This is a genomic window from Amphibacillus sp. MSJ-3 (assembly GCF_018919165.1).
Taxonomy (GTDB): Bacteria; Bacillota; Bacilli; order Bacillales; family Amphibacillaceae; genus Amphibacillus.
Map to the genome: position 1 here is coordinate 1 of NZ_JAHLQM010000023.1, position 46,518 is coordinate 46,518.

General features: G+C 36.0%; 36 protein-coding genes, 1 pseudogene and 1 riboswitch. Of the genes and pseudogenes, 13 read left to right on the top strand and 24 right to left on the bottom strand.

Annotated elements, in window-relative coordinates; all coding sequences use genetic code 11:
- Positions 1-247: 247 nt before the first annotated feature.
- Positions 248-1,186: a glycoside hydrolase family 43 protein gene (locus KQI76_RS08050; protein WP_216399817.1), complete on the bottom strand. Its 939-nt coding sequence runs from the start codon at positions 1,184-1,186 to the stop codon at positions 248-250.
- Between the two features lie 398 nt (positions 1,187-1,584).
- Entirely contained in the window at positions 1,585-4,362 is a 2,778-nt protein-coding gene (locus KQI76_RS08055) for a glycoside hydrolase family 3 protein (RefSeq protein ID WP_216399818.1), read from the bottom strand.
- Positions 4,363-4,711: 349 nt separating this feature from the next.
- Here KQI76_RS08055 and KQI76_RS08060 point away from each other — a divergent pair, with 349 nt between their 5' ends.
- Complete coding sequence (locus KQI76_RS08060; protein WP_216399819.1) at positions 4,712-5,518, top strand: AAC(3) family N-acetyltransferase; 807 nt, start codon at positions 4,712-4,714, stop codon at positions 5,516-5,518.
- Positions 5,519-5,652: 134 nt separating this feature from the next.
- Here the strand turns inward: KQI76_RS08060 and KQI76_RS08065 are convergent, their stop codons facing one another.
- The 4 genes from KQI76_RS08065 to KQI76_RS08080 form a co-directional block, all read right to left on the bottom strand.
- Positions 5,653-7,251 carry a xylulokinase gene (locus KQI76_RS08065; RefSeq protein ID WP_216399820.1) on the bottom strand — a complete coding sequence of 533 codons (1,599 nt, stop codon included), beginning with the start codon at positions 7,249-7,251 and terminating at the stop codon, positions 5,653-5,655.
- A gap of 566 nt (positions 7,252-7,817) precedes the next feature.
- On the bottom strand, positions 7,818-10,277 hold the full coding sequence (locus tag KQI76_RS08070; RefSeq protein ID WP_216399821.1) for a heavy metal translocating P-type ATPase: 2,460 nt from the start codon (positions 10,275-10,277) through the stop codon (positions 7,818-7,820).
- Positions 10,278-10,296: 19 nt separating this feature from the next.
- Positions 10,297-10,512, bottom strand: a complete 216-nt coding sequence (gene copZ, locus KQI76_RS08075; RefSeq protein WP_216399822.1) for a copper chaperone CopZ — start codon at positions 10,510-10,512, stop codon at positions 10,297-10,299.
- Positions 10,513-10,528: 16 nt separating this feature from the next.
- A complete protein-coding gene (locus KQI76_RS08080; protein WP_216399823.1) occupies positions 10,529-10,969 on the bottom strand; it encodes a CopY/TcrY family copper transport repressor in 441 nt (146 codons plus the stop codon).
- 474 nt (positions 10,970-11,443) lie between these two features.
- Here KQI76_RS08080 and KQI76_RS08085 point away from each other — a divergent pair, with 474 nt between their 5' ends.
- The 5 genes and pseudogenes from KQI76_RS08085 to KQI76_RS12120 all read left to right on the top strand — a co-directional run.
- On the top strand, positions 11,444-12,307 hold the full coding sequence (locus KQI76_RS08085; protein WP_371817669.1) for a helix-turn-helix domain-containing protein: 864 nt from the start codon (positions 11,444-11,446) through the stop codon (positions 12,305-12,307).
- A gap of 44 nt (positions 12,308-12,351) precedes the next feature.
- On the top strand, positions 12,352-13,245 hold the full coding sequence (locus tag KQI76_RS08090) for an FAD:protein FMN transferase (RefSeq protein WP_216399824.1): 894 nt from the start codon (positions 12,352-12,354) through the stop codon (positions 13,243-13,245).
- A 24-nt stretch (positions 13,246-13,269) separates the two neighbouring features.
- Complete coding sequence (locus KQI76_RS08095; RefSeq protein ID WP_216399825.1) at positions 13,270-13,878, top strand: NADPH-dependent FMN reductase; 609 nt, start codon at positions 13,270-13,272, stop codon at positions 13,876-13,878.
- Between the two features lie 18 nt (positions 13,879-13,896).
- Positions 13,897-15,090, top strand: coding sequence for an NAD(P)H-dependent oxidoreductase (locus tag KQI76_RS08100; protein ID WP_216399826.1), 1,194 nt, complete (start codon positions 13,897-13,899; stop codon positions 15,088-15,090).
- A gap of 176 nt (positions 15,091-15,266) precedes the next feature.
- A pseudogene (locus KQI76_RS12120) lies at positions 15,267-15,432 on the top strand (transposase); the annotation flags it as partial.
- Between the two features lie 356 nt (positions 15,433-15,788).
- Here the strand turns inward: KQI76_RS12120 and mgtE are convergent.
- Positions 15,789-17,150, bottom strand: a complete 1,362-nt coding sequence (gene mgtE, locus KQI76_RS08110; RefSeq protein ID WP_216399827.1) for a magnesium transporter — start codon at positions 17,148-17,150, stop codon at positions 15,789-15,791.
- 346 nt (positions 17,151-17,496) lie between these two features.
- A riboswitch (M-box (ykoK) riboswitch) is annotated at positions 17,497-17,663 on the bottom strand.
- A 183-nt stretch (positions 17,664-17,846) separates the two neighbouring features.
- On the opposite strand from mgtE, the gene KQI76_RS08115 reads away from it, so the two are divergent.
- Positions 17,847-18,731: a fructose bisphosphate aldolase gene (locus tag KQI76_RS08115; RefSeq protein WP_216399828.1), complete on the top strand. Its 885-nt coding sequence runs from the start codon at positions 17,847-17,849 to the stop codon at positions 18,729-18,731.
- A gap of 583 nt (positions 18,732-19,314) precedes the next feature.
- On the top strand, positions 19,315-20,427 hold the full coding sequence (locus KQI76_RS08120; RefSeq protein WP_216399829.1) for a site-2 protease family protein: 1,113 nt from the start codon (positions 19,315-19,317) through the stop codon (positions 20,425-20,427).
- Between the two features lie 207 nt (positions 20,428-20,634).
- Here KQI76_RS08120 and KQI76_RS08125 read toward each other — a convergent pair whose 3' ends face one another.
- Positions 20,635-21,780: an iron-containing alcohol dehydrogenase gene (locus tag KQI76_RS08125; RefSeq protein WP_216399830.1), complete on the bottom strand. Its 1,146-nt coding sequence runs from the start codon at positions 21,778-21,780 to the stop codon at positions 20,635-20,637.
- A gap of 800 nt (positions 21,781-22,580) precedes the next feature.
- Here KQI76_RS08125 and KQI76_RS11960 point away from each other — a divergent pair.
- A complete protein-coding gene (locus KQI76_RS11960) occupies positions 22,581-26,405 on the top strand; it encodes a S8 family serine peptidase (RefSeq protein WP_216399831.1) in 3,825 nt (1,274 codons plus the stop codon).
- A 292-nt stretch (positions 26,406-26,697) separates the two neighbouring features.
- Here the strand turns inward: KQI76_RS11960 and KQI76_RS08135 are convergent, their stop codons facing one another.
- Together KQI76_RS08135 and KQI76_RS11810 are read right to left on the bottom strand one after the other, a co-directional pair.
- Positions 26,698-27,447 carry a class I SAM-dependent methyltransferase gene (locus tag KQI76_RS08135; protein WP_216399832.1) on the bottom strand — a complete coding sequence of 250 codons (750 nt, stop codon included), beginning with the start codon at positions 27,445-27,447 and terminating at the stop codon, positions 26,698-26,700.
- Position 27,448: 1 nt separating this feature from the next.
- A complete protein-coding gene (locus tag KQI76_RS11810; protein WP_253288877.1) occupies positions 27,449-28,120 on the bottom strand; it encodes a cupin domain-containing protein in 672 nt (223 codons plus the stop codon).
- Between the two features lie 376 nt (positions 28,121-28,496).
- Here KQI76_RS11810 and KQI76_RS08145 point away from each other — a divergent pair, with 376 nt between their 5' ends.
- Both KQI76_RS08145 and KQI76_RS08150 read left to right on the top strand, forming a co-directional pair.
- Positions 28,497-29,519: an AimR family lysis-lysogeny pheromone receptor gene (locus tag KQI76_RS08145; protein WP_216399833.1), complete on the top strand. Its 1,023-nt coding sequence runs from the start codon at positions 28,497-28,499 to the stop codon at positions 29,517-29,519.
- 37 nt (positions 29,520-29,556) lie between these two features.
- Entirely contained in the window at positions 29,557-29,694 is a 138-nt protein-coding gene (locus tag KQI76_RS08150) for a hypothetical protein (protein ID WP_216399834.1), read from the top strand.
- Between the two features lie 143 nt (positions 29,695-29,837).
- Here the strand turns inward: KQI76_RS08150 and KQI76_RS08155 are convergent, their stop codons facing one another.
- From KQI76_RS08155 to KQI76_RS08185, 7 genes are all read right to left on the bottom strand, one after another.
- Entirely contained in the window at positions 29,838-31,178 is a 1,341-nt protein-coding gene (locus KQI76_RS08155; protein ID WP_216399835.1) for a hemolysin family protein, read from the bottom strand.
- A 145-nt stretch (positions 31,179-31,323) separates the two neighbouring features.
- Entirely contained in the window at positions 31,324-32,415 is a 1,092-nt protein-coding gene (locus KQI76_RS08160; RefSeq protein WP_216399836.1) for a glycosyltransferase, read from the bottom strand.
- A gap of 1,289 nt (positions 32,416-33,704) precedes the next feature.
- Positions 33,705-35,141, bottom strand: a complete 1,437-nt coding sequence (locus tag KQI76_RS08165; RefSeq protein ID WP_216399837.1) for an ABC transporter substrate-binding protein — start codon at positions 35,139-35,141, stop codon at positions 33,705-33,707.
- A 4-nt stretch (positions 35,142-35,145) separates the two neighbouring features.
- Positions 35,146-35,331 carry a hypothetical protein gene (locus KQI76_RS08170; RefSeq protein WP_216399838.1) on the bottom strand — a complete coding sequence of 62 codons (186 nt, stop codon included), beginning with the start codon at positions 35,329-35,331 and terminating at the stop codon, positions 35,146-35,148.
- A 658-nt stretch (positions 35,332-35,989) separates the two neighbouring features.
- A complete protein-coding gene (locus KQI76_RS08175; RefSeq protein ID WP_216399839.1) occupies positions 35,990-36,631 on the bottom strand; it encodes a Vat family streptogramin A O-acetyltransferase in 642 nt (213 codons plus the stop codon).
- Between the two features lie 339 nt (positions 36,632-36,970).
- Positions 36,971-37,507 (bottom strand): GNAT family N-acetyltransferase, encoded by a 537-nt coding sequence (locus KQI76_RS08180; RefSeq protein ID WP_216399840.1) that lies wholly within the window; start codon positions 37,505-37,507, stop codon positions 36,971-36,973.
- A gap of 36 nt (positions 37,508-37,543) precedes the next feature.
- On the bottom strand, positions 37,544-38,407 hold the full coding sequence (locus KQI76_RS08185; RefSeq protein ID WP_188384406.1) for an alpha/beta fold hydrolase: 864 nt from the start codon (positions 38,405-38,407) through the stop codon (positions 37,544-37,546).
- A 150-nt stretch (positions 38,408-38,557) separates the two neighbouring features.
- Here KQI76_RS08185 and KQI76_RS08190 point away from each other — a divergent pair, with 150 nt between their 5' ends.
- On the top strand, positions 38,558-39,145 hold the full coding sequence (locus KQI76_RS08190) for a TetR/AcrR family transcriptional regulator (RefSeq protein ID WP_102415779.1): 588 nt from the start codon (positions 38,558-38,560) through the stop codon (positions 39,143-39,145).
- Between the two features lie 121 nt (positions 39,146-39,266).
- Here the strand turns inward: KQI76_RS08190 and KQI76_RS08195 are convergent, their stop codons facing one another.
- From KQI76_RS08195 to KQI76_RS08225, 7 genes are all read right to left on the bottom strand, one after another.
- Positions 39,267-40,718, bottom strand: coding sequence for an Msr family ABC-F type ribosomal protection protein (locus KQI76_RS08195; RefSeq protein ID WP_216399841.1), 1,452 nt, complete (start codon positions 40,716-40,718; stop codon positions 39,267-39,269).
- Between the two features lie 124 nt (positions 40,719-40,842).
- Positions 40,843-42,036, bottom strand: coding sequence for an MFS transporter (locus KQI76_RS08200; RefSeq protein ID WP_216399842.1), 1,194 nt, complete (start codon positions 42,034-42,036; stop codon positions 40,843-40,845).
- Between the two features lie 367 nt (positions 42,037-42,403).
- Entirely contained in the window at positions 42,404-42,448 is a 45-nt protein-coding gene (locus KQI76_RS12075; RefSeq protein WP_105980607.1) for an erythromycin resistance leader peptide, read from the bottom strand.
- A gap of 109 nt (positions 42,449-42,557) precedes the next feature.
- Positions 42,558-43,391 (bottom strand): nucleotidyltransferase domain-containing protein, encoded by an 834-nt coding sequence (locus KQI76_RS08210; protein ID WP_216399843.1) that lies wholly within the window; start codon positions 43,389-43,391, stop codon positions 42,558-42,560.
- 54 nt (positions 43,392-43,445) lie between these two features.
- Complete coding sequence (locus tag KQI76_RS08215) at positions 43,446-43,982, bottom strand: GNAT family N-acetyltransferase (RefSeq protein WP_077318137.1); 537 nt, start codon at positions 43,980-43,982, stop codon at positions 43,446-43,448.
- Positions 43,983-44,102: 120 nt separating this feature from the next.
- Positions 44,103-44,702 carry a TetR/AcrR family transcriptional regulator gene (locus KQI76_RS08220; protein ID WP_077318138.1) on the bottom strand — a complete coding sequence of 200 codons (600 nt, stop codon included), beginning with the start codon at positions 44,700-44,702 and terminating at the stop codon, positions 44,103-44,105.
- 47 nt (positions 44,703-44,749) lie between these two features.
- Positions 44,750-45,364, bottom strand: coding sequence for a GNAT family N-acetyltransferase (locus KQI76_RS08225; RefSeq protein ID WP_253288878.1), 615 nt, complete (start codon positions 45,362-45,364; stop codon positions 44,750-44,752).
- 434 nt (positions 45,365-45,798) lie between these two features.
- Between KQI76_RS08225 and KQI76_RS08230 the strand changes: the two genes are divergently transcribed.
- Positions 45,799-46,401, top strand: coding sequence for a TetR/AcrR family transcriptional regulator (locus KQI76_RS08230; RefSeq protein WP_216399844.1), 603 nt, complete (start codon positions 45,799-45,801; stop codon positions 46,399-46,401).
- Positions 46,402-46,518: the final 117 nt, after the last annotated feature.

Sequence of the window (46,518 nt, forward strand, 5' to 3'; positions counted from 1 at the left end):
TCCATGAGAAGACCTCTTTTCAAATGTTAGTCGCGAAACTTACATTTATATTAGAGTGTCTTCTCTTTTTTTGTCTAGTATTTTGATTTAAGTATCATTGAGAAACATTATACACATACGTCTTAGCAGATTGATTATAACTTTAAAACCAGCAATGCTAATTCTATGAACATTTATGGTCATTTTTTATAGGACAAATTTAATCTATAACAAGGGAAAATAGAGCAAGCATTTGGTTTTGCTTGCTCTATTGATCAAAATCATATTGCTTAATTCGGTTATATTCTTCTTCTGTAATCGTTAATACTGTACCATGTTTAAAACCATAAGGAAAGCTAAACTCAGCATCAGAACGCTTAAATTGACCTGAAGAGAGTCTGTCTGCAATAAAAGGAACATAACCTTGTCCCTTACCCTGCACACCAAAAAAGTCTAGGAAAAGTGTCCATTTACCATCTTGCATTTTGAAAGCAGTTGGTGCTTCGTAAACTGCCCCATCGAGCTTATTCATCTCTTCATCGAAAGCATAAATACGTTCAAACGGTCCTGTAATCACATCGCTTTTTAACATGATCACACCTAATGGATTATGTTCACTTTTTACAAATAGATAATATTGACCATCTTCTTCGTACATTGCTGAATCAATCACACCACTATCTTCTTTACGATAAAGCAGTTTAGGTTCAGTAAATGTTTCAAAGTCCTTCGTTCTCGAATAATAAATCGCCATCGGTCCAAAATGATTACTTCGGTGTGGTGAAGACCAATGTAATAAATAATCATCCATATCCTTATCATAGATTATGTCCGGCGCCCAATGACAACCAAAATCATCCCCGCCTAATCGGATCATCTTTTGTTCTGACCAGTTAACCAAATCTTCCGATTCCCACATAACAAGACAATGACTACCTTCCCGGGCTACCTTTGCCCAAGAGTTCTGATAGCGATCACGCAGTTGATAAGCTAAAGATAAATCTGTTGCAAAAATATAGAATTTACCGTTTTCTGCTCGGATAATTGTAAAGTCACGAACTCCCTTTTCTCCTTTATAACTCCAAAGAATTGGATTTCCCTGATTAACCATTTCCCACCGGTAGCCATCTTTACTCAAACCAAAATATACTTGTTCTCCATCCGGCGTTGGTTTTTCTTTAAAATGAACAAATAAATAATGTTGCATTATTCCGCTCCTTTTTTAAGCTATAATTTATCGCAGTGTAACTGTCAGTATGACTCCCTCATCAGGAATCTTATGGAAACTAAAAATTGTAAGCGGGGGATCAACTATCAGTATCGGCCCAATTGGTTCAGGGGCCTTTAGCTCGTACCCTTGTGGTAGAACAAATATTTTCGATGGGACGAGTAACCGCAAATCACTTCGATGGGACGAGTAACCGCAGTCCCAGTCCCAGTCCCTGTCTCTGTCTCTGTCCCAGTCAGTGGGGGATATAGCCCCCACTGATTGAAGTTTCACTTTATAATTATACCAATTATGAGAGCGTTACACTACTTTTTTTATCCTAATTATCAAAAAGACTATTGAGCAAATGTGACCGCTCAATAGTCTTTAGTTTTAAGTTAATTTACCTTAGTAAACTGAATGTGTTCAACTACCATTCCTGGTTTGGTAAAAGCTAAGCCTAATTCATATAAGCCTACTTCTAATTCAACCTTAGGAAGTTTTTGTGTAATTACTTTCCCTTCTGTTCCATTCGTTTGTGCTGTTGCTACGACCTGATTATTGATCATAATATTACATGCTGTTTGAGCTAAATCTGCTCCCGGCGAAGACAAGTCAATAAACATCCGATATTCCCCTGGATCATCTACTTTAAAGAGAATCAGATCATTTGCTATTGGCTTCACTACACCACTAGCATGTATGCTTTGAACCTCATCTGTTTGTTCCCTCACTATAGGTATTATTTTTCCAAAGGAGTCATTAAAGGTTTGTTTCCGATTAAATGCGGGCACATGGGTTAAAAACTGAAAAATATTGATAGCTGAACGTTGTAATTCACCTCGTGTTAATTGCCCCTCTTCTAACGCAGCTAAGGTGTGATCCCGACTTGAATTTACCTCTGCGCCATAATTATTTACCACCATGTACAAGTCATTTTGAGCCCGAATCATATGATGTGTATTCCGACAATTAGGTTCGCCTGCATGAATCGGATCGTTCATTTGCGCCCACCAATCTGTCATTACAATCCCTTCAAAGCCCCATTCTCCACGTAAAATCGTCGTATTAAGATCGTAGTTCGAGGCTGACCAATGTCCATTAATAGGGTTATAAGCAGTCATAATACTTCTTGCACCACCCTCTTTAACAATCATTTCGAAACCTTTTAAATAGTTTTGTCTTAGTGCGCGTTCTGAAACAATTGCATTTACTTTATTACGCGATTGTTCTTGATTGTTACAGGCAAAATGCTTGGGCGTTGCATGTGCTCCTCCTTTTATAATCCCCCGTGATGTAGCCACGGCAAAAACACCCGTCAAAAATGGATCTTCAGAAAAGTATTCAAAGTTCCGACCATTAAGTGGATGGCGTCTTAAATTTATACCCGGACCCAACAAAAGATCAATCTCATTACGAACTAATTCCTTTCCTTCGAGTTCATAGAGATCCTCGACTAACTTTTGATCCCAGCTTGCAGCAAGAAGTGTACCAATTGGAACTTGAGTTGCTTTTTCACCACTATCCATTCGGATACCTGAAGGACCATCAGCTGTACACGCAACAGGGACACCATAACTTAGCAATCGATCACTTACGCCACCAAATGCTGAGGCAGTACCTGAAGTTACAAGCGGACTACTCATCCCCTCGCCACGAACAATCGTTGCTAATTCATGATCAGAAAGTTGAGCGACAAAAGTTTCAATTGAAATTTCCTGAGTTACGACATCCTTAAGCCGATAGCCCTTATCACCTGTTTGCTCAATTGCTTTAGGCATACGGGATTCGATTCGTTCTTTTAAATCTACCTTACGAACCGGGACGTCTACATATGTCATTTCATAACGCCCATCTAGCATTCTCTTTCCAGGCTTCAGTCGCTTAAATGCTTCAACTGGTGCCAACGCTTCCTCAAGCTGCTCAACTAATCGGACTTGATTAACAACATAACCCTCTTGACCATCAACCTCTATTTGTACTGTTTGTCTAACACTCGATCCCAGGTGAAATAAATATGTGCCAACCTCTAATACATAAGCAGAACGATAACCTGTTACTCCACTATCATCATAAGATGCAAGTCCACTGATCGGACAACGAAGTGTAACAGTTTCTTGTTCACCCGGCTTTAATAAACTTGTTTTAGCAAAGGCAACAAGTGATCGTGTCGGTTGACCTAACTTTCCTTGCGGCGCTTCGACATATAGTTGAACAACTTCTTTTCCGGAAAAAGACGCACCTGTATTTTCCACCGCAACATCAACTTCTAAATACTCAATTTCATCCACTACAATACAATGGGCAGAGGTACATTTTTGTTCAAAGGTAGTATAAGATAAGCCAAATCCAAATGGAAACTGTACCTTTTCTGGAGCAAAGGTTTCAAAATAACGATAACCAACATAAATATCCTCTGCGTAAATATTTTTATCATCATTACCATAATGAGCAGAGGATGGATAGTCATCAATTGAATAGGCAATTGTATCAGTCAACTTACCACTCGGCGTCACATCTCCAACCAATAAATCAGCGGCGGCGCGCCCTCCTTCCATTCCACCATGCCATGTATATAGCAATGCTTGAATATCATATTGTTCCAACCAGCTTGTATCAATAATATTTGATGTATTTAAAATAACAGCTACCTTATCAAAATGTTCTGTTACCCGTTCAATCATATCCCGCTCATCTTCAGTTAATAAATAACTTCCCGCTTCAGCTGCATTATCTTGGTCTTCCCCCGCTGTGCGTCCAATCACAATAAGTGCTTTATCAGACTTTGCTTTTGCTTCAATTATGATATCGTCAGATAATGGCATTTCCTCTTGATGCCAGGGTTCAGCTGCCCAACCTCCCCCACCATTATCAAATGGATTTTCAGCTATCCATTCCTGATACATTGTGGCTAAACTTTCATTTATCTGAATAGACTTTTTTTCTCGTAAACTATCAATTAAGTTTGTTGTATAACTAACATTAACACTTCCGCCCGATCCGGTCCCACTGCGATAATAATCCTTTTGGATCCGGCCAAAAACCGAGACGACTTCACCATGTTGAATCGGCAAAGTGCTTAAGTCATTTTTGAGTAACACAGCCCCATCAGCAGCAACTTGCCGGCTAAATTCAGCAAAACCCTCCAATGGTACACCTATTAACTCTTTACTCATTTTTAATCCCTCCAAACTAATTTACTTATTTAAACAAATAAACTTTAACATTCCTCATAATACTACACTACCAGAAAGCGGTTTCAAATAGTACCGATAAAAGAAGATTAAAAATCAAGTGAAATAGAGAGATTAGGCCTAATTTTAGCCATTTCTTAAATGAAAGGATTTGATAAAATGAAACTTTAATCAGTGGGAGTCTTACTGACAGTTACGCGGCGGTAAAACAATCCGGTTTAAGTAATCTAAATTCTATGTTATGGTTATCATTGATGCAAAGTCGACGAAAATTTTGCTTATAAAAATACAACTTCAAAGAATGATCATGAACAAACGGAGGATTAAAAAAATGTACACCAAAACAGACTTGAAAAATGATTTAAAAAAACTCGGTATTAATAAATTTGGTACTCTACTCATTCACTCATCATACAAGAGCATTGGAGATGTAGAAGGAGGACCAGATACCGTATTAGATAGTTTTTCAGAATATATGAAAGATGGTTTACTTGTCTTGCCTACGCATACTTGGGCTCATATTAATAAGGAAAATCCAAACTATTATGTTGATAAATCCGAAACAAACGTTGGTATTTTAACTGAAATGTTCCGTAAGCGAGAAGGTGTTATTCGTTCATGGCATCCAACTCACTCGGTTGGTGCGCTTGGCCGAGATGCAGAAAGCTTTACCACAGGTGACGAAAAATTCGACACACCTTGTGCGAGAGGATCCACTTGGGGGAAATTATTAGATCGTAAAGCTCAAATTATGCTTTTAGGTGTTACCTTAACCCGCAACACATTTATCCATGGAATCGAAGAGTGGGTTGATATTCCTGGTAGAGTTAGTGATGAACCCGAACAATTATATACTATTTTGCAAGATGGAACTAAGATTTCCGTCCCTTCACGAAGACACTGTGGTTTAAGTTGGTCAGAGCATTTTTGGAAAGTTGACGATTATTTATTAGAACTTGGTGCTATGCATATCGGTAAGTTCGGTGATGCTGAAGCAAGAATTTGTGATACGGTTAAACTGACAGAAGTCATCACAACAATGCTCGAAGTTGATCCTGATTTATTTTCCGATAATGAACCTTTAACAGAAGAATTTTCAAATCAATTTGAAGCCCTATGGAGTGAAAAAGTCAAATAAGGGAGAGTTCCACTCATTGGTAGGATTCTCATCCCCCACTAAAGCGAGCACACATACAGTCAGTGAAACTGGGATAAAGAAAAACGATAGTGGCTTTGTTATTTTCCACTATCGTTTTTTTTCAATCAAACCGATTATTTTAGATGTTCTACCGCTGCTCTTTCAATTGCCAAACCAGCCTTATAACGTTCCATAAATAATTCAAAGCCCTTTACATCCTCTGCATCAGGAGTAACTTTAGTTATATCTTGATTCGCAAAAACTTCTTCATTTAAATAATCTTCTAATGTTTGAGTGGATCCTCGGTTCAACATATAGGAGGCAAGGATGGCGACACCCCAAGCACCACCTTCTCCTGCTGTATCCATTACAGCAACTGGTGTGTCAAGGGCAGCAGCCATGATTCTTTGACCAACACCTTCTGTTTTAAATAATCCACCATGTCCAAGGATTTCATCTAATTGAACAGCTTCCTCTTTAAGTAAAATATCCATTCCAATCTTCATTGCACCAAGTGCGGAGAATAAATGAGTGCGCATAAAGTTAGGTAAATTAAAATGACTATTTGACGAACGAACAAATAGTGGACGTCCTTCTTCAAACCCAGTAATATGCTCTCCTGAAAGGTAACCATATGACAATAGTCCGCCTGTATCTTTATCCCCTGATAGTGCTAAATTATACAAGGTGCTATATACCGTATTCATGTCTAGATCCATTCCAAGAGCTTTTGAATATTCGGCAAACAAACCGACCCATTCATTGAGATCAGATGTACAGTTATTTGAGTGCGACATTGCCACTAAACTACCAGTAGGTGTTGTTACAAGATCAATTTCCGTATGAACTTTTTCCAATTCTTTTTCTAAAACAACCATCGCAAATACTGACGTACCTGCAGATACATTACCTGTTCTCTCTTTAACACTATTTGTTGCAACCATTCCAGTACCTGCATCACCTTCTGGCGGACAAACGGGCACTCCAGCCTCTAGTACGCCAGTTGGATCTAGTAGCTTAGCTCCTTCTGCCGTTAAATTACCACCATTCTCTCCAGCTACTAATACATCCGCTAATAAATCCTCGAGTTTCCATGGTAGTTGATATGACTCAATTAAATGATTGAATTGCTCAATCTTCGTTTGATTAAATTGTTTTGTTTCTATATCAATTGGAAAGACGCCTGATGCCTCCCCTACACCTAAAACCTTTTGCCCCGTCAACTTCCAATGTACATACCCGGCTAAAGTGGTTAAGTGTGCAATATCTGCGACATGTTTTTCTTCATTTAAGATGGCTTGATAAAGATGGGCAATCGTCCATCTTTGCGGAATGTTATAGTTAAATATGCTCGTAAGTTCCTGAGATGCCTTCTCAGTAATATTGTTTCGCCATGTACGAAAAGGTACTAACAATTGATCATGCTTATCAAAAGCCATATAGCCATGCATCATTGCACTAAAACCAAGTGCGCCAATTTTCTTCACTGGAATATCATATTGTTCCTTAACTTCTTGAGCCATTTTTCGATAACTATCCTGTAAGCCCTTCCAAATATCGTCTAAACTGTATGTCCATATATTGTCCACATAGCTATTTTGCCAATCATGGCTACCAATTGCAATCGGTTGGTTATTTTCACCGATCAAAACAGCTTTTATTCGTGTTGAACCAAGTTCAATTCCTAATGCAGTTCTTCCTGCTTCAATGGATTGTTTAATCTGATCACTCATTTACTTTCCTCCCTAAAATAAATCCATATCATTTACTTTTTTATTCATACGGACAAGTTAACTTAATGCTATTGATTAACTTGTGAACTAGTAATTAAATCATAACATTAAATCGCTTTAAGTCCAAGCTAATTCTTTAAAATTGTTGAAAGGGATAGTATAAAATCTGCATAATCACATCATATGTTCAGACTAAGTCTAATATCAAAATAGGTTCGTACCACTTCATTCATCTATAGTAAATCGATAGTTAGCGAGGGTGTATATCCCCATTATATATTTTAAAAGCATTTATCCTTTACCAATTAAAAAAGGAATAATCCAAACCCTTGATTAAGACCTGCTTGGATTATTCCTATCAAAAAAGTGGAGCTTCTTCCTATAAGGCTTTCTTCATTTCCATAACACTTAGCATTCTTTACTCTTTGGATATCCTTTAACACAAAGGGATCGACAATGGAAGATCACATAACAAGATCAATCCTTTATTTTCAAAAAGCCACTTTCTTCTTATTATATCTATTCGATTAGCTTTATTGACTTCTACCATCATCTCTTGTCTAAGATTAGTCACGTGATGGGTTAAATCGTTTAAGTCTTAAAGCATTAGCTAGCACTGATACAGAACTCAAACTCATCGCTGCTCCCGCTATCATTGGGCTTAATAAAGGGCCACCGAAGATATGAAATACCCCCATCGCAAACGGAATACCTAAAACATTATAAGCAAATGCCCAAAATAAGTTTTCCTTAATATTACGGATCGTCGCCCTACTTAACTGGATTGCACTTGAAACATCTAATAAATCACTTCTCATCAGAACAATATCTGCTGATTCAATTGCAACATCTGTCCCTGAACCAATTGCAATTCCAATATCCGCTTGGGCAAGAGCAGGCGCATCATTGATCCCATCGCCAACCATAGCAACTTTTCGGCCTTCATCTTGAATTTTCTTCACTTCATTTGCTTTATCTTCAGGCAAGACTTCACTCATCACACGATCAATCCCAACCTGTTTAGCAATGGCCTCCGCAGTTCGGCTATTATCACCTGTAATCATACCAACCTCAATTCCCATTTTGTGCAATCGTTCAATTGCCTTTGCACTGTTCTCTTTTACTGTATCCGCAACTGCAATGATTCCCGCCATTCCTTCATCAATCGCAATATACATTGGTGTTTTACCTTCATTGGCGAGACGATCTGATTCTGCTGCTAAATCCCCTAGTGATATTTTGCGATCATCCATTAACTTTCGATTTCCAGCTAGTAACTTTTTATCATTAACGCTGACTTCGATACCATGCCCTGGAATTGCCTCAAAACTTTGAATATCAATTAAATCTAACCCTTTTGCTTCAGCTTCTCTTACTATTGCTTCACCTAATGGGTGCTCGGAGCCTTTTTCAGCAGAAGCCGCTAAGCGTAACAATTCCTGATCGGTTGTGGTTTCATTTGTGATGATATCTGTCACAACAGGTTTACCTTCTGTAATTGTTCCTGTCTTATCAAATACGATCATCTCTACTTTATGGGTCGTTTCAAGTGCTTCTCCACCTTTAATTAACACACCATGTTCAGCACCCTTACCTGTACCAACCATAATCGCTGTAGGTGTCGCTAGGCCAAGCGCACAAGGACAAGCAATGACGAGAACTGAAATCATTATTGTTAAAGCAAAGATACCTGTTTGCCCCGAGAAATACCATGCCAAACCTGAGACTAATGCTAATCCAATAACAATCGGAACAAAATAACCAGAAATAACATCGGCCATTTTAGCAATAGGTGCTTTGGAACCTTGAGCATCTTCAACTAATTGAATGATTTGTGCTAGGGCTGTATCCTTACCAACTTTTGTCGCTTGATATCGAACAGTCCCATTTTTATTAAAGCTCCCACCAACTAAAGAATCACCAATATTCTTTTCAACTGGAATACTTTCACCTGTCAACATGGATTCATCAACAGATGTTCTTCCTTCTGTAATGACCCCATCAACTGGAATCTTTTCGCCTGGTTTCACAATCATTTGATCACCAACAACAACCTCGTCAATCGCCAACTTCAATTCTTGACCATCGCGAATAACAGTTGCCGTTTTTGGAGCTAAATCCATTAACTTCTCTATTGCCTCAGAGGTTTTCCCTTTTGAACGTGTTTCTAAATATTTACCTAAGGTAATTAATGTTAAAATTACCGCTGCCGATTCATAATATAACTCATGTGAATAACTTGGGTCACCAGCCCAAACGTGGAAAGTAGCGACAAGACTGTATAAAACAGCAGCACTTGTACCCAATGCAATCAATGAATCCATATTTGGATGCCCCTTAAATAGAGCTTTATAACCACCTGTATAGTAGCTCCAACCCAAGGCAATAACAGGTGCAGTTAAAATCAATTGTAGTGTTGCAAAATAAATGGCATTTGCATCTGGGTCAATAATTAAAGGAAGAGGAAGACCTACCATTGGCCCCATCGAGATATAAAGTAATGGGATGGCAAAAACAGCTGACAACCAAAAACGGCGCCAAATTGAATCCATTTGTTCTGTTTTTTTATTTTTCACTTCATCATATGAATTCAATGAACCTTCAATATCTTCCTTTGCCTGGTAACCAGCATCCGCTATTGCACTTGTTACATCCGTCATTGAAACCTTAGTCGGATCATATTCTATCATCAATTTCTCTGTTGCTAGGTTAACTTGGGATTTCAACACACCATCAAGTTTAGCTGATGTTTTTTCAACGGTTTGAGCACAAGAAGCACATGTCATTCCCGATATCGAGAGAGTTTTCTTTTCCGTCTTTGGTACAGCTTTATAACCCGCATCACTGACAGCATTTTGGATATCTTGAACCGAAAGCACCGATTCATCATAATTAATATTCAATTTTTCTGTTGCTAAATTGACTTGAGCGGATTCTACACCCGATAACTTGTTTGTTGCCTTTTCGACGGTTTGAGCACAAGAGGCACATGTCATTCCTTCAATATCAAATGTTTTTTTCTGCATGACTATTACGCCCTTTCTTTTATTGAATCAACTCAGCTTGATAGCCGGCTTCATTAACAGCTTCTATTAGCCGATCAACTTGTTGAATATTCTCGTCATACTTAACTTGAGCGACTCCTTTATTTAAATTAACCTTTGCTTTTGCGACTCCTTCAACTTCCGTTAAGGCTGTTTCCACTCGATTAGCACAATGATTACAATTCATTCCTGACACATTCAATTTAACTTTTTCCATTTATATTCTCCTCACTTTAATTTGTTATCTGACAATGACATTGACCAGGGATACAATTACACGGGACCTGTTCAACAGCTCCATTACGTTTATTTTTAAGAATTGTTTCTAAATTCTCGATATCATCAAAACTCAACATCATCTGGTTTAACAGGTAAGCGATCATCTCACCTTTTTTTCGATTACAAACATTAGCAAACAGTTCGTTAAGCATACTTTTAATAAAATCGGCTTCATTTACATCGGTTGAATAAAGATATTTATTCCCTATTTTCTCCGTATTTAGGATTTGCTTTTTTACTAATCTACTTATAAAGGTTTTCGTTGTCGCAGGTTTCCAAGCTTTTTTCTGTTGTAAAACCTCAATGATTTCTTTACTTGTCACATGCTCTTTCGCCCAAACAACCCGCATAACCTCCCATTCAGATTCCGTAATTTTCATATCGTCCTCAATCATTTTTTCACCTCTCTTCGATTACATTTGTAATCTTAGGTTAATTACAGTTTACAACCGTAAACGATATCTGTCAAGATAAAACTGTTATTTTTTTGAGATTTCCATTTATTTTTTTGTCAGAGCAGACTTTTGCCAACGATTAACTGAATATAAGCTCGTTATTCCAACGATACAAGGGGGTGACCTAAAGGCCCTTGAACCAATCGGGCCATCAGTTGACCTTCCACTTACAATGCTTACTTTCCTTCGAATGCTTTAAGTGGGGGCTTACTGACAGTTGCACTGCGATAAAGGTTAGAGCTACTTGGTAAGATTAACCCACAAAACAAGATTTTCACTTCAGTTGACTCAATCAATTATATATTTTTTTATATAAAATTATATATAAATGATTGACGATATTATATATAAGGAATATAATTAAAGTTGTAATAAATATGTGAAATTAAACACAAAGTCGAAAGGAGTGATGTGGTGAATATTGAACGTTTTATCAATACGAGAAAAGCAAATGGACTCTCGCAAAACGAATTAGCAGAAGGAATTTGTACACAAACTACTTTGAGTCGTTTTGAAAATAATGGCCAAGTTCCAAATTTGAAAATACTTATCAAACTCTGCAATCGGCTAAATCTACCCTTAGGCGAGCTATTTCCAAAGGTTGGTGTTAGGCACACTGAAGTGATTGAGAAAATGAATAAAGCAGAATTCTTCTTAATTACCAGTGAGTTTGAACAAGCTAAAAACCTATTAGATACAATAGCCATTAATGAAATAGAAGATTTAAACCTAATTTTGCGCTACCATTACCTAAATGGATTTGTGATGATTTTTCAAAATAAAGCTGTTATCGACATCCTTTTTATATTCGACCAAATTTTGTTAGAAGATGCTAGTGAAGATTTAGAAATCTTCCGTTTACTTGCCTACACTGGAATCGGGATGGTGTATTCAAGAGAAAGGAACCGTGATAAAGCTGAGTTTTACTTTAATAAAGTCCAAGAAAAAATTTATACCTACCCGACGCAAGAAATTGAAGATACTTGGCGGGTTTTAAATATTGTTTTTCAATGTGGGGTTTTTTATGCAGAGATTGGGGAGTTAGACATTAGCAATGCCTTGTTGGATTATGCTGTTTCTATTTGTTCAGATAATCACGTAACCTACTACCTTGCTAGAGCAGCTCTGCAACGGGCGAAAAATGCTATTGTTCAAAATGATTCTAAAGAAGCAATCTTAGAAAGAATTTATGATGCAAGAGCATATTCCAAAATTAACCGCAATACTGTTGCCTTGAAGGAATTAGCAGACATGGAAAGGGATATTTTAAGTCGTTAAAGGAGTTGAGTCTGATAGAACAAATAAAGAGAAGGATACATCTAATGGGAACTGTAATTGACCTACTGATTGAACACGATAATCCCGATCCAATTTTGGTAGAAGTCATTAATCGCCTGGAAGTTTATGAACGTCGATTCAGTGCAAATAACTCAGATTCCGAACTAATGGCCATTAATCACCAGGCAGGTATTCGTTCTGTCATCGTCCATCCTAACCTATACGACTTAATAAAAATCGGTAAACAACATAGTTGTGCATTAGATAGTCATTTAAATATCGCCATTGGCCCTTTGGTACAAAGCTGGCGCATTGGTTTTAGCGATGCTAAGGTTCCTTCAGCTGAGGAGATTGAAAAACGGTTACGACTGACTAATCCTCAAAATATTATTTTGAATGATGCAGAACAATCCGTTTTTTTAACAGAAAGGAATATGCTGATTGACCTAGGTTCCCTAGCAAAGGGTTATATAGCTGACTTAATCATTGATTATTTAAAAACGGTTGGTGTAACAACTGCACTTATTAATTTGGGTGGCAATATTGTTGGTCTAGGTCCTGTAGGGCATGGCGAGAAGAGACAGTGGCAAATTGGTATTCAAAATCCGGTCTTAGCTCGCAATGAATATATCACAACTTTAGGTATTTCCAATCAATCAGTTGTAACATCGGGTGTCTATGAAAGAAGCCTTGAAGTAGCCGGACAAACTTATCACCATATTTTAGATCCTAAAACGGGTTACCCAACTGATACAGATGTTGCAAGTTTGACAATTCGATCGGATCGGTCAATCGATGGTGAGATTTGGACAACGCGTTTATACGGAAAGTCATCCCAAGATATACTAAGTACTCTAAACCAATTAGAGAATATAGAAGGTATCATTATCACCAAAAAAGGAGAAATCTTATTTTCAAATGGTATCAATCAAAAATAAATGTTTCGGAAGGAAGTAAAAGATATGCAAAAATTTATTGGTCTCGTAGGAACAAACTCAGATAATTCTACCAATCGTCAATTATTGATGTTTATCCAAAGCCATTTTTCAGATAAAGTTGATATTGAATTAGTTGAAATAAAAGGAATACCCGTTTTCAACAAACCTGAAAACAAGGAATTGCCCCAACAAGTAAAAGAGATAGCAGCTAAAATAGATGAAGCTGCTGGAGTAATTATTAGTACACCGGAGTATGACCATGCGGTTCCGGCATCTTTGATTAATGCATTGAACTGGTTATCATACGGTATTTTCCCCTTTGTTGATAAGCCAGTTATGATTACAGGTGCTTCATACGGTGTATTAGGATCATCCAGAGCGCAAATGCACTTACGGCAAATTCTAGATTCTCCAGAATTAAAAGCACGCATCATGCCAAGTTCTGAATTTTTATTAAGTCACTCATTAGAAGCCTTTGATGAATCGGGTCAATTGAAGGATAAAGAACAGATTGAAAAACTAGAAAGTTTATTTGAAGATTTCTTAACTTTCGTGGAATTAACGAACCATTTAAATCAAGCACATGAAATTAATAAAAGAGAAGCAGAAAACTTTTCATGGGAAGAAATTTAATAAGAGGAGAATATCATTATGAAATTAGTTGGAATCGTTGGATCAAGTGCAGAGGTATCATATAACCGTACACTATTAAAGTATATAAAAAAACAATTTAAATCTATGTTTGATTTAGAAATATTGGAAATCAAGGAAGTCCCAATGTTTAATCAAAGTGACGACCAAACAAACAGTGAGGTCATCCAAAACATTCACAGAAAAATTTTGGAATCAGATGGTGTGATTATCGCAACACCAGAACACAACCATACTATTCCTGCTGGTCTAAAAAGCTTACTTGAATGGTTGTCTTTCAAAATTCATTCACTTGAAGATAAACCTGTTATGATTGTTGGTGCATCATACTATGACCAAGGTTCTTCCCGCGCCCAACTACACCTACGACAAATTCTAGATGCGCCAGGTGTAAATGCAATGGTCATGCCAGGGAACGAATTTCTATTAGGTAAAGTAAAAGAAGCCTTTGATGAAAATGAAGATTTAAAAGATCAAAGAACCATTGACTTCTTAGAAAGTACACTAGAAAAGTTTATTAAATTTGTTAAGCTTGTTTCTGTAATAGAAGAACCAAAAGAAACAGTTGCAAAACCAGAGGATCTATACGCAACTGGAAAAGTAGATACAACGATTGAAGGCGTTGATATGGCTGCAGATGATTGGGTAGAACAAGCTGCAAAAGCAGTGAATGCAGTAGAAGGAAATACTTATGTTAAATTGGATCGTGGAATCTTAACGGTTGACCAATTGAACTATTTCCTAGCTTCAATGCCAATGGAATTAACTTATGCTGATCACAACAACCAATTCTTATACTATAATTATACAAAAGAAGCAGATGAAATGTTAGCATCACGTACACCTGGCCAGGCAGGTAACCCACTAGCAAATTGTCACCCAGAAAGCAAGTTTAATAGCGTATCTTGGGTCATCCAACAATTACGTTCTGGGGCGACTGATGCCGTTCGAGTGCATGTTCCAACACATGGTCCCGATAAATATGTCGTTCATAATTATCAAGCAATGCATGATAAAGAAGGGAACTACAAAGGGATTAACGAGTATATCCTAGACTTTAAGCCAATCATCGACTGGTATTTAAAGCAAACAGGTCAAAAACTGGTTGGCGACGTGGATGCCGTTTCAGGAGCATCTCAAAATGACAGCCATGGCGGAGTAGATGCTGTATCAAGCGCAAGTGTTAAAGGATAATATATGAAAAAGGAATTCGGTTGCTACTGGATTCCTTTTTCTTATGATCATCATTTAAATAGAATCATCACCTCTTAAATGTTTTTGGGGTAACACTCCGTGATTTACACTCTGGGTGGACGCTTTGTTAAATGTATAATTAATTGAATATTTCGATTGAAAGCTGGTTACAATAAAAAACTGGTGAAATCTACGGGAAACGTAAAATAGATGTAGAAGCAGGGTTCGGCTTCTTGAAGGCCAATTTGTGCTTCTCGTGTTTTTCCGTGCAAGGCAAAGAGAAAGTAAAAAATGAATTGGGATTTGCGTTGTTGGCGGTGAAGCTGAGGAAGTTTATCGGTAGAAGCAACAATCCAATAATAGAAGAAAGAAAAGATCCAACAAAAAATGGTTTCAAGCAAATTTTAATGCTTGAAACCATTTTTTTGGTTAGTTATGCCCCAGCCTCTTTTTTTACGTGTCTGATATGAGCATAAACCGCCGAGTGAAAGTGCCATAATAAAAATAGGTAAGCGATCAATAACCAAGTAGATAATAAAAAATCAACACTCAGATAAACTATTCTTGTAAGGTAGAAATTAAATTGTTGGGTGTTTTATTTAATCAACTTTTAATCTTGAATGATTCACAGCCTTATCATAAAGTGAAACTTCACTCAGTGCGCGGAGCCTACATGTCCTGATTAACTACACATTTTCTTATAAAAGATCCATTAATGCAGTCGCAATTGAGAAATAAATAACTAAACCCAAAATATCATTAAGTGTTGTAATAAATGGCCCTGATGCAATAGCTGGATCAAACTTTAATTTGTTAATGATTAATGGAACGATGAAACCTACAACTGTTGATACGGTTAGTGTGCAAAGAATTGAAATTCCAACAATCACCGCTAATATCCAATTACCATAAATAATAGAGATTAGGATGGTGACTGCCACCATACAGATTAAGCCGAGAATAAAACCGGCGCTGAGCTCCCGTTTAATCATGCGCCAAAAACCTTCGCGCTTAATATTTCCTAAAGCAAGACCGCGAACAGCTACTGTTAATGATTGTGTCCCAACATTACCTGCTGAATCCATAATCATTGGTATAAAAACGGACAGCAGAACGACAGTCTCTAATGTCTCTTCAAAATACCCAATCACTCCTGCTGTAAGCAATCCTAAAAACATAAGTGCAATAATCCATGGTGCTCGTTTCTTTGCCGTATCATATCCACTCAACTCTAAATCCGTTGTCCCTTTTGTTGCAGATAAATCTTCAAAATCTTCTGTTGTTTCTTCTTCTAATATATCCATAATATCATCGACAGTTACAATTCCAAGCAAACGGTTTTGCCTTGAAACAACGGGGACAGCTAGAAAGTCATATTTTTTAATGGTTTTCCCAACATCCTCTTGATCCATATCTTCAGTTACAGAAACAACATTTGTACTCATAATGTTTTCAATCATTTCCTCCGGTGAAGCAACGATCAAATCACGTAATGAAACAACACCAACTAACTTTCTTGCTGAGTCAATCACATAAAGATAATAAATAATTTCTGCATTCGGTGCTTCTAACCTAAGCTTTTCAAGGACATTTGCTACTTTTTCTGTTGATGAAATCCATATTAATTCTTTAGTCATAATCGATCCCGCTGTTTCTTCAGCATATAAGCGCAGACTTCTCACTTGATCTGCTTTATCGATATCCATTTTGAGCAAAATAGTTTCTGCTCTCTCTGGATTTATCTCAGCTAGAAAATTAACGACATCATCTGTAAACATATGATTGAACATCATTGACGAGTATTTTTCGTCAAGTTCTAAGAAAAAAAGCTTTTGCTCCTTAATATCTAACCCCGAGAAAATTTCCGCAAACTCACTTGGGCTCAAGTAGCCATATACCTTAATACGTATTTCCTGACTTAATGAAATAAAAATATCTAATTGATCCGATGGGTGTAAGGCTAAAAAAGATTGGCGAAACTTCTTCATATCCTCTTTGTGTAAAGTATCTAAAATCGTATTTGTATATTGTTCTCTTTTTTGTTTATTTAATCTTTCCATCTTGATTCCTCCAGGGAGTTCAGAATGTCATTCAAAAAGAACGATTGGGATGAACTCTAATAATTTTTTCTTCATTATCAACAAACAATAATAAGAATCTGAATCTTGCTTACTTTCCATATCCAACCCACATCCTTTCCATTTCGGAGTCATCATTTACCCCATAAGCATAAAAAACACCTTCTACGAAAGAAGGTGTTTTGAAATAAGCCTATTTAAAGAGGTATGCTTTAGAAAAAAGACATTCACACATCTATTATTGAATGAATTTATTTTCTCTTTATTTGAATCTGAAAACTCTATTGCTTTCTGAAATCCAAAAAAAGGCGCCTCAAAAAAGCTGACAAATATCCTCCAATCGTAGAGCTTTAGCACTGTGAGGCATAGGATAATGATCCAGCTACATTAAAAACAACCTTATTTCGATTGTTCCTGTTGACCCATTGGCGTCTTTGGACATTTTTGGGCAGCAGCGTCTCTCCATCACAGGAGCCTTACCTAACGAAGGGTTTAATGACTACCACTCAGACTACAGTAATCACCTATATAAGTCAAGAAATCGCCTTTATCTGCTTTAATCACCGAAATTTTTACTTTCAAAGTTGATAATCTTATTTAAATCGTTTTTCTTGAACATAACTTTAATTTATTCGATAATAATACTATAGTAAATAAATTATTAAGAGGAGTGTTGGAATGACTCAAGATCAATTAAAAATCATGCGTTCAAAAGATGGATTTATAGCTGCTTTAGATCAAAGTGGTGGTAGTACTCCAACAGCTTTAGCCGCTTACGGAATCTCTGAAGATGAGTATGATTCCGAGAAAGAAATGTTCAACTTAGTCCAAGAAATGAGAGCACGAATTATTACTTCACCGTCATTTACATCTGACAAGATTATTGGCGCAATCTTATTCGAACAAACGATGGATCGGAAAATTGATAATGTATTTACTGGTGATTATTTAACTGAAAAAGGTATTGTCCCATTCCTCAAGGTAGACAAAGGATTAGCTAACGAGGAAAATGGTGTTCAATTAATGAAACCTATCGACAATTTAGCTGAAACATTAGAACGAGCAAAAGAGCGGAATATTTTTGGTACTAAAATGCGCTCAAATATCCTATCATTTAACGAAAAGGGAATTGCTGAAGTTGTCGAACAACAGTTTGACTATGCTAAACAAATTATTGCTGCTGGCCTAGTCCCTATTGTTGAGCCCGAAGTGAACATTAAGGCCAAGGATAAAGAACAATCGGAGACCTTCTTAAGAGATGAACTATTAAAACAACTTAACAAATTAGATAGTGATCAAAATGTTATGCTGAAATTGTCGATACCAACTGTCGATAATTTTTACCAACCTTTAATAGATCATCCACGCGTTGTTCGTGTCGTTGCTTTATCAGGGGGTTACTCTGTAGAAGATGCTAATGAAAAATTGAGTAACAATCACGGATTGATCGCTAGTTTCTCAAGAGCATTATCACAAAATCTAAGATTTCAACAATCCGATGAAGAATTTGATCAAACATTAAAAGAAGCGGTTGATTCTATTTATAAAGCATCAATCACTTGAAAATAATGATTACCACAAAAAAAGATGAGATCCTCATTATAAAAGTTTTGGATTTTGTCGCAGTGTAACTGTCAGTAAGACTCCCACTTCAAGCTTTCGTAGGAAAATAAGAATTGTAGTGGGAGATCAACTGACAGTAACGGCCCGATTGGTTCAACTAATAATCAGTGGGGATAGGGGAAGGCAGACTAAACTCTCCAATTCCTGTGGTAAGGTCTGCATGACCTAGGTCCTGTATGCCCAAGCTCCCCACTGATTAAAGTTTCACTTTATAATGATATAGACAAACTTGAAAGAATACCGTATAATACGGTATCTGGACCCACCACGCCTCTTCACAATGCGAACCAGGGTGGGTCATTTTATAGTTTCAAGATAATCAGTATGCTTAGAGTTATTAATTTGGACAATTAAATTTCGTTTAATCATGTACATATGATCAAGTAAATCAACATCATCATGTCTATATTTTATTGAAATCTACCTAGTCTGTTACATACTACCTATTGTACGGTTTGTCTAAGTTAGACAAACAAAAACGAAATGAACAACATATTTGATTATAGTTTAGGAGACCAGCAAAATGAAGAAGAAAAAATTATTAAGTATTTTAATGATTGCGCTTTGTGTCATTATTGGATTTTCCATTGGCATTTTTCTCGCAATATACGATGTTTCCATTGATTTTACCTTAACAGATATTGTTATATTATATTTACTTCTCATGCTCTCCCTTTTTTGTGTCATTAATATTCATGAATTGGGCCACTACCTTTTTGGGAAACTCCTTGGTTATCAATTACTGATGTACCGAATTGGATTTCTTTCCTTTACATATGAAAATGGCAAAATGAAGTTTGAACTAATTAAAAATAAAGGTTATAGTGGGCTATGTGCAATGGTTCCACCTAAAGGTTCCGACTTCCGTGATAAAAAGCATATTCTATATTATGGTGGTGGGATCATCTTTAATATTTTATCTGGGCTACTTATTCTATTCGCCTTACCTTTTGCCACTAACTTATATACGAAAAGCTTTATTTATCTTTTTAGCTTGTCTAGTCTTTTACTTGGCTTAATTAATTTGATCCCTTTTAAAACAGCAGGCAATCAATTGTCAGACGGGAAGATTATTTTTTCTATGATAAAAATAGAACAAACTGTGCCATCGATGCTAGCCACAATGAATCTCTACACACAACTTGCTGGTGGTATACGACCTAAAAAGCTAAATTTTAATCTAGACTATTTAACAGACACTAGCGATCCGTCCTTGCTGTTATTACAATATTATCAAGCATTAGACCGAGAAGATAATGATCAAATCGCTCAATTCGCTAATAAATTGATCCAGGGAATAGATGATTTTTCAACAATTATCTTACCCGGTATATACAACGAATTAATTACGGCTGGAGTATTATTAAACAAACCCGAGTGGGTCACTAAATACTATGCCTTAAATGAAAAAACATTGACCCGTGATCATGACTTAAACGGTGAACGTGTGAAGGCACATTATTATTGGTATCTTGGTGACTTTGACCAAGCAAAGAAGCACATCAAACAAGCTAAAGCGGTAGCAAATAAATTTCCAATTCGCGGACAAATTAGCATGGAACAATTACTCATTGCTAATTTAGAAAAAAGATTAGAACAAGTTGAAATCGAAATGAATGAATCACTTAATCATTAAGTGAAGTTGCTCATCATCATCTGATAGATGCTCTTTTAAACTAACTTCATTTTTCAAAAAACTCTAAGATGCAGGTGGAAATCTGTAAGGGCGATATAAACAATAACGTAATCAAATTAATTTTGCAATAAAACAAACAAAAAAGAGTTATTTACAAACATCCATTCAATGGCGTTAGTAAATAACTCTTTTATTCATCTTCTACAATTATAAAATCTCTTTAAACATCGCAATAACTTCTTCTTTAGTTGGGATAAATGGATTACCTGGTGCACAGGCATCTTTCATTGCATTCTCTGCTAACTTGTCAAGATCAACCTCTTCTACACCTAGCTCTGATAATTTAGCTGGAATCCCCACTTTGTTTGATAGATCTGTAATGGCTCTAATAACTTCATCAGCAGCCTCTTCTGCTGATTTACCTTCAACATCTAAACCGATTGCTTTTGCAATGGCTGGAAATTTCTTCGGATCGCGTTTGGCATTTTCCCGTTCAACGATTGGTAGAAGCATTGCATTACAGACTCCGTGTGGCAGATCATAAACCCCACCCAATTGGTGGGCCATCGCATGTACGTAACCTAACCCAGCATTATTGAATGCAACACCAGCTAAGAACATCACGTAAGTCATTTGTTCACGTGCTTCAATATCCTGGCCATCTTCTACTGCCCGTGGTAAATATTTAAAGATCTTTTCGACTGCTGCAAGTGCAGTTGCATCAGTAATTCCATATGCGCCCGGTGTAACAATTGCCTCTATTGCATGGGTTAATGCATCCATTCCTGTAGCAGCTGTTAAATCTTTCGGTTTATCTAGCATTAATTCAGGATCATTTACAGAGATCGTTACTAAACTATTCTTATCAACCATGACCATTTTAACTTCTCGTTCCTCATCTGTAATCACATAATTGATTGTATATTCAGCTGATGTCCCTGCAGTTGTATTGACAGCAACTGTCGGAATTGACTTCTTATTCGTTTGATTAACACCTTCAAATTCACGAACATCTCCACCATTAGTTACAACAAGCCCAATACCTTTAGCTGCATCCTGTGGTGAACCCCCACCAATTGAGACAATGAAATCACAATTTTCTTTTTTAAAGACATCGACACCATCATGAACATTCTTCGTGGTCGGGTTTGGTTTTACTTGATCAAAAATAACAAAATCAACTTTCGCTTGTGTTAATTGATCAGTTACTTTAGCAACAATCCCACAATCATTGAGGTATCGATCCGTTACAACAAGAGCCTTTTTAAATCCTAAATCTTCAATAAATGGAGTTAATTCTTGTAAACAACCTCTACCTACTAAGTTCGTACTTGGTACATATAGTACAGCCATTTTACTTCCTCCCCTTTATGCTCATTATTTCACAAGAGATATTTTATAAAAAAACCTGTACAAGATGACAGATTTTCAAACTAACTTCTAACTATAATTATAGATTATTTATTATAAAAAGTAAGGTCCTTACTTGTAGTAAACATGTCCTTAGTTGCCAAATTTATTATGTTAGCACAGATTAATTACCTGTAAGATTTTCAACAAAGGAGATCCTGAAATGATAGCTGGAAGATTAATAGTCTGTGGGAAGTCAATTCAGGGGGCAACCCCAACACTGAGTGAGGGTTTACTCTATAAACCTATCCTTGATATGGATCAGGTAAACAAATATTCATTTGACAAAAAAGAGTGATTTTTGTCGGGGATATAATCCATTCGAACTATTGTTTTCATAAATTTCCAATCGTAAACTAATAGTTATAATCGATTTATGTTAAAAAACCACACTCAAACAAACTATCTTAGCACCTAGACTATCTAACAAAGTATTTTGGATAGTCTTTTTTTATCGCAGTGCAACTGTCAGTAAGGGCCCGATTGGTTCAAAGGCCTTTAGGCCCTGCCCTTGTGGAAGTAACAAATGTTTTCGATGGGACGAGTAACCGCAAATGTCTCCGATGGGGCGAGTAACCGCAGCCCCAGTCCCAGTCGCAATCCCAGTCCTAGTTCCAATCTCAATCAGTGGGGATAGGGGAACCCACCACATCTTGTGATAAGGTCTGCATGGTCTAGATCCTGTAGGCCCAAACCCCACTGATTAAGTCTTACTTTATTATTATTTAAGGGGTGGAAGAAAAATGAACTTTAAAAGGTTTCAGAAAAAATGCTTACTTGGATTTATTTTATTCCTTTACTTTTCACCAATATTGGACTCATTCTATCATGTTCACGCAGCAAGTGCTGAAGAAAAGCAACTCGAACTACCTGAGGAGATCGTCGAAAACCTGGATCCGGAGATTTCCGAAGAAACATTTGATCACAATCATCAAACTGACAAGATAAGAATTATTGTTGAATTAAAAGATTCCCCTGCTATTTCCCATGCGACTGAACAAGGCCTACTTTATAAGGAACTTAATGAACAGTTACAAGAGGAATTACAGGACGAATTATTAAGTGCCCAAGAAACCGTTATAAATAAACTTTCGGCTAAAGGAATTGACTTTGATGTGGAGCATCAGTTTACTACCGTATTCAATGGTTTTAGTACTGAAATAACGGATAAAGAATATGACTTAATTCGTAATATTAAGGGTGTCAAAGCCGTTCATATCGTTAATGAATATCAACTTCCTCAAGAGCAAAAGCCAGATATGAACTACAGCATTGATCTGATCAAGGCTGCTGAGACCTGGGAGGATTATGGATTAACGGGTGAAGGAATGATCATTGGCATTATTGATACAGGTATCGATCCCTCACATTCAGACATGAATTTAACCGTAACTCATGAACAGCAATTAACAGAACAAACGATTGAACAATTAAAGATTGACCATGAATTAGCTGGTATTTATTTTACTGAAAAGATCCCATATGGCTATAATTATATGGATAAAAACACAGTCATTGTTGAACAAGGACCTGAAATAACTAATCACGGCATGCATGTTGCGGGTACAGCAGGGGCAAATGGGAAAATTAAAGGAGTTGCTAAAGAGGCTCAATTGTTAGCTTTAAGAGTCTTTAGTGATGACCCACTCTACTCCTCAACTTATGGTGATATTTATGTAAAGGCAATTGATGACGCCATCTTACTCGGAGCAGATGTCATCAATCTAAGTTTAGGATCTGTTGCCGGATTTGTCAGACCAAATGCTCCAGAACAAGAAGCGATTAAACGTGCAGTTGATAATGGGATAATCGCTACCGTTTCTGCTGGAAACTCCAGTTATTTTTCAGAAGAATTAAATACAAATTACCCACTCGCTACGAATCCTGATATTGGCCTAGTCGGTTCTCCAAGTGTTGCGGGTGATTCAATTGGTATTTCCTCAATTGAGAATACTTTTATTGAAAGAGAAGCCTTTCATTGGTCAACTAAAGAAAAGGATGGAAAAGTGGCCTTTGTCCCCTCAAATGACTACCATAAATCATTGAAAGAGCCAAAAGAGATCATTTATATCGAGCACGATAATGATTTAGATTTATTGATGGATAGATTGGCAGAATTAGATATCGAGGACAAGTTTATTTTATTACAGCGTGGCTTAAGCTTCATCGATACAGCACTAGCTATTCAGAATGCTGGTGGTGCTGGAATGATTGTTTACAATCACTCTTCAGGTTATACAACGATGGCCACAGACAAAAGTATAACCATTCCAAAATTATTTATTTCAAAGGCAGATGGTGAACACTTAATTCATCTACTGGAAACTGATCAAAACGCTTGGATTGAATTTAGGGAGGATACTGTCGTGACAGCAAATCCCGAGGCAGGCCAGATGTCTTCATTTTCTTCATGGGGGTTAACACCCAATTTAGATTTTAAACCAGAGCTTACCGCACCTGGTGGAAATATACTATCAACGCTCCAAGGAAATGACTATGGACTAAAAAGTGGAACATCCATGGCTGCCCCTCATGTAGCTGGTGGTTCTGCGCTTATTTTGGAACAAATCGATCAACACTTTCATTTATCGGGCCATGATCGGGCGCTCTTCGCTAAAAACATCTTATTAAATACATCAAAAATTGTTATGGATAAGCATTTATATAATGATCACTATCAATTAGAAAATCCTGCTTCACCACGTCAACAAGGAGCAGGTATCATGGATATTCATGCAGCTTTAGAAACCCCTGTTGTTGTCACTGATGTAAGCTCTGGTGAGGCTAAAGTTAGTTTACAGGAAGTTGGCCAAACCTTTTCATTTACCTTACAAGCAGAAAACTTTAGTGACCAAGAGGTTACTTATCAGCTTGATGGTAATGTACAAACAGATCTTATCGTTTCCGGAAGAAACTTAATTGAAGCACAAGGTATTTTTAAAGCAGGGTCAACTTCTTCAGATGCACCATGGTTGGGTGAATATCCAATTTCTTTTTCCAGTCATGAAATAACGATACCTGCTGGTGGCCGTACAGAGTTTACCGTAACAGTTGATCTAACGGATGCGGTCGATTGGTTTTACGAACAGGATCTTAATGAGTCTTTCCCTAATGGGACATTTATCGAAGGTTTTGTCACGCTAACAAATGAAGCATTACCATCTCTATCTGTTCCTTATGTCGGTTTTTATGGAGATTGGGATCAGGCACCGATCATTGACCTGGAACGATATAGGGTAGGGTCCTTCTTACCCCACACTGGAATGGTCACACCAGCTGGTCGCTATTTAACACCTATCTTTGAGTTAGAAGACTTTACTGATCAAGATTACGTGTTGGCTTTTTCACCAAATAATGACGATATTAATGATCAAATCACACCAGTTGTTACTTTTTTAAGAAATGCTGAAACTGTTCAATACAATATTCTTGATCAGCAAGGGAATAAGTTAAAAACAGTTAAGCGCGAAAACAATATCCGAAAGACCTTTGCTAGTCCTGGCTATTCTTATCTACTCGACCGCACCTGGGACGGAACTGTAAATCAAAAACTTGTTAATGATGGTCTATATTTTTATGAAATTCGAGCTAAAATTGACTTTGACTCAGCCAATTGGCAAAGTGTTCAATTTCCTATTTTAGTAGATACAGAAGCACCTGTCATCAAAGCCACTTATCAAGTTAAACAAGGCACAATTGATTGGGAGATCACTGATAAGGGTGCGGGGATTAGTCAGATTCAAATCATAGCAAATGAAGAGATAATAGAAACAATTGACCCGACAGCTAATCATTTTAAGCAAAAAGGGACTCTATCTGTCTCTAAACTTGACGAAGGAACAACTGTTGAATTTAAAGTAACAGATCGAGCGGGAAATCAGGCAAGCGAACTTATCGAGGAGATTAATGTAAAAAAAGTTCCACACCTTTATGTAACAACACCAACAGTTTTAAGTATTCATCCTACAAGGGATATTGACATAAAAGGCTATATTGAATCTGATTATGGTGTTAATAGTTTCAAAGTGAATGAGCAAGATATCTCCATTGCATACAATGAAAATAAAAATCATTATGAATTTGATACTTCCCTTACATTTGATTCAGATGGCGCACCTGATCTATTCTTTTATGTAAGTGATCGTAGAGGAAACGACCTGTCCTTTAAACGACAAATTATTATCGATACAACACCACCTTCATTATCAATCGAGGCACCAAACACTGTTGATATGGATGAAACAGAAGTAACCATTAAGGTATCCGTAGCTGACAACTTTAATGCATTAAAACTTTTCGTCAATGATAGTCATGAATATGAACAACCTTTACAGGCACCTTATGAAGAATCTAATTTTACTGATACCTTTGACCTAACCGTAAAATTAGATAAAGAAGAGACAAGATTACATTTTGAACTTATCGATGTTGCAGGAAATAAAACAGAAGAAACCCTTACAATTAATCGTGAGAATCATCCTGAGGACGATGACCTTCATTCTTCCCTTGGACTCATCATAAAGAAACTAATCACTAATTTGTTAAAACTTTTTCGTAAATGGGGGTAAGGAGTAATCGAATGAATCTCAACTTAGTAAAAGGACTCTCCACTAAATGTTAGCTGAAAGAATTGGGCCTTTAATAGCCATTCCCCAGTTATCACAAGGTAACTGTCAGTAAGACTCCCACTTCAAGGATTCGAAGAAAACTAAGAATTGTAGGTGAAAGATCGATTGACAGTAATGGCCTGATTGGTTCAACAATCAAAGCTTTTCTTTGTTGGAGGTTTGCCGTCAGTAAAGCTGCACTCATTTAATTAAAAAGCTGAGTACCGATATATAGAACGGTCTCAGCTTTTTATTATTTCCTTGCCACGATTGCAATATATCCTAGATTTGCTTTATTGGTTCTAAAAAAGTGGAACATCGCTTTAAAATAGACCCGATTTTCTTTTTTTATTGCATTTTTGAAAATCTTTAAGGTCCGAACTAATCCTTCGTCTTTAATCATTCCAATTGGATCCATTAATGTCATCGATCCTGTCGATACCGTTAAATCTTCAAACCCTGCCTTAGTAAAGATTTCTCGCCAATCCGATTCATTGTGTGGCTTAGCCGGAACATGAATTGCCTTTTGAAGTTCTTCGATTACTTTGGTCATCTCACCTTCCGCCAGCTTCACATCATGCGTCAGCAGTATCCCACCTGGTTTCAAAACGCGATAGTATTCGGAGATCGCCTTAATTTTTTGTTTATCACCCAGCATCGTCAACATTGCTTCATTAATGACGACATCAAAAGATTGATCCGGATAAGGTAGCTTAAGTGCATTTGCCCGCTCTACTTTAATTTTATCCGATAGACCCGCTTCAGCCACACGATTTCTTGCTAATTCAACTACTTCTTTATCTAAATCAACAGCGGTAATTGAGCAGCCTGTCTTGCTAACTAAAGCAATTGCATTTGTACATTGATTGCAAGCAACCTCTAAAATATGTTTATTTTTGTCAAAGGAAACATGTTCAAATAACCAATTCGTCGCCTCTATGCCACCAGGCCGTAAACGTGTCTTCCCTAATCGAGCTAAAAATGAGTGTCCTGCTTCAGCCATTTTATTCACCAGGCTTTACAACTGTCAATAACATTTTAAAGGCTTCAACAGCTTCCAATGCATGGGGGATCTCAGCAGGCATCACAATACTTTCCCCTGCCTTTACGGTATAATCTGTCTGATCTATTGTAATTAGCGCTTCACCTTCTAAAATTTGCACAAGTGCATCTCCTGTTGCGGTATGACGCGCAATTTGTTGTCCAGCATCAAGGGCAAATAATGTTAGTGTTAATGTTTTATGTTGTACAAGTGATTTACTTGTCTTCCGATTTGGAACGATTTCGATTTGTTCAGCCAACCGAATGGTTTCGTTATGTGGAATTTTATTAATCATGAATTCATTCTCCTCTGTTTGGTAAATATGGACTTGTTGAAAGCTAGCTTTTGTTTTAGCCTTGATGGAATGACGAGTACCACATCCAAGTAAAATCATAAATCCAGCTTCCAATTCCCTAATTACATCATTAGCAGTAATTTCTAATCGACCTTCTAGACAATAAATCAATTTTGCTTGACCGACAATCTCTGTACTAATTGATTCTTTTTCATCAAGTCCAAAAGTCGTTATATCAAAAGCGCCTGCTTCGGCGATAGCCGTACTAACAATTTGGTCAGGTAAAATAATCGCTAATTCTTCTAGACCAAATACTGTTTTAATAGGTAGATCTCCCAACTTAGCCCTCCTCACTTTTTTACTTCGCAACACTGATAATCATTCTCATTTACAAATTTACCATAGTCATTATTGAATTGCAAACGATAATTTATCCATAAGATTATCTAATAGTTTTACGATATTATGTTTTTATTGGAATAGATTTAAATAATAGAAGTTTTCATCTTCAGTGGAATAGTATTAGCAACTTCTAAACTTAAGTGGCTATGATAATAGAGTTTTTTATTGATAATAGAGAAAACAAGGGGATTTCCGTAAAAACGAGTCGAAAAAGGGAGTTATTTGACGAACGAATATTCCAGTAAACCCCTTGTAAAAAATTTGATAGTTTGTCATAATATAATTATAGATTAATAGTGAAAGGTGTAAAATGATGTTAATAATTAATGATTCAAAAATAGGGATTGGGGAAAACCAGTATTACCATTTGAATGCTGAGGAATTCTATCATTGGTTAAACTTACATGTTCCTAAGGTTGATCACGAATTAGCTATGCGTGACTATTTTATGGCAACAAATGACCCTTACTCTATGTGTGTTGGTTTAGAGTTTCTGTTTATGAATGACTACTACACAGAATTGTTTCAATTGATTGAGAAAAATAAAAAACACCCGAAAAAACTGAATAATGATTGGGCGACCTTCTTTGACTTAACAATGGCCCACCATCATAAGACAATGCCATTTAGGGAAATTTCAGATCGATTACAAATGATTAGAACAGATGATTTATCACTTAAATGTCTAATAACGTTTTTAATGATCTCGATTCAAATTTTCTTTTATGATTTTGATTTAATCGTAAATAAACTTGATCAGTTTCGAGAAGATAGTAATAAAATTCACCATAGCATTCTCCATCCATATATACAGCATCGTCTAGACCGTGCACAATTCTTCCACTACTGGAAGCGGAATGAAATGATTTTAGCGCGTAAGTTTGGTTATCAAGCACTAGCAGGAGTAAATAATCGAATTCATCTTGCTTATCTGCACATCAACTTAAGCTTTTCATTTATGTTCGATGATTTTGATTCTTCCGTTTATCATATAAAAGAGGCATATAAAATTGTAAAAGAAAATAACATAACCAACTTGTTAACGGAGATTGAAGAAAATAATATTCCTTTCATTTACGCCCATTTTAATAAACCAGAAGGGATTAAAACATCTGATAAAAGCGAACAAGCCCATCTCGCGCTAGCCCGTGGTGATACAGAACTTGCCAAGCAGTTATTAGCTGAGGTAACTGAAATAACACCCTTTACAAAATACTATTTAGGCCGAGCCTATAGCGACAAGCAGATGTTAATCCAATCGTACAATGATTTTATCGAGAAACAGAGCGACCACTTCTTTGCACGACTCCCACTTATGGCAATACAAAAATTATAAATAAAGCCTTTCATACCGATTAAGGGAGGTGAAAACGATGGAGCGTGTGTTCATGTCATTATTAATTGCCTTAACACTTGTAACAACCGTATCTGTTTCACTGCCTACTCAGATAGCAGAAGATGCACCAATAAGCATTCTACGTAATAACGATCCAATTCACCCTGGTCTCTAAAGTGAATGAGGATGCTAGCTAAGAAAAGATAGCCTATTCTCCAATAACCTAAACCGACTTCCGGTCAGGGTTAGAGAAAAAGGCTATCTTTTTTCCTTATCCTTTTTAAATAAGGTCAATCATTGTCACGCTAAAAAACCTTGTTATTCCTCTAATGTCTCACTGTCTGTAAGTTTATTATCTTTGACCATGACCGCAACTGTTTCAATTCTATTTTCTACTACCTTTTTAACTTTAAAAATTAAATTTTTAAATACAATAGTTGGTCTTTCATCCTCTGTAAGAATATAACCAATTTGGCTAATTAGAAACCCACTAACTGTATCGTATTCTTCAGTTGGTAAATCAACTTTTAACAGATCTTCAAGTTCCCATAGTCGAAATGTACCATCCATTATATATTGATTGGGAGCAATTTGTTTGATCTCTTCTTTTGAAAAACCTGGTTCAATACTTTCACTAGAGATTTCACCAACGATTTCCTCTATCACATCTTCAATTGTAACTAATCCTTCTGTGCCACCGAATTCATCAAGTACAATAGCAATATGAGCATTATCTTTACGCATATTAGCAAACAAAACATCAATGGTCTGTGCTTCTAATGCAAAATAGGGTTCTCTAATCACGTCCTTAAGATTAAATGATTTGCTATCATTTTGAACAAGATATTGAAATAAATCCTTCACATGAAGAACCCCGATAATATTATCCACTGTCCCTTCATAAACAGGGAACCTTGAATATCTATACTGATTAATTTGTTGAATCACTTCATCAAAGCCTAAGTCAATTGACAAAGTGGACATTTCAGTTCGGTGTGTTGTAATATCAGAAACAACCTTATCATCAAATTCAAATATATTTTCAATCATTCTTCTTTCAGATTGATTGATCGTCCCTCGTTCTCCACCTATATCAATCAGCATGCGGATGTCTTCCTCTGTCGCTTCATCACTATTTGCACTTGGGTCAATCCCAAATAGACGTAGGATAGCATTGATTGAAAAGGTTAGTAACTTTACAATCGGCAAACAAATTTTCGCCAAGATAGAAATAGGACCTAGCGCAATATTTGCTACTTTATCAGCTTTTTGTAAAGCAAGTTGCTTTGGAACAAGCTCGCCAAAGACCAGGGTGAAATAGGATAATATGATGGTAATAACGACGACAGATATTGTATGAAGTAACCCCAACGACATTGGAACACCTAAATCATAGAGCCACTGTGACAATGGGCTTGCAAAGAAATCAGCAGCAAATGCACTTGATAAAAACCCGGCTAAGGTAATCCCAATTTGAATGGTACTAAGGAAAAGACTAGGATTAGAAATAAGACGATAAAGCTTTTGGGCCTTTTTATCGCCATTTTCAGCATCATGTTTTACCTTGTTATCGTTTAAATTTACAAATGCCAGCTCTGAAGCTGCAAAAAAAGCATTAATTAAAATAAGCACAATTAGTGTTGTAATTGCTATCCCCAATTATTAAACCCTCCAAAAATTGAAATTTATCATTAAAAAAATAAGTAGCTAATGATCAAAGATTGCTTGTTTCCTAGCCTCGCCTATTTCAGCCATACACGGGAGACCATCGCATGATAAAGTGAGCTACTTTACGATGACCTTTTTAATCATCCCAAATGACATGGATATAGCTATTAATAATGTCTTCTTTGACATATTTTTTTGATTCTTCAAATGCATTGTTAGAATACATCTGAAATGTAGCCTCGTCTTTTAATATCTCTTCAATCGCATTTTCAACTCCAGCAATGTCTCCATAAGGGACAAGTTTCCCTGCCTTATTTGTCACAATAGACCGAGCAGCTGGATAGGAATCATAGACAACAACTGGCATACCTACGGAATAGGCTTCTAAAATAACATTGCCAAATCCCTCATAATTGGATAATAACAATAAAATACTGTTTTGGTCAGCGACTTGACTAATATCCTTAATGACTCCCCCTACATTAACTTTAGAATTATCTAACAATGACTTTCTTATTCCATCCCCATAGGCATTTATTTTATACTTTGGATAGAGTCTCTCAGCCAAACGAGTGTATTCTTTGATATTCTTTTGAATCATATCGAATCTACCCATATAAATTAAATTATTTGTATATTTACTGATTTGCTTTCTAATTGTTTTAGAAGGATTAGGTACGACGTAAGATTTAAATTTATATTCGACTTTTGAATTATTGAGAATAAACATAATCTCTCTCTTATCTTCCTCAGTATAGAATAAAAATTTATCAATGTACTTTATCTTATCTAATAAGATAAATGGTACTTTCTTTGATTCAATAGTTCCAAACGTAACATCTGGCCGATTTGATTGAAAAATAATGATTTCATTATTCTCCAAAATCTTGTTTGAAATAAAAAAGAGCTTTTGTACACCAAATACAATTAGTCTGGAGTCTTTTGGATTTAACTTTTCTTTTATCTTGCCATTATTATTTTCAAATAAATTTATTCTTCGTTCATCTTTTGGTTTTTTCCTACCCGTTACTTTACTGTATATTTCAACATTGGGTAGTTTTTCTAATTTAATATCTTTTTGATTATAAACTAAAGGGATCTCAATAAAACTTTGTTGTGGCAGTGCCTCTTCTATTAGTCTAATTTTAGTTTGCACCCCACCAATTGTTTGAGAACATTTATTTGATATAAAATAGACTGGTTTGTTATGATCATTTTTCCATTCCAATTTCGACTTCACCTGTTCATTCAATTTTATTTAGTATTCATTGAAAAAATACCGATATATCCAATATATATTTCCATACTACCATAATTTTTGATAATAGCGCTTATTTTAATCATTAAACTTTTAAGGTTTTTGAATGGGACACCACCTCTTATAATAGGTAGAACATTCTCGATTTAAACAGCTTATTTATAAAATAAATATTTTATCTAATTATAAGTTGCTAATATACCGATCATACGGACGATATAAAAAACATAACAGGAAAAAGAAAACGATACTTTAAATGGTCTTCTATCTTTTTTTTCCAAAAAATTGTGTTATAATAAAGGTACGATAGCCTAAACTTAGGAAGATAGTCACTCCCATATAAAGGGGTGATGTTAATGACTGTTTATGAAGCTTTAGTCATTATGATTAGTTTTTCAACGCTAATTTTAATGATAAGCCAAAACAATCAAAAAAAATAAAAGCCACCCCAACAGAGCATTTGCTTTGATAGGGTGGAAAGACATTTTTTTATAAACAATGGACTATCACCTAAGGACAATCTATCGTTATAAACCGTCTAGGTGCCCAAACACTTAGGCGGTCATTTTATTATTATATGCTAGTTCTATATATATTATACCAAAATCCACGAAAAAGTACACCTTTTCTGCTAAATTATTGAGCTTATTTAAGAACAGGCCCTCCATCGATAACAGTATCCGATCTTTTTTTCCTAATTAACGAATCTACTTACCTTTACGGAGATTATCTTACCATAAGACCTCCACCCCAATCAAATAGGGAAACATCGATTGATATTAGGAATTCGTTCATCCAACGCTTATTCAGAGATAGTCCCCTTCTCACTAAGCGGAGCATCATTTTTAAAAAGCATTGCCAACCATTTGTATAATATGTTTAAGGACTTGTATATTATGTTTAAAAATTTCCCTTTAGGGATTTTTTCGTTCGACAACCCTTAAAGGGAAATTTCAATCAGTGAGAAGTGGACCTACAGAACCTAAGCCTTTCCACAGGATCCGGTGGGTTTAATCTGCCTTCCCCCATCCCCACTGATTTGGGACTGGGACTGCGGTTACTCGTCTCACCGGAGATATTTGTGGTTACTCGTCCCACCGAGTGATTTGCGGTTACTCGTCTCTGCGAAAATATTTCTTACTAGCACAAGGAGATGACCTAAAGACTCTTGAACCAATCGGGCCCATGCTAACCCACTTCCAATCCTTAAAAGTCACACTGAGAAAAATAAGAATATAGAAAGCTTACGGAAGATCTTTTTATTCAGATTCAAACGCTTGTAAATCAATTGGATCAGATTTATTAACCATTTCAACCGCTCGTTCCAAGTTTTCTTGAACTTTGTTATTATAATATTTCAATTGCGTTGGATAATCTTCTCTATCTGCAAAGATACTCATTCCAATATCCCCAAGATCAGGAGTCACAGGCTGAATAAGGCTATATACCTTTTGATTCTCCGGATGATCAATCAGCGGATTGAAGGTTTCCTCACTTTGCTCCATTGCATATTGATAATAAGCTTTCATGATCGGATCTTTGATATCCGCTTCTGTTATATCTTTTCGGATAGAAACAAATCCACCTTGGCTTACTAATTCTTTTTGATACTCATAGGAATATAAATATTTTAGATATTCTGCCGCTACATCCGGATGTTCACTCGTTGCTGAGATACCTAACCACCCCTTATTGAAGGGACGACTGATTTTTGTTTGCTTATTTGGATCTGGTACCGGTAATTTCATGACTCCATAATTCAAAGAAGGATTTTGTTCATTCCAAGTCGGTATTGACCAAGAGCCTTGGATAATAAACGCCGCATGACCTTCGCCAAATACATTTCGGGCCTCAGGTGCGGTTAGAAAACCAGAATCCGGATGAAAAAGTCCCTTTTCATAAAGTTCATAATAAAAATCAAATACAGAGATGACCCCTTCTGAATCATAGACTGCTTCTCCATTTTTAAGAAATATTTGATCTGTAGGTCCAATGTTGATCCCTGCTAACTCTGACAAAGAGCGGATTTCAAGATCTAAGCGATTTTTCTGGGCACCACTAGCGACAAGGCCATAATAACTCCCTTGACCTTTCGCTGTGATTTCCGAACAAATATCAATGAATTCATCCCATGTCAAAGGTGTAGCCGGATCAATTTCAATTGATGATTCTTTTAAGAGATCTTTATTATAAAAAACGAGTGTATTAGGTATTTCAATCGCTTCAGGGAGTAAATACCTTTTACCATCCCTAGTCGTAACATTCGATTGCCAAATTTCATCGCTAAATTGACTAAAAAAGTCCTCGGTTAGATAATTATCTAAAGGTAAAAACCAGCCCTCATCAATCGCAGTTGAAAAGGTGGCTGTTGATGGCAAAGGAAATAAATCTGGAGCATTTCCAGAGCGTATCCCCGAAACAACCGTTTCATTAAATTGCGCCTGCGTCAATGTCGTATAATTAATCGTTACATTTGGGTGGTCTTTCATAAACTGTTCATTTAACTTTTGGCGAGCTTTTTTAGTACTATCACTCCAATCGACTATATTTAAGGTTACCTTTTCGTCAGGATCTGTATGAACGATCGGTTGATCAATTGATTCAATTTGCTGGGATCCCTTTGGGACAATTTGGACACCACAGCCAGATAGAAATACAACTAACAACAGGGATAAAATCGAAAGTTTCTCTCTCATTGTTTTACTCCTTTACCGCGCCAGAAATACCTTGGATAAAATAGCGTTGAAATAGTAGAAATAAGCAGACCATCGGCACGATCGTAATACATGCTCCTGCTGCCATATTCCCCCATTCTACGATATTCTCACCTTGGAATGAGCCACCAAGCTTGATGTCTTGGGCTTTTTTATGGTTGAGTTGTACCATAAGAATAATCATCTGCTTTTTCCCACCCCTCCAACCCGCATTCCACCGTTCGAGTCATAATAAAGTTTTGCTACGGAACCCCCATTTTCACACTTTTTTGCTTCAAAAATGACCGTTTTTCGAGCTCTTTTCGGCTGTTTTTTCATGGTTTTTTCGGTGTTGGAATAAAGATTTGATAATGGAATGAAGATAAAATCGAGAAAAGATAGTGGATAAAAGAAGGCTAAAATAAAGAGAAAAATATTGAATGAGTATTGATTTGTTATTGAATTGGATATTGGATAAACCCAGTAATGACAATGATTTAGGAACATAACTGTATTGAAAAAATATTGAAAAAGCCATGAAAAAACTCGGGCTCCTGTTGAGGAAAACCCGAGAATTTATTGGATCTATATTGAAAAAGCAAATGTTTATTATTACGAAATCGGTGGTGGGAGTAGCAGATGTTTATTTTGACAGTCAGGTGTTTATTATTGATCTACATAGTAGAAAAAGAGTTTCAGATATAAGAAAATAGATTTTCTACTTAAATTACTTTCTTAACCTTTTGGTACAAAACCCACCAAGTAAGTCATCATCCACACTACTTTTCGAGAGTGAAGTATTTTAGAATAAAGATCAGAAGAACCTATTAAGCATCCAGTCCGATCTTAATTTAATTGTTCTTTTTCAATTTATCTATATGTCCACCTATTATGAACTCGAGATTATCACTAATTTTCTTAGGATCCCAATCCCACCACTTTATTGTTAGCCAATCCTCTATTACTTTATCTGAATAACGTTTTTTTATAACTATCGCAGGATTTCCTCCAACAACTGTATAGGGGGCTACATTTTTTGTAACAACTGATTGTGCAGCAATTATTGCTCCATCTCCAATTTTGACTCCAGGCATAATTGTTACATCTCTTCCTATCCATACATCATTTCCGACTTCAGTATCTCCTTTAATCAGCAGGTCGTCTAAGGTAGGTACATACATATCCCACCCACTGCCAAACAAATGGAATGGATAAGTAGAGCCATCCATTTGATGGTTCGCTCCATTCATAATAAAGGTTGTTCCTGGACCTATCGAACAAAACTTTCCTATAATCAGTTCATCACCTATTACTTCATAGTGATATAGAACTTGTTCTTCAAATGACTCTCCATGTTTACTATCGTAGTACGAATAATCCCCAACAGAAACATTTTTTCTTGTTATAGTTGGCTTAATAAATTGAACATTTTTATTTCCTTCTAATGGAAATAGAGTTTGTGGATTTGGTCCAGGAAAATTATTAGCAGACATAAACTCACTCCTTTATATCATTGTTTAAAGATGATTTGCCAATTTAATCACAACGAATTATTTCACAAAGGCCGAGGCAGCGGTCATTTTTCCATTTCCCCTACTAACTGATTAAAGTCTATTTTTTTATAGTCAAAAAATGCTTAATAATGTTACTCGAAGTATGAATCAATTAAGAAATGGATTCAACTACCATGAAAGATATACTTTTAATAGAGGGGCTCTAAAAACGGAACAGCTGTATCATCTCCAATTCTAGAACTTCTTCAGAAAAAACAATATTGAACACCAATAAAAAAGATATAATTAATGGTCATATTCTTAATTTCAATTTACATTTTATTCAAAAAACACATGAGGATATTCAACAACTCCTGAAACTTTATCAAGGGTATTTTCACCTAACTCCACTGCCATAAATGCCTCGTCTGGTACTTCAAAAGGTGTTTTTATTCCCCAAGTGGATGCTTTTTTGAACCCGAACTTCGGATAATATTCAGGATGCCCCAAAACAACAACCGAATTAAACCTAAGCTCTTTTGCCTTTTGCAATGCTTTACTAATCAATAATTTACCTACGCCTTGATTTTGATATTCTGGTAGGACAGATACAGGTGCAAGAGCCAGTGACTCTACAACTTGATCTTCATTTTTAATTTTTATCTTGGATAATATAATATGTCCCACTTGTTTGTTATCATCATTATCCATCGCCACTAAAGATAATTCTGGTATAAATACGTTTGAATTTCTAATACGAGACACCAAATGATGCTCATTTTTATCACTGTGCTCCGCATTAGCGAATGCATTCTTTACCACTTCTTCAGTTATTTTATAGTCTTTCACCTGTTCTTGTTTAATTACTATGTTCATTTCTTTATAGCTCCTGTTCAAGTACATATTTTTACTTTACTCTTTCCCTAGAAATGTTGTAATAACTCGGGTAAACTCTTCCGGTCTCTCTTTCTGTGGCCAATGTTTACACCCTTCCATTACATACAGCTCGGAATCCTTCATAGCCTCATGTGCTTCAAACGCATGTTTAATAGGAACCGAGGTATCTTTTGATCCATGAACGATTAATGTCCGTTTTTTAATTTCAGATAGATTTTCTGCCAACTTAGTTCTAAGTCCTGTGCGTGTAATCTCACTTCTCTGGAATGACATAAATGCTTTACCAGCATGTGGTGCTTGTAAAAATCCATAAATTTCATCTACAAGTTCTTCTGATACATTATTAGGATTTCCAAATAAACTATTTAGCAGCGTCCACTTCACAAATCTTCTGCTTTTACTTGACCATTTATACGAAAGTTCATTGAGGAATGATTGTGTATACCAATAAGTGAGAAGATGATAAGGAAGTTTACTAAATAGCCCCCACGCACCTACTAATACTAGCTTTTCTACTCGAGCTGGATATTCGAGCGTATACCCAAGAGAGATTCCTCCACCTAAAGATAGTCCAACCAAGTTAGCCTTCTCAAGGTGAAGACGATCCATTATTTGATTCAATATATCAATGTAAAAGGAAAGTGAATATTCCACATTAGGTTTATCACTTTCTCCATACCCAGGAAGGTCAGGAGCAAATACACGGTGTTTTTTTGATAAAGGACCTAATACCTCACTCCAAGATATATTTGCTGAATCAACTCCTGCACCATGCAAAAGAATCACAGGAGAACCAGATTCTCCAGCTGTATAGCAATTGACATTTACATCATTTAATTTTAGTTTTATCGTTTTAATTTCTGGAAAGTTTTCTATCATAATATTAATCCTCATTCCCCTTATAATTATGAATTAATTTAACTCTTTTATTTCATAATATACAAAATTTGTTGTTTCTGCAACAACTTATGAACTATTTTTATTGTTTTATTACATAATTTTTATTAAACTAACTATGAGGTGAAGAATATGGATGGGTTTGAAAAACGTAGGGAACAAAAGAAAAGAGACATATTAAATGCCGCATTAGCCCTATTCATGAAGTATGGATTACAAAAGGTATCTATTACAGAAATAGCTAAAAAGGCCAATGTATCGCAAGTCACCATATATAATTACTTTGAAAGCAAAGATAATCTTGTTCGTTTAGTTTTTAAGTTTTATGTTGATCAGATATGGGATGAACAAAAACATTTATTAGTTAATGACCTCCCATTTAATGAGAAGATTAAAAAGATTATATTTGAAAAAGGTATTGCCGCTAATCAAATAAGTGAACGATTTTTTCAAGACTTTATGAAAGATTATGCTAGTGGGCAGAGTTATGTTGAAGAAATATATCAAAAGGAAGCCCTTCCACTCTTCATTAAACTTTTTAATGAAGGTAGAGAACAAGGATATATTGACTCTGAGATATCTAATGAAGCAATTTTATTCTATTTAAAGATGTTTCAAGAATATTTGCAACGGGAAGATGTTGCCACTATGACACTTCCAATAGCAGAGGATCTTACCAAGCTATTCTTTTATGGCATAGCAGGTAAGAAAGAAGTATAAAAACCAGTTCAACATGAAGAGGCATAATGAAGAAATTGTAAAACGATAATCCAAGCAATCTCTTTAAGAAATATAATAGTGAAAAGGGGGTTGAATCTTATTTTAGATTCAACCCTTCATTTTAGTTTTTCAACATTAATTTTTGGTCTTCGATAACATAAACAGAATCAGCCACTGACTCAACGAAAGTCCGATCATGTGATACGAGAAGAACCGTACCTTCATATCCATTCAAAAATCGTTCCAATGCCTCGATACAAAAAACATCCAAAAAGTTTGTCGGTTCATCTAAAACTAATACATTATACCTTCCTAGAAATAGCTGACACAATACTAAACGAGTTGCCTCTCCACCACTTAAATTCTGGACATTCTTTTTTATATCATTACCAGTAAAATTCATGGCATGAAGTACAGCTCTGATTTTGCTTTCATTGTAATCACTTCGATTTTTGATAAAATCCAATACCGTTTCTTCTTTTGAAAATCGATAGTCCATTTGTTGATACGTACCTATAACAGCTTTTGGCGAGATTGTTACCCCTTCTCCATGTTTTAAAATATGATGAAGCAACGTTGTCTTACCCGAGCCATTTTTTCCTGTTATAGCAATCGTTTTTCCTAAAGGAAATTGAAATTTCGCATCTCGGAGAAGTGTTTTATCCCCTGCTTTAAGCGTTAAGCTCTCCCCCATGATCGGGAACTTATTGTGTAACTCTAGAGCTTTTGACTGATGAAAACGAATGATTTGTTCCTCTTTAGGAGCTTCTACTGCTTCCAGTTGCTCCACTCTCTGCTCGATCGCTTTTGCTGCACGTTGCATCGATTTTTGACTCGTTCCTTTTGATTTCGTTTCAAACGTTCGATTTCCTTTTACTTTTGTTACTCTCTTATCTCCTTGTGTTACTTTTTCTGCCTTCTTCATTTTTTCTTCAGCAGCTTTCATGAGACGTGTTTTTTCTTTTACATATTTTTCATGCTGTTCTAGTAGTTGTTTCTTCTCAAGCTCTTTTTGACGGACATATTCAGTGTAATTCCCTGTATATTCTGTTACAGTTCCTTCTTCTACTTCCCAAATTTTTGTCACCAATTGATCTAACACATACCGATCATGACTTACAAGTACGAGTGCACCATAATAGTACATCAATTCTTCGATAAAAAACTGCGTACCATCTGAATCAAGATGCGTGGTAGGTTCATCAATTAATCGAGCTTGATGATAGCTGGAGAAAATTTGTGCCAATTTAAGCCGTGTTTGTTCGCCACCGCTAAAGTTTCTAATTTCAGTTTCTGGAATCGCCAATTTCCCTTTTAAATCGTAATCAATCTCTGATTCGTTAGGCGTTGTTAATTGGTCAAAATAAGCTAAATCTACGTGACGTTTGACTATTCCACTAGACGGATGAATGATCCCTGCAAGCAACTTTAACAATGTGCTCTTTCCTGCACCATTTTTTCCCACAATACCGATACGATCAAACTGATGGATCGCTAGTCGTTCTATTTCTAATACTGTTTTATCTAAATAATTTAACTCTATATTTTCTAGTTCAAAGCATACTTTTTCCATAATTGCTACCTCCCGAAAATGATTCATTTCGTACCGATAGCTAGGACCGATACGAGCTGTTTGCTTTCATTTCAAGTTCAAGCTCGTATCAAAAAAACAATAAAAACTGCATGAATATCTCCTCCTATTTTGCTTTCCTTGTTATTACTGCATTTATGACAATCAAAATACCTATGATAGAAAATAATGAGGCAACACTTGTTAGTTCAATCAAAACTCCAGCTACCGCATAACCAATCGGTGTCGCCAATAACGAAATACTTGTCACAAAGCTAAAAACTCTCCCCAAGAGATGAGGCTGTATTTCTGTTTGAATAAGGGCATAGAATGGTGCTGAAAACAATGGTCCAGACAAACCAACCAAACCAGCCATCACAATAAATGCCATAAACAATGATGGCGAAACTATACCAGAAATAAATAATGCAACCCCCATCAACAACATTCCTGCAGCCATTGTTTTTATTTTATCGAAATGATCACCTAGTACACCTAATAGTGCTCCTCCAACAATTAATCCAATAGCAAAAATAACCTCCACGATACCCGCTTCTACAACACCTCTTTCGAAATGATTTCGTGTCATAAGTGGAAAGTAAGTACCAAGCGGAATATAAAGCATAGCGACGATGGTCATAGTAATCGTTAGCTTCAAAACAACAGGATGCTTCACTATCGCATAATACCCTTCTTTCATTTCAGTCATAAAACCGCTAGAAACCTCTCCTTCTTTTCTTGGTACTCGTGGAATGTGAATGAACAATAAAATGCTACTTGCCATCACAGCACCAAGAACATCTAACATCAATACCCATTCAAGTGAACTAACTGCAAGCATAGACATCCCAACTGCAGGCCCTGCAATATTTGAAATAGAACTTATCGTCTGTCCCCAACCTGCTACCTTGGTAAGATGCTCTTCAGGTGCAAGTAAAGGTATGGATGCTTGCATTGCCGGCATATGAAATGCCGTTGCAAGAGAGCGAATAACTAAAACAAATAACACCAATAGAATACTCGGTTCATAAAAGTACATCGTAATTAATAAGGTTAAACTCCCAAGTGCAACAGTCATGTCAGCTATAATCATCATCAATTTGCGTGAGTAGCGATCCGTAATCGTTCCAGCAAACGGACCAACCAATGCTTGCGGTAAAAATCCAGCAAGACCTGCCAATGTCAGTACGAGCGGCGAACCATCCGTTGTATCCGTTAACCACCAAATAATACTAAATTGAACAGCAGCACTACTCAATAATGAAAAGAACTGCCCAGTAAAAATCGCAATAAATTTTCTTTTCCAATTTTTATTTTCCATAATGTTCCCTCCAAAATAAAAAAATCACAAGCATCTGCCTGTGATTGAAGTAAAGGGAAAAAGCCCTATCCATATTTTATAAGGAAGCCATGAATAGCCGTCCACAAATAAACCTACCTTTAGTATAACAAAGGTAAAGAAAATTTGTACAAAAAATAAAGAAAGGCAGAACCATCCGCCTTTCTAAACATTCCATATCATTATCCTGAATAGAGATTGTTGTTAATACCTATCGTTAAATAGGTTAAAAATACCCCAAATCGAGATAATAGATATCTTTTTAAATATGAAATGAAAGATTATTAAAAAAGGACAGACTAATCCCATTACTCTGCAAACACAAAACAGAGCCTTTGAACATATTCAATTACTGGTTCAAAGTTGGGAAACGCAGTCTCATCGAATGTGTCATTTTTTAATAATCCTCCTACCGTTTATAAATACAGTGATTAGTATAGATAATCTTTTGTCAAAAGTCAAAGGGAAATAATGCCTATACAATCTGAGAAAGTTATTTAGCCTTAGCTTAATAACATTTCTGTTTCTGAAATAAGTTGCTGTAACATTTCTATTCCTTCTCTTGTCCTGTCAGGATCGGAAGAAATCAATGTAACGATCTGATCGATGCTATGTTTGTAACTTTTCGGTTTTATACTGAAGTTATCAATCATCCGGACTGCTTTCTTCTCATTGATACAGTATTCTTCATTTAAAGCAAATAATACTTGATTTAAACATGAAATAGTTCGGAAGCTGTGTCCCATAACATACGATACATCATCCTTATCCACATTGTCCTTCGCAAACATCAAAGAAAAAGATGCTTCAAACATGAAATAGCCAATTAAGGCATCCTTTAAGGCTTTCGGATAAGGCTTTGTTTTTGCTTTTAAATTTGAAATTTGATTGGTACGCTCAAACAATATTTTGCAAATGGAGATTTCCCCCATATACATAACATTTAGATAGGCATGTGGATGTCCTGTATGATAATGAGTAGAAACCTTGCCCTCTAAACAATCATCAATTACTTGAGATACCCTTTTTATATCCCGAAAAATCAAATCTACATGGTATCCTTGAACGACAATCCACCCACCACCATTTATCCAGTCACCCCATTCTCCTAATGATGTAATTATATTTTCTCGATGATCATCATCCAACTTTGTTGCTTTTTTACCAACCTCTACAACATCAACCCCTGCCGATGTATCATAATATATTCCAATATCAATATCAGAAGTTTCGTGATTCGTCCCTCTTGCTCTTGAGCCTCCTAGGACTACACCAACAATGCCAGGCACATCTTTTAACTCTTTACTTATTTCATTCATAATGTTTTGCACGATCATAAACTTTCTGCTCCTTAAATATTGTCAAGTTTCTCATTTGCAACTTTCGGCTAATCATTCAAAAAATACGCTAGGATATTCTACAACTCCTGAAACCTTATCAAGAACATTTGCATGTAATTCAATTGCCATGAATGCTTCATCTGGGACTTCGAAAGGTGCCTTTATCCCCCAAGTAGATGCTTTTTTGAACCCGAACTTCGGATAATATTCTGTATGCCCCAAGACGAAAACCGAATCATATTCAAGCTCTTTTGCTTTTTTTAATACTTCACTAATTAAAAACTTCCCTACACCTTTATTTTGATAATTTGGTAAGACAGATACAGGTGCAAGTGCGAGCGACTCTACAACTTGATCGTCATTCTTAATTTTTATCTTGGATAAAAGAATATGTCCCACTACTCGATTATTCTCATTATCCATCGCCACTAAAGATAATTCTGGAATAAATACATTTGAGTTCCTAATTCGAGACACCAAATTATGTTCATTGCTATCACTGTGTTCTGCATTAGCAAATGTACACTTTACCACTTCTTCAGTTACTTTATAGTCCTCGACCTGTTCTTGCTTAATTTTTATGTTCATCTTTTCATAGCTCCTGTTCTCAATTTAAGTCATAGTATCGAGATTAATCTAAAATACACTAAAAGGTATTAGGCAACTATAGATGGAGATAGTTTCATACCTTCTCGGCCAGATCTAGTTTCAATCCTTCATTAAAAAGGCAGTAACTATTTTTATATTTGGAGTAACAAATTGCTCATTTTTCAATAGTTTAAACATTGTCATTCCTTGTATGGAGGCAAAATAGAACAATGCCAACTCTGAAGGACTCCCTTCTCTAAATTGACCTAATTTTTGACCCTTTTCAATTAATCGAGTCGTTTGCTGTATCAATTCTTCACTTATCTTGTTAAGGTTTTGTAATTGTAGTGATTGGTTCTCCATTGTCAAAGATTGGTTCATCAGCATATGAAACTGAGCATATTCATCATCTTTATCAAGATCATTTAATATTTCTAGTGTAAACTGTTGAATTAACTCAACTGGAGATTCCTCACTTTGAAATCTTTCCACTAGCCTCTCCAATCCTTTAGTAGCATAAGTAACCAATTCATAAAATAAATCTTCTTTCTTTTTATAATGCCGATACATTAGTCCAATGCTGATCCCTGCACCTTCCGCAATATCCTTCACACTTGTAGCAGCAAACCCCTTCTTTGCAAATAACTTGATAGCAGACGAATGGATTTTGTCTCTTGTCGCTATTCTCATCGCCTCAAATTGTTCTTCTGTTCTAGGCAATTTTTCTCTCTCCTTATCGCCTTTTCCTGAATCTATCAATATGGCCCTTAATTTTTTACATACTTCAAAGATAAAAAATTATTGATTCCAATCTTCTTGGCTCTCTTTTCTGGGATCGGCTTTTTTCTGTATTCTTCAAAGCCTAACTTTGTATATAGATTCATTGCCGGCATATTCGTATCTGCAACCTCTTCAATGACGTAATCATCATACGGTGTATTTTCAATGATATGTTGGATAATCTGTGTTGCGACACCTTGTCCTCTAAATTCAGGAGCCGTTCCAACAAACTCAATCGACCCAGTCTTAGGAGGGAAATTTTCATAAGGAGCTTCAAACTCTTTCTTTAAAAAGATCCCTGCAATGCTTCCTTTATAGTAACCTAAATGCTTTCTCAATTCCTTTTTATTTAATTTTACCGATTTTTTTATTCCATCTGTACATGCTGTAACTCCAGCAACTTCCCCATTTGCAATCGCCACATAAAATTGATCTAACACAAACATATGAGCAAAAGCCTTTGCGATAATCTTTTTATCTTTTGAAAAATAGCCTAGCCATTGTGTAAAACCTTCCGCAAAAATCTCAGACATCTGCTTCCTTACGTCTAAATCTGTTTTATCCGCTTGGACTATTGTAAATATTTTATTCTCTGACTTCATATATGAATCTCCTTTGATCAGTTTTAATTAATGAACATTTATTCATTATAAAACCGGAATACTATATTGTAAAGTTACAGAATTAAACGTTGCATCAGCATTCAGCATAGATTTCACTTTGCAATTTTAGGCAGAACGCTATTCGCTACATTGAGTTCGTTGGCATTCCTCCAAATTTTCATTAAATCCATCCAACCAAGGCTCTAATATTACAACCGTCAAGTTCTAATGATGAGCGAGTGTTGCAACGACTTGTCCTTTAATGTATTACCGTGATTCTTTGCTTCGTAAATGAATGATACCTACTCTTTGTATCCCCATATTACCCCTGCAAATTATCAAGATTCATCAATATGTAATTGATTTATTCACAAGAATATCATAAAATGACTTACGGGTCATTTTTGACTTTAAAGTCATTTCGAGGTGGTTTAATGAGTAAAAAACAAGAAAAATTTCAAAAGAGACATTCTCTGATATTGAATACTGCAGAACAGATTATTAAGGATAAAGGATATTATGCTTTTAAAATGAGTGATGTGTCTGATTATCTAGATATCGCAAAAGGAACTTTATATAATCATTTTCTATCAAAAGAAGAATTAGTTTTTAACCTTATTTATCCGAAGATGTCACAATCTACAACAACTTTGAAAATAATTGCAAATAAACAGACTGATGCTATTACAAAAATTAAAGAGCTAATTAGAGCAACTTTAGAAAGTTCATACTTTCAATTTGTATTACTTAGCTTTCCTGACATGGCAGCTTTATTCCAAGAAAAAAATAGTTCTGAATTAGAAAAGATTCAAAATGAAATGATTAAATGCTTTAAAAAAGTAATTGATCAAGGAAAAAGGGAGCAAGTGTTTCATGATGAAATCTCTAATGAATACACCGCACACCAATTATTAATTATTTCGGATCCGCTTATTTATAGCCTTCTCGTTCAAAACAAAAAAATGACACACGAAGACTTCATTACCCATACTACTCGAAACTTTTTATTTGGAATTGCTCAGAATCAATCCCAATAAAGACCTGCGGTGATATGTCAATAACAAAATAAAAGCTTATTTAATTATCAAGGTACAATTAGCTTAAAAAAGACATCACTAAGCTAGGACCAGTCTTTTAATGTAAAAAACTGGATG

Excerpts from the sequence above, each read along its gene's own strand:
- KQI76_RS08180 (WP_216399840.1), bottom strand. The coding sequence starts at position 37,507 with ATGAACATAGTAATTAAACAAGAACAGGTGAAAGACTATAAAATAACT.
- copZ (WP_216399822.1), bottom strand. The coding sequence starts at position 10,512 with ATGGAAAAAGTTAAATTGAATGTGTCAGGAATGAATTGTAATCATTGT.
- KQI76_RS08185 (WP_188384406.1), bottom strand. The coding sequence starts at position 38,407 with ATGATAGAAAACTTTCCAGAAATTAAAACGATAAAACTAAAATTAAAT.
- KQI76_RS08150 (WP_216399834.1), top strand. The coding sequence starts at position 29,557 with ATGGAGCGTGTGTTCATGTCATTATTAATTGCCTTAACACTTGTAACA.
- KQI76_RS08065 (WP_216399820.1), bottom strand. The coding sequence starts at position 7,251 with ATGAGTGATCAGATTAAACAATCCATTGAAGCAGGAAGAACTGCATTA.
- KQI76_RS08210 (WP_216399843.1), bottom strand. The coding sequence starts at position 43,391 with ATGATCGTGCAAAACATTATGAATGAAATAAGTAAAGAGTTAAAAGAT.
- KQI76_RS08175 (WP_216399839.1), bottom strand. The coding sequence starts at position 36,631 with ATGTCTGCTAATAATTTTCCTGGACCAAATCCACAAACTCTATTTCCA.
- KQI76_RS08230 (WP_216399844.1), top strand. The coding sequence starts at position 45,799 with ATGAGTAAAAAACAAGAAAAATTTCAAAAGAGACATTCTCTGATATTG.
- KQI76_RS08050 (WP_216399817.1), bottom strand. The coding sequence starts at position 1,186 with ATGCAACATTATTTATTTGTTCATTTTAAAGAAAAACCAACGCCGGAT.
- KQI76_RS08055 (WP_216399818.1), bottom strand. The coding sequence starts at position 4,362 with ATGAGTAAAGAGTTAATAGGTGTACCATTGGAGGGTTTTGCTGAATTT.
- KQI76_RS08115 (WP_216399828.1), top strand. The coding sequence starts at position 17,847 with ATGACTCAAGATCAATTAAAAATCATGCGTTCAAAAGATGGATTTATA.
- KQI76_RS08070 (WP_216399821.1), bottom strand. The coding sequence starts at position 10,277 with ATGCAGAAAAAAACATTTGATATTGAAGGAATGACATGTGCCTCTTGT.
- KQI76_RS08145 (WP_216399833.1), top strand. The coding sequence starts at position 28,497 with ATGTTAATAATTAATGATTCAAAAATAGGGATTGGGGAAAACCAGTAT.
- KQI76_RS08125 (WP_216399830.1), bottom strand. The coding sequence starts at position 21,780 with ATGGCTGTACTATATGTACCAAGTACGAACTTAGTAGGTAGAGGTTGT.
- KQI76_RS08195 (WP_216399841.1), bottom strand. The coding sequence starts at position 40,718 with ATGGAAAAAGTATGCTTTGAACTAGAAAATATAGAGTTAAATTATTTA.
- KQI76_RS08080 (WP_216399823.1), bottom strand. The coding sequence starts at position 10,969 with ATGATTGAGGACGATATGAAAATTACGGAATCTGAATGGGAGGTTATG.
- KQI76_RS08100 (WP_216399826.1), top strand. The coding sequence starts at position 13,897 with ATGAAATTAGTTGGAATCGTTGGATCAAGTGCAGAGGTATCATATAAC.
- KQI76_RS08135 (WP_216399832.1), bottom strand. The coding sequence starts at position 27,447 with ATGGCTGAAGCAGGACACTCATTTTTAGCTCGATTAGGGAAGACACGT.
- KQI76_RS08215 (WP_077318137.1), bottom strand. The coding sequence starts at position 43,982 with ATGAACATAAAAATTAAGCAAGAACAGGTCGAGGACTATAAAGTAACT.
- KQI76_RS08165 (WP_216399837.1), bottom strand. The coding sequence starts at position 35,141 with ATGAGAGAGAAACTTTCGATTTTATCCCTGTTGTTAGTTGTATTTCTA.
- mgtE (WP_216399827.1), bottom strand. The coding sequence starts at position 17,150 with ATGGAAAGATTAAATAAACAAAAAAGAGAACAATATACAAATACGATT.
- KQI76_RS08190 (WP_102415779.1), top strand. The coding sequence starts at position 38,558 with ATGGATGGGTTTGAAAAACGTAGGGAACAAAAGAAAAGAGACATATTA.
- KQI76_RS08225 (WP_253288878.1), bottom strand. The coding sequence starts at position 45,364 with ATGAAGTCAGAGAATAAAATATTTACAATAGTCCAAGCGGATAAAACA.
- KQI76_RS08120 (WP_216399829.1), top strand. The coding sequence starts at position 19,315 with ATGAAGAAGAAAAAATTATTAAGTATTTTAATGATTGCGCTTTGTGTC.
- KQI76_RS08090 (WP_216399824.1), top strand. The coding sequence starts at position 12,352 with ATGGGAACTGTAATTGACCTACTGATTGAACACGATAATCCCGATCCA.
- KQI76_RS11960 (WP_216399831.1), top strand. The coding sequence starts at position 22,581 with ATGAACTTTAAAAGGTTTCAGAAAAAATGCTTACTTGGATTTATTTTA.
- KQI76_RS08095 (WP_216399825.1), top strand. The coding sequence starts at position 13,270 with ATGCAAAAATTTATTGGTCTCGTAGGAACAAACTCAGATAATTCTACC.
- KQI76_RS08170 (WP_216399838.1), bottom strand. The coding sequence starts at position 35,331 with ATGGTACAACTCAACCATAAAAAAGCCCAAGACATCAAGCTTGGTGGC.
- KQI76_RS08200 (WP_216399842.1), bottom strand. The coding sequence starts at position 42,036 with ATGGAAAATAAAAATTGGAAAAGAAAATTTATTGCGATTTTTACTGGG.
- KQI76_RS08060 (WP_216399819.1), top strand. The coding sequence starts at position 4,712 with ATGTACACCAAAACAGACTTGAAAAATGATTTAAAAAAACTCGGTATT.